Below are 56,279 nucleotides of genomic sequence, written 5' to 3' on the forward strand. Positions count from 1 at the left end.
CGTACAGCTCGCGCAGCAGGCGGTCGCGGGTGCGGGCGAGCGTGGGCTGCGGCAGCCGGGCCTCGACCAGGGCGCGGGCCTCGACGACGGCGCCCGGCACGGTGGAGCCGGTGGCCCGGAAGACACCGTCCTCCGCGCTGACCCGCATGTCGGCGCCGACGAACTTCACGACGCCCGCGCGGGAGAGCGCGAGCAGCTGGCGCAGCCGGGGCCCGGGCGGCCCCGACGCCAGGTAGCTGAAGAAGCCGTGCCACCAGTCGCCGATGTCGCCGAGCCGCACGAGCTGCCCGTACACGGAGAGAAGGCCGAGGAAGACGGCCAGGTCGGGGCTGTGCGCGGGGTCGTGGCGGCGATCGAGGTCGGCGGTGATGTACGCGCGCAGCCCGCTCTGGAGCTCCTCGTGCGAGCGGTACCGAACGCCGTCGAGGGGGCGGTCGAGAGCGGCGAGGTCGAGCCGGTCGGCCGGGTCGGGCACGGCGGAGGCGACGAGGGCCTGGAGCTCGGCGCCGAGCGGGGTGGCGGCGGCGTACTTCTCCTCGAAGTCGACCCAGGCCATGGTGGTGCGCCCGGGGTGCGCGGTGAACAGGCGGTGGTAGTGCGCGTAGCCGAGCTCCTTGTCGATGAGCGGCCACACGTCGGCGCGGAAGTCGAACCCGCCCTGCCTGCGCAGGAGTTCGTCGATCTGCTCGGGGCCGAGGAAGCGGGGCAGCGGCGGCCGCTCCCCCGCCGCCGCGTCCCAGTCGTAGCCGATCTTCGAGTGGTACGGCACGCCGCGGCGCGAGCCGACGTGCAGGACGGGCTCCCGGCCCGAGGGGAGGTAGCGGTCGCCCTCGTAGCGGCCGCCGCGCCCCTCGGTGAGGAGCACCATCAGGTCGACGAAGGCCAGTCCGAAGCCGCGGACGAGGACGTCCTGGCCGGGCGCGAGTGCGCTCAGGTCGGAGTCCGCGGTGAAGTCCGGCGGCAGATGGACCAGGCCGTGCCGCGCCGCGTACGCGCTCAACTCCTGCTGCTCTTCGTCGAGTTCGGCGTCGAGGTGGCCCTGGGCGAGGATCACGACGTCGGCGAGCAGGGGGCGCGGGCGGTCCTCGAGCCACACCCGCTGGCGTCCGTCGCGCGGCCCGCCGACCCGCAACGCGCGCCGTGCGTGGTGGTGGACGACGACCCCCTCGGGCAGGTCGGCGACGGCCTTCTCGTACACCCAGCGCAGATAGCCGCCCTGGCTGCGCCGGTCGGCGAAGACGCGCCCGTCGATCCCGGCCCACTCGTGCAGGGCGGGGCCCGGCAGCACGGGCCCGTCGACCTGCACGGTGTCGTCGGTGAACATGGTGACGTCCTGGGCCTGCGAGTTCATCCACAGCAGCGGTGACTGCTCGCGCCGCCAGATGCGTCCGCCGCCCGGCGGGAAGGGGTCGACGAGATGCACGTCGAGCTCCAACGGCGCCGCTGCGGCCGGGGAGTTGGCCGCGATGCGTTCGAGGATGCCGGTCCCCCGCGGTCCGGCGCCCACGATCACCAGGGACTGCCGGCCGGGCCGGGCCGGGCTCATCGGATCGTCCCGCGCGCGTAGTGCCGCTCGATGTAGTACTGGCCGACGCTGAGCAGCGAGGTGACGACGATGTACCAGATGGTGGCGACCAGGAGCAGCGGGATGACCTGGTACGTCCGGTGGTAGACGAGCTGCACCGAGTAGAGCAGGTCCTGGACGGCGATGACGCTGACGATGGAGGTGCCCTTGAGGGTGCCGATCAGCATGTTCCCGGCCGGCGGCACGATGGAGCGCATCGCCTGCGGGAGCACGATCCGGCGCCAGCGCCGCAGCCTGCTGAGCCCGAGCGCCTGGGCGGCCTCGATCTGGCCCCGATCGACGGAGAGGATGCCGCCGCGCACGACCTCGGCGGCGTACGCGGCCTCGTGCAGGGTCAGTCCGATGATGGCGACGGTGACGGGGCCGAACAGGTCGACGGTCTTCACCCCGAGGAGCTTGGGGTACAGGGCGCCGATGTTGAACCAGAACAGCAGCTGCACCAGGATGGGCATCGACCGGAACAGCCAGACGTACCCCCAACTCACCGCGCGCAGCACGGGGTTGGCGGAGAGCCGCAGGACGGCGAGCAGGGTGCCGATGGCGAAGCCGAGCGCCATCACGACGGCGGTCAGCCAGAGCGTGAGGCCGAGTCCGCGCAGCACGGACGCCGAGGTGAAGTACTCCCCGACGACGTCCCACTGGAAGGCCTCGTTGCGCACGACGGAGTTGACGACGAGGCCGAGCAGGAGGAGGACGAGGGCCGCGGCGCCCCACTGGCCGGCGCGGCGCTGCGGGACTGTGCGCGGCACGATGGTGTCGGCGGGCGGGGCCGGGGGCGGGGCTTTGGTGAGGGTCTCGGAAGAGGCTGAGGACATGAGAAGGCTCCGTGGGGCTGGAATTCCAGCACGGTCTTGCCTTCACACCTGTTGTTCGCTGCCGACCGGCACCGAAGCCCCTCAGCAGCGGTACCGCCCCTGAGAGTACGGGGCGGTTCGCGTGCCCTGTCAAGGGTGTCCAGAGTGTGAGCCGTACGTCTCAAGTGAGTTGACGCCGAAACGGATGCCTGTTCCACTTGTGCCCATGCATCCGCAGCAGTGGCTGGTCACGCGCTCCCACATCGACTTCGGTCGAGTGTGGTCCGCGTCTTGTTGATGCCCTTCTGACGCCTTCTGCGCGCGTCACCCTCTCGTCGCTTCTCGCGTCTCTTCCTTCTTTTCCACGCGTCCCGGTGCGCGCTTCTCCGCGTACCCACCCGCGCCTTCACCCTGCTGCGCCCTCCCCTCGCCGCGTCGCCTTCCCCTGTCATCGAAGGGCAGAACTCCACGCCATGCGCACCACCTCCCTGACCTCCGCGTTCGCGCTGATCACCGTGGCCACGCTGGGCCTGACCGCCTGCGGTTCCGGCGACGGCACGAGCGACGCGGCGCCCGCCGCCGCCAAGAACGCCAAGGTCCCGACGACGGATGTGGTCTCGGCCGTCACGAAGGACCCCGCGGCGGCGAAGCTGCTGCCCGCGGATGTCCGCGCGAGCGGCAGCCTGAAGATCGCGGTGACCGTCGGCGGCACCCCGCCGGGCACGTCGTACCTGCCCGACGGCAAGACGCTCGTCGGCCAGGACGTCGACTTCGCGAACGCGGCCGCCAAGGTGCTCGGCATCGAGCTGGACCAGGAGGTCGCGAGCTTCGAGGCGATCCTGCCGGCGCTGGGCAGCGGCAAGTACGACCTGGGCACCGGCAACTTCGGCGTCACGGACGAGCGCCGCAGCACGATCGACTTCGTCACCTACATCAATGACGGCCAGGGCTTCGCGGTCCGCAAGGACAGCGACCTGAAGAAGGTCACCGACCTCAAGCAGCTGTGCGGGCTGAACGTGGCGACGGGGGCGGGCACGACCTTCGAGGCGACCCTGGAGAAGAACAAGGGGGCCTGCGAGAAGGCCGGCAAGAAGCCCTACGACGTCAAGACGTACGCGGAGACCAGCGCCGTCTGGTCCTCACTCCAGCAGGGCCGCTCCGACGTGGTGATGAGCACTATCAACGGCCTGCGGTACGCGGTGGCCCAGCAGGAGGGCCTGAAGTTCCTCAACGAGTTCCACCGCCTCGACGTCGGCTTCGCCTTCAAGAAGGGCACCCCTCTGGCCCCCGCGTTCCGGGCCGCGGTGAACAAGCTGATCGAGGACGGCACGTACGCGAAGATCCTGAAGAAGTGGGGCACGACGCCGTCGGCGATCGCCACGTCCCGGATCTCCCCGCCGGAGATCAAGGACTGACACGGCTCCCGGGTCCCGGCACGTCAGCCCCCGCAGTCGCAGCACGAGCAGCACTCACAGCAATCGCACGCGTCACAGCAGTCGCAGCCATCGCAGTTGTTACAGGCACCCTCGCGCTTCTTCCGGGACCAGGGCCCCTCGAACTCGTCCGCGCAGCAGACCTTGCAGGTGCAGCAGAGCCCGACCGCGACGACGCATCCGGCGAGGAGGCCGCGTTTGCCCGGCTTGGGCGGCTGGAACGAGGGCCCGCCGCCACCGCCGAAACCACCAGGCCCGCCGGGCCCGCCCGGGTGGCCTCCCCCGTAGGGGTTGTTGGAGGTGTACGCCCCCGAGCCGGTCGGCGCGTAGGGGCTGCCCGCGGCGCCGGTCGGCACCCAGCCGTCCGGCCCGGCGCCGTGCTGGGGCGTGGACGCCGAAGCGGCGTGCGCGGCGTGGCCGGTGGCGCAGGCGCCGGTGCCGAACGCCCGGTCCACCGATCGACCCAGCTCGTGCGCGAGCAGCAGGTGCGCCAGTTTCCCGTCCACGAAGTCGGTGTCCCGCAGCGCGAGCCGGATGCCGTGCAGGGCGTCGTCGGCGAGTCGCCGCGCCTCGGCGAGTCCGGTCCCGGTGGCGGTCAGCGGGTTCCAGGCGCCGGCGGCGGCATCGGCTGCACGGTCCTCCACGGCGTCCAGGAGATGTGCGAGCCGGCCGAACAGCCGCCCCGCCTCGGCGAGCGGCCCCGCGTTGTGCGGGCGCCCCGCGAGCCGGGCGGTGTGCGCGAACGCGGCGGCGGTCGCGGTCTCGGTCGGTTCGGTCACGGCCAGCACGGACGTGCCGGGGCCGGCCAGGGACTCGATCCCGGCCTGCCGTTCGACGGCGTCGACGAGGAGCGCCGTGTCGAACCCGATGTCGGATCCGGTGCGGGCCCCGGCCCGGCCCCAGCTCGCGGCGACCTTCCGCGCGGCGGCCGCCACCGGCCTGCGGGCGAACACTCCGTCCCGGTCCTCGACATGGTCACGCACCTTGGCCGAGGCGAGGACCAGGGAGACGGCGGCGGCCAGGCGGGCACCCTCGCCCTGCGCGACGGACGCGGTGCGCATCCCGCGCAGCGGACAGGGTCCGGCCTGTCTGCGCCCGGCGCCGGACCGGTCGGCCTGAGCCTCCGTCAGGACGGAGACCAGCAGTCCGTCATAATTGGTGACGACCCGGGCGAACTGTCCGTGGTCACCGCGCAGCGCCAGACACAGCCCGCAGAGATGGGCGGTCCACTGGGCCTTCAACCCCTCACCGAGCCGATGACCGCAGGGCCGGACGATTCCGAACAAGGCGACTCCCCCGCACGCCGGATGACGGCTCGTCAACAAGACGACACGCTGTGTCAATCAGGCGAGCCGAGAACCACCGCATCCTATCGAGCGAACACTTTGCCCCTTCGTTCACCCGTACGCACGTCGTGTCACCCAAACGCCGTGAAACATCATATTTCACTCACTGTCAGCAGTCTTTACCCGTACAGCCCTTGGAAACACCGGGACAACACCGTGTTGACTGTGCACCAGTACCGTCACGAAAACCCCGCGCGGCGACTATTCACTTGGCGCCGGATCAGCATGATGGACGACGATAGGGATAGGGAACGCAGAGGAACCGGTGTGAGAGGAGGCGTCCATGGGATCGGTGCGCAAGGCGAGTGCCTGGCTTGGCCTCGTCGACGACAACGATGACGAGCGTTACTACGACGACGACTACGACGAGGGGCCCGAGCCCGCTGCGAGCGCGGTCGCCTGGGTGACGGACGCGCACGTGAAGGCCGCTCCCGAGGAGGCCGCGCAGGAGAGCCGCCGCATCGGCACCGTCACCCCCGACAGCTTCCGGGACGCGCGGCGGATCGGCGAGATGTTCCGGGAGGGTACCCCGGTCATCATGAATCTGACGGCGATGGAGCCCTCCGACGCCAAGCGCGTCGTCGACTTCGCGGCGGGTCTCATCTTCGGCCTGCGCGGTTCGATCGACCGGGTCGCCAACCGGGTGTTCCTGCTGACCCCCGCGGACACCCGGATCGTCTCGGGCCGCGAGGCGACGCCCCAGCCGGATGGTTTCTTCAACCAGAGCTGAGGCGCTCCGCCCGGGACAGGAAGGTTCCGGGTGGGCGTCCGGCACGGGCCGGGCGCCTCAGCCGCCGGCCGCGACCGAGCCGGTCAGAGCGCTGCCGACTCCGCGCGGGACGACTGCCGTGCAGCCGCCTGCGCATCGCCCTCCGCGGGCCCGTCGCACTCCATCCGCCGCGGCAGCCGCAGCGCGGCCACCGCACCGAGGAACAGCAGCACAGCGCTGACGACCAACGTCACGTGCAGCCCGTGGACGAAAGCGGCCCGCGCGGCATCCCGCAGCGCCTCGCCCGCTCCGCCCCCGAGCCGCCCCGCGATCTGGTACGCCTCTCCCAGGGAGTGCCCTGCCGCGCCGCTCGCCGCCCCGGACACCCCGGTGACATGGGCGAGCCCGGGCGCGTAGGCCGCGTTCATCACCGAACCGAGCAGCGCGATGCCCATGCCCGCGCCGAGCTGGTAAGAGGTCTCGCCGATCGCCGCGGCGCCGCCTGAGTCATCGGCCGGGGCTTCGGTGAGCATCGACTCGTAGGCGCCGAACAGCGTGGTCTGGAAGCCGAAGCCGAGCAGCACGAACCCGGCGCCGAGCAGCCACGGCCGGTCCTGCTCGCCCATCAGACAGAGCAGCAGAACGGCGCAGGCAGTGAGGGTGAAGCCGCAGCTGACCATGGCGCGCGGCCCGATCCGGCGCAGCAGACCGGAGCCGAGGACGCCCGCGACCATCGCCGCGAAGGTCAGCGGCAGCATCCGCAGCCCGGTCTCCAGCGGGCTCATCCCGAGGACCAGCTGCAAGTACTGCACGGCGATCAGTTCGAGCCCGACCAGCGCGAGCATGGCTATGACGATGCAGCCGACCGAGGTGGAGAACGCGGCGCGGGAGAAGAGCCGCATGTCGATCAGCGGGTGCTCGCGGCGCCGCTGCCGGCGTACGAACAGCATGAGCAGGGCGATGCCCGCGAGGAACGGCAGCACCGCGCCCGCGTCGAGCAGATCGCGGTCGATGCCCAGCTCCTTGATGCCGTAGACGACACCGAGCACGCCGAGCGCGGCCAGCAGCGCGCCGAACAGGTCCCAGGGGCCGTCCGCGCGCCCCTTGGACTCGGGCACGAGGATGCGGCACAGCGGCAGCATGACCGCCATCAGCGGAATGTTGATGAGGAAGACGGAGCCCCACCAGAAGTGCTCGACGAGGAAGCCGCCGAGGACCGGTCCGGTGGCGGCGCCGACCGCGGCGACCGCGGTCCAGACGCCGATGGCGACGGCCCGCTCGTTCCGGTCCGGGAAGACGTCCCGCAGGATCGACAGGGTGGCGGGCATGATCATCGCGCCGCCGATGCCGAGCAGGGCGCGGGCCAGGATCAGCACCTGCGCGGAGTCGGCCACCACGGCGAGCGCGGAGGCCGCCCCGAACAGGGCGTAGCCGAGCAGCAGGATCCGTCTGCGGCCGACCCGGTCGCCGAGGGTGCCGAAGAGGATCAGGAGCGAGGCGCAGATCAGGGGGTAGGCGTCGCCGATCCACAGGAGCTCGACCGAGGTGGGCCGCAGATCCTCGGTGACCGAGGGCAGCGCGACGTACAGGATCGTCGAGTCGAGGGCCACCAGGAGCAGGCTCGTGCACAGGACGACGAGGACGACCCAGCGGTTCGCGCGGCCCCCCAAGAGGGCCGTCCGACGGCGCAGGCGTCCGGTGGCCGTGCTCGTCCCGGACATGTGCGTACCTCCCAATGGTCCTCGCGTCCGGCGGATCCGAGGGCTGGGGATGCCCACGGTCTTCGGCCCGGGAGGAGCGGTCCCCCCGGCCCCGCTGCGGAAGGCGAGTGAGCCGTCAGCGTACGCGAGTTCAAGCCGGTGACACGTGGCGGACCTCTCACGGAACCCTCATACCCGTGTGGCGTACGCCACTCACGCGGCGGGGGCGGCGGACCGCTCCCCCGGGGCCTGCGTCGATAATCGGGGCCGTGAACGACGTTGATCGGCAAGAGCGGCCCACCCTGCGCCGGGCCCTGCCCGCACTGCTCGGCTACGCGGGGGTGCGCGCGCTCGGCCTGCTCGCGCTCGCCCTGTGGAGCGCGGCCGCGGGCAAGAGTCCGCACACGCTGCTGAGCGCGCGCTGGGACTCGCTCTGGTACACGCGGGTCGCAGGTCAGGGGTACGGCTGGTCGGTGACGCTGCCGGACGGCAGCGTCCATTCCAACCTCGCGTTCTTCCCGCTACTGCCCTGGCTGGAGCGGGCCGTGGCCGCGCTCTCCCCCCTCTCCCACGCCGACGCCGGCCTGGTGGTGAGCTGGCTCGCCTCGCTCGCGGCGGCCTGGGGGATCTTCGCCGTCGGCGCCCGTCTGTACGGGCGCCGGGCGGGTGTCTGTCTGGCCGTCCTGTGGGGCGCGCTGCCCGTCGGGATCGTGGCGTCGATGGCGTACAGCGAGGCGCTGTTCACCGCGCTCGCGGCCTGGGGGCTGTACGCGGTCCTGCGCCGGCACTGGGTGAGCGCGGGGCTGCTGGCCTCGCTCGCGGGTCTGACCCGGCCGATCGGGGCGGCCGTCGTGGCGGCGGTCTGGGTCGCGGCCGCGCTGTGGGTCGTGCGCGAGCGGCGGGCCCCCTGGCGCCTGGTGCTCGGAGCGGTGCTCGCGCCGGTGGGCGCCGCCGCGTACGTGCTCTGGGTCGGGCACCGGACGGGGGGCGGGCTTTTCGGCTATCTCGACGTGCAGGGGCAGTGGGGCAACGGGTTCGACGGGGGCGCGGCGTTCGCCCGTTTTGTCGCCGACAAGTTCACGTCACCGCTGGGCGCGCTCGCCGGCCTCGGGCTGATCGTCGGGGTCGCTCTGCTGATCTGGCTGTACGTGGCCGGGGTGCGGCAGCGGCAGCCGGCGCCGCTGCTCGTCTTCACCGGGATCGTCGTCGTGCTTGCCCTGTGTGCTTCGGGGTACTTCGGATCGAAGCCGCGGCTGCTGCTGCCCGCGTTTCCCCTGTTGCTGCCGATCGCGGTGGCGTCGGCCCGGTGGCGTACCAGCAAAGCGGCGTGGTCGCTCGGCGGACTGGCGCTGGTCTCGGCGGTGTACGGGGCGTTCTGGCTGAACGGGTCGGGCCCTCCGTGACCGGTTCCGACCGGCCTTGATCGTCTCCGCCGGGCCCGATGAGCGGACGGAGAATTCCGTGCCAGCATCCGGTGAACGCATTCATAAGCGCGCCATAACGAGGCCCCGGAAACGATCATTGAATTCACGCGGACTTTCGTCCCCGGTTATCGGAATCCCGGGAATAAGTGGAGTCCTGAGATCAATCCCACATCACATCGTCATCACAAAGCCACTGTTCCGCGCTGGTCCACCGCACGCCCGCTGTAGCGTCGATTGGGTGCGTACCGAACGAAACCCGACCCGTCGCCTCGAGCGGGTCTTCGCCAGGCTCGACCGCGAGCCCGAACGGCCGGCCGGCCTGGACATCCCCAGGATGAGCCGGCACCGGGTCGTGCTCCTCGCGCTGACCCTCTCCTTCTACCTCGCGATCGTGGTGGCGGTCCTGGCCACGACGTGGCTGGTCGCCTTCGACTGGCAGGTCATGTTCTTCCGGCCCTATCAGCAGTGGCCGGAGATCCACGCCTTCCTCGACTACTGGGTGGTCCTCGGCCAGCGCGGCCCGACCGCCGTCATGGTCATGGCATGGCTGGGCTGGCGCTCCTGGCGGCAGCACACCCCGCGCCCCCTGCTGATGTTCGGCACCGCACTGCTGCTGCTCAACGTGACGGTCGGCGCCGCCAAGCTGGGCATGGGCCGCGCGGGTCCGCACTACGCCACCATGATCGGCTCGAACGAGATGTGGCAGAACGGCGATATATTCCCGTCGGGTCACACCGCGAACGCGGTGGTCACCTGGGGCATCCTCGCCTACCTGGCCGCCACGCCGCGGGCCCGCCGCTGGCTCTCCGCGGCCTCCGCGGTGATCTCCCTGAGCGTCGGCCTGACCACTGTCTACCTCGGTACGCACTGGCTGAGCGATGTCCTACTCGGCTGGGCCGCGGGCCTGCTCATCCTGCTCGCGCTGCCCTGGTTCGAGCCGCTGGTCGCCCGCGTCGAGGCCCTCGTCCTCTCACTGCGCGCCCGTCGGCGTGTGCGCGGCGCCGGTGCCACCGCGCCCGCTGCGCACCCCGTCCCGGCGATGGCGCCGCCGCGTGCCGACGCCCCCGACGACGGAGTCAGGGTGCGCGAGCCGGTCGGCGCCGGACGCTCGACCGCCCGCCCGTCGGCGCTGCTCGCGCCGGGTCCGCACACCCCGCGGGGCGAGCGCACCCCGGTCAGCCCGGCCGGCAGCAGGCGCCCCGCGACCACCACCGCGCGGGGAACCGCGCGAGCGGCCACGACCGACCCGCAGCGCGCCTGACCCGCCGCCCCCGCGGGCGTCTCCCCGAAGCAGCGGGCCCAGTACGCACAGCCGGTCCGCACGGCGAAGGGCCCCGGAACCTCCCAGAGGTTCCGGGGCCCTTCGCGTACGTCAGCCCTTCCAGCAGCGCGTCACCGTGCCGTTCGTGACCTCGAAGTTCAGCCGGCCCGCGCGGTACTCCATCGTGATGATCGCTCCCGGCGGCAACTGCCGCACGGACGACCAGCCGCGGCCGCGCGCCTGCCGCTCGGCCGGTTCTGCGTCGAGTCCGACATACGCGTCGGGGGTGTCCTGGGGCTCTGCGGGCGGGGTCGGAATGGGTGCCATACGGCCACCGTAGGCCGAGTGCACCGGCGGCGCCAGGCCCGCCCGCGAGACCCCGTATGGCCGTGTACGGTCACACTTTCGTCACAAGATCACGGCGGTTGTTTCCCTCGAACTTCCTCACACGATCGGGCGGTTCTCCCCTTCTTACGCTCTTCTTACAGGTGCGCCGCCGAGAATTCCGCGGGCCCGCGCGAATCCCCCGGCGCGGAGCCGGGCCATTCACCGGCGGCGCCCCGCGCAATTTCCCGCCCATTCCGGATCGGGTGGCGCGCAGAGCGAGTTGAGATCGTCCGGGAATTGCCTGTTCATGCCAGAAAGAGGCGTCCGCCCCCTGTCGCGGCGGGGTCGATGCGCGCATCATGGCGGGAGTTCGGAGGCAGGCCCGGGGCGCGTGAGCAGCGAGGGGGCGAGCGATGGGGACGACCGGTGTGCAGGCCGGGCCCGCGGCGGCAGAACGGACGCGGGAGCGGCAGCCGGGCCGGGTGATCGTGGACTGGCTGACCACCACCGACCACAAGAAGATCGGCCATCTCTACCTGATCACCGCGTTCCTCTTCTTCCTGATCGGCGGGCTCATGGCTCTGCTGATGCGGGCCGAACTCGCCCGCCCCGGGCTGCAGATCCTCTCCAACGAGGAGTACAACCAGCTCTTCACGATGCACGGCACGATCATGCTGCTGCTCTTCGCGACCCCGACGTTCGCGGGCTTCGCCAACGAGATCATGCCGCTGCAGATCGGCTCGCCTGATGTCGCGTTCCCGCGCCTGAACATGCTCTCGTACTGGCTGTTCCTCTTCGGCGGCCTGATCGTGCTCGGCTCGCTCGTGGTGCCGGGCGGGGCCGCGGACTTCGGCTGGTTCGCCTACGCGCCGCTGAACAGCCTGACCCGCTCCCCCGGCATCGGCGCCGACATGTGGATCATGGGGCTCGCGCTCTCCGGGTTCGGCACGATCCTCGGCTCGGTGAACTTCCTGACGACGATCATCGGGATGCGGGCGCCCGGCATGACGATGTTCCGGATGCCGATCTTCACCTGGAACACGCTGTTCACGTCGATCCTCGTCCTGCTCGCGTTCCCGGTCCTGGCCGCCGCGCTGCTCTGCCTGGAGGCCGACCGCCGCTTCGGCTCGGTGGTCTTCGAGGCCCAGTACGGGGGCGCGCTGCTGTGGCAGCACCTCTTCTGGTTCTTCGGGCATCCCGAGGTCTACATCATCGCGCTGCCGTTCTTCGGCATCATCAGCGAGATCCTGCCGGTCTTCAGCCGCAAGCCGATCTGGGGCTACACGATGCTGGTCGGCGCGACCATGGCCATCACCGGTCTGTCGGTGGTGGTGTGGGCGCACCACATGTTCGTCACGGGCGGCGTGCTGCTCCCGTTCTTCTCGTTCATGTCGTTCCTCATCGCGGTGCCGACCGGCGTGAAGTTCTTCAACTGGACCGGCACGATGCTGAAGGGCTCGCTCTCCTTCGAGACGCCGATGCTCTGGTCGATCGGCTTCCTGGTCACGTTCCTGTTCGGCGGCCTGACCGGCGTCATCCTGGCCTCGCCGCCGATGGACTTCCACGTCTCGGACACGTACTTCGTCGTGGCGCACTTCCACTACGTGGTCTTCGGGACGGTCGCCTTCGCCACGTTCGCGGGGTACTACTTCTGGTGGCCGAAGCTGACCGGGAAGATGCTCGACGAACGGCTCGGCAAGATCCACTTCTGGACGCTCTTCGTCGGCTTCCACACGACGTTCCTGGTGCAGCACTGGCTGGGCGCGGAGGGCATGCCGCGCCGGTACGCGGACTACCTCGCGGCGGACGGCTTCACGGCCCTCAACTCGCTCTCGTCGATGGGCTCGTTCCTGGTCGGGCTCTCCACCCTGCCGTTCCTCTACAACATCTGGAAGACGGCCAAGTACGGCGCGAAGGTCGAGGTCGACGACCCCTGGGGCTACGGGCGCTCCCTGGAGTGGGCGACGTCGTGCCCGCCGCCCCGCCACAACTTCACGACCCTGCCCAGGATCCGCTCGGAATCCCCGGCGTTCGACCTGCACCACCCGGAGTTCGCGGCGTACGGGTCCCTCGACCCGGGCACGCACAACCCGGACACCGACGCGCACGTCGGGGAGTGAGCGGCCGCTAGGAGTGGCCGCTAGTGCCCGGCGCTCACCACGACCGCGAGGTCGTTGTCGAGGGTGTAGTACGGCTCGGCGGACAGCTCCCGCCCGGCGGCGGTGACCCGTGCCGCGGGGTAGACGAAGATCGGCTTCTTGTCGGCGACGTCGTCCAGGAGCCGGGCCACCCGCACCTCGGGGCCGTCGTCCCCGCCGGGCCGCAGCCACAGGTCCCAACGCCCCTCGGAGAGTTCGTCGTACCCTATCCGCAGCGTGAACTCAGGCCCGTCGAGAGTCAGTTCGCCCCTGAGCACCGGCCCCGAGGTGGCCCGCGAACGTATCTCCGCGTGCGCCTTGGCCGTGAACTCCGTGCCGTAGACCCGCCCGTGGACGGTCAGTTCGCCGTCCGCGATGAGCAGCTCGCCGGCCTCCGCGTGCGGCGCCCGCAGCCAGCTCCGCACGGTGAGGTTGCCGTGCTTGGTCGCGTACGGGATGCGGACGGCCACGTAGCCGCGCGAGCCGGTGGGTGCGCGGTCGACGAGGGAGCGCAGATCGTTCACGCCCGGCGTCAGCCGTACCTGCTCGTCCTCGGCGACCTGCGCGTACACGTCCCAGCGCCCCTCCGGGAGGCCGACGCTGATCGGCAGCGAGGCGCGCAGGTGCCCGTCGCCCGCCGGGGTGAGCGGCAGCCGTACCTCTTCCCCGGTGGTCCGCTCGACCAGCACGAGGTGGGCCGGGGCGGTCCCCGCCCGGTCGCGGACGTCGAAGGTGAGCCCGCCGGCGGAGTCGGCGATGCAGTCGGCGCGGGGTGGCATGCGAGCGGTCCTGTCGTCGGGCGGCGGGATCGGTGCGGGCGTGGCCAGCGGCGTCGTCATACGGTGCGCCTCTTCTCCGGTGACTTGAGCACGTCCCGCACGGCGTAGGCGCCGCCGAGCAGGGCGCCCCGCGCGCGGTGCAGCATTCCGACGGAACCCCCGCGGGCGGTGAGGGAGCCGAAGAGGTCCTCGTAGCGCTCGGCGATCCGCGCGGGGTCGAAGCGCGCGGAGTGGGTGAGGGCGCGCGCGGCCATCTGCCGGCGCAGCGCGTCGTTGTTGATGAGTTCGAGCAGCCCGCCGGCGATCGCGTCGACGTTGCCGACCTCGACGAGGCGTCCGTCGACACCGTTGTCGATGATCTCTCCGGGGCCGTGCGGGCAGTCGGTGGAGACGACGGGCAGCCCGCACCGCATCGCCTCGACGATGGTCATGCCGAACGACTCGAAGGTCGACGTCACCGCGGCGACGGAACCTTTCGCCCATTCGGGCTCGATGGGGCTTGCGGTCCCCATGAGGAAGACGTGGTTGTACAGGCCGAGCTGGTCGATGAGGCGGCGCAGCTTGTCCTTCTGCTTGCCGCCGCCGTAGATCCGAAGGCGCCAGTCGGGGCGCTCGGCGCGCACCTTGTCGAACGCCCTGATCAGCAGGTCGTACCGCTTGACGGGCGCGAGCCGGCCCGCCGCCACCACCCACTTGCCGTTGCCGTCGGCCGGTGCGACGCCGGGCGCGGGCACCGGGTTCGGCATGGCCTCCAGGTGCACGCCGGGCAGCCGCATCCGGTCGCGGTAGGCGCGGGCGTCCGCCTCGGTGGTGGTGGTGAGGGCGTCCAGCCGCGGGTAGACGGCGCGGAGCTGGCGGCGCAGGCCGACGGAGTGCGTGTCGAGCGTGAGGTGCTCCTGGCCGACGCGCAGCGGGCCGCGCCTGGTCTGCCGGGCGAGGTGCACGTTGAGGCCGGGCCGGGTGCCGAGGACGACGTCCGCGTCGACGGCGGCCAGGTGCTCGGCGATACGCCGGTCGGTGAGCGCGCTGTACTGGTCGTAGCGCCCCTCGTGCCGGGGGAAGACCGAGGCGGGCTTCTTGAACTCGGGGTCCTCCCCCTCGTACCCCGCGGTGTCCTTGCGGATGTCGACGAGGTGGCGCAGGCGCACGCGCGGGTCGGGCGCGAAGACGGGCTCCTCACGGTGGCGGAAGACGGAGACGACTTCCACGTCGTGCTGCTCGGCCAGGGTGTTGGCGAGGTTGTACGTGGTGCGGATCGTCCCTCCGATCCCATACGCATTGTGAATCAGAAAAGAAATCTGCATGCGTCCCCGTATCCCACCATTCGTCGCGGACAGGTCCCGAGGGTCTGAACAGCCCGGGTGCTCCGCCTACCGGATGGTTAGACAGGGATGCCCTGGCGAGGGTTGTCCTCCATCATCATGTTGTTCCAGAACAGTTGCCTGATCGGTAGACAATCCACGGAACCTTTTGGCCATTTCGTCCATCGGGGTGGCATTACGGCTGGTAGGCGAGTTGCGGGACGTCAAAGCACGTCCGGTTCATGTCCCCGTTCTGGGTGGTCCATCCCTTGTTGTCCGTCCAACGAGCGACCGAAAGACACGTCTTACGGGTCACGGGCGGCTCGGTCCGCGTGCGGTACGTCACCGGGAGCAGAAGCCCGTCGGCCGTGTACGGGCCACCGTGGCTCAGAAAGCGGTCGAGGCACGCGCGCGTGACGCCGCCCCCGCTCTCCGGACAGGAGCGCGCGGCGTCCGTGAACCACATCGCCGCGGCCCAGCCCTCCAGCTGCCACTGCGAGTGCGTTCGCATCCCGCGCGTCGCGTCACGGAAGGCGCGCACGGCCGGATGTCCGGTGTCCTGGAAGTTGCGGCTCGCGCCGGTCGCCCACAGCGCGGCGCGGCAGTGCGGCGCGTCCTTGTAGTCGGCGGCGACGGACGACGTCCAGCTCTGCACGGTCGTGATCTTCGCCGTGACGCGGGCGCCGGCCTGGTCCATGGCCCGGCACAGCCGCGCGTTGCCGTGCGCGTCGATGGCGTCGAGGACGAGGTCGACACCCCGGTCCTTCAGGTCGGCGGCGACGGCGCGGAAGTTGGGCAGGGCGAAATCGACCTGCTCGGTGATCACCTCGAAGCCCTCGGCCCGCAGACCGCGGGTCACGAGCCGTGCGTACGCGGCCGAGGCCGCCTGGTTGTACGAGACGACGGCGGCGGTGCGGGCACCCTGTTCGCGCTTGAAGTAGCGGTAGACCTCGGTGCCGCCGTACAGCTTCCCGTCCCAGCCGGGCGTGCCGTCGCGGGGCGCGAGGCTGCCGTAGATCCCGTAGAGGTGCGGGTACGTGTCGTAGGCGGCGCCGATCGGCTGGCCGCCGATGTCCGGCACGCGCGCGCGGGAGACCTGTGCCGCGCCCGCGTAGTCGAGGGAGGTGGTGGCCACCAGGGCGACGACCTTCTCCTCGTCGATCAGCTTGTGCACGCACTCCTTGTTGCCGACGCCGCTCCCCCCGTCGTCGCACAGGTGCACCTCCACGCGCCGCCCCTGGATGCCGCCTTCGCCGTTCAGGTTCCGGAAGTACGCCTGTGCGCCGTCGCGGGTGTCGGTGAAGGTGGCGCCGCCGACCGGGCTCGTGGCGCTCGTGAGGATCCCGACGCGGATCGGCGCCGCCGCGTCCACCGGCGTGCGGCGCGGCGTCCCGTCCTCGAACGCGCTCTGCGGCAGCCGCGAACCGCAGCCGCAGAGCACGAGGAGGGCGAGCCCCGCCGCGAGCGCCTCAGCAGCCGGGGCCCGGCGACGCATTGCCGCTCAACTGCACCAGCGCGCACAGCGTCTTGACCGACACCTTCCACGTGCCGTCCTGCTCGACCGAGGTGCCCTTCGCGCCGGGCAGCACCGTGGCGCCCTTCAGGGCCAGCGAGTACGTCACGTCGGCGGCGGCCGGCGAGGTGAACGCGACGGTGACGACGTTCGCCTCGACCTGGCCGCCGCGCTTGTCCCCGTTGAAGCCGTCCAGGACCTGCCGCATGCGGGCGCCGTTCTCCAGGACGTCCTGCTTCTGCGCGAGCGGCACGGCCGGATCGAAGAACTTCTTCCAGTTCGCCTTGATCTCCTTGCGCGCCGCGGCCTCGTCCGCGGGCGCCGCCCGGGTGGGGGCCCGCGAGGAGGGCTCCCGTGCGGAGGGCTCCTGCGAGCTCGGGGTGGGCGGGTCGCTCTCGCCGCCACCGCTGTCGTCGCCGCACGCCGCCAGGGCCGGCCCGAGGGCGAGGGCGGCGGCGAGGACGAGCACCGCACCCCGCCCGCGGCCTTGCCTTGGCTTGCTCCCGAGAACCATCTGGCTCACCACCGGGTGTCGGTCCGGGCCTGGACTCCGCCCGGAGCTTTCAGGGTTGGCCTGCAGAAGGCATAGTGCAAGCGTTCGGCCGACAAGACCAGACACAGGAGTGAGACTCCGTCCCGACGTGGGGGTCAGCGATGCGGACTGCCCGGCTCCGAACCGTGCGCCCCGCCCTGTGGGCGGGCCTCACCGCCCTCGCCGCGGGCGCCGTGCTGTGCGTGGCCGGCTGGTACGGAATGTCCGGCGAGCGCTTCGCCGAGCGGCAACTGCCGTATCTCGCCTCGTGCACGGTGCCGGGAGCGGCACTGATCGTCGCGGGCGCGGTGCTGCTCACGTACGGCAGGAGCGCCCTGGCCGCGTCCCGGGTGGTGGAGCTGTACGAGCTGCTGGTCGCCGTCGACGCGCCCGGCCCGGTGCGGGCCGCCGCCCCGCTCGCCACCAGCGGCGACCTCCTCGTGGTCCCCGGCGGCAGGCTGTGGCACCGCGCGGACTGCCCGCTCGTCGAGGGCAAACCGGACGCCGCGCCCGCCGACTCCGGGGCCGCGGCGGCCGCCGGGCGGAGTCCCTGCCCCATCTGCGAGCCGCCCGCGGGGAGTTGAGGCGTGACCTCCCTGACGTACGACCTCGCGCTGGCCGGTCTGTCGGTGGGCGCGGCGGCGGCGCTCACCGGGATCGGCCTGATCGTCACCTACCGCGCGACCGGCGTCCTGAACTTCGCGCACGGCGCCATCGCCATGGTCTGTGCCTGTCTGCTGCGGCAGTGCGTGGTCGACTGGTCCTGGCCGCTGTGGGGGGGCGCCGCGCTGGTGCTGCTCGTCGTCGCCCCGGCGCTCGGCCTGGCCCTGGAACGCGCGGTGTTCAGGCCGCTGGCGACGATCGCAGGAGACCCGGCGCGTCCCCTCGTCGCCTCCATCGGCGTCTTCGTGCTCCTGGTCGGGGCGGCGGCCCTGCTCTGGGGTCCAGGCGCGCGGGAGGACGCGCCGACGCTGATCGCGGCCGAGCCGTGGGGGCAGCTCGCGGCCGCCTGCGCGGTCGCGGTGGCCGTGTGGGCGGTGACGCGGTGGACGCGGTTCGGCGGGGAGCTGCGCGCGGTCGTCGACAACCGGCCGCTCGCCGTGCTCGGCGGCATCGACGCGGACCGGGTCGCGGCGGCGGGCTGGGCGTTCGGCGCGTTCACGGCGGGCCTCACGGGCGTGCTGCTCGCGCCCTTCGTACGCCTCGATCCGTACGGGCTGCCGCTGCTGGTGATGGAGGTGGTGGCCGTCGCGGTCGTCGCGCGGATGCGGTTCCTGTCGGTGGCGGTGCCGGTGGCGCTGGCGATCGGGGTGGCGCAGAGCGAGCTGACCCGGCTGCATCCCGGCGGGTGGGCGGAGCCGCTGCTGCGGACGGCCGGGGCGAACCTGTTCGTGGTCGCGCTCCTCGTCGCGGCGCTCGCCCTGCCGGGCATCGGCGGGCGCGGGGCGCTGCCGCGGGCGGCGACGCGACAGGTGGTACCTGCGCCGCCGGGGGCCTGGCCGGTGGCGGCCGTACTGTTCCTGCTGCCGCTGGGCTTCGCGGGCCCGGACCTGCGTACGTCGGTCCAGGTGCCGGCGCTGGCACTGATCCTGCTGTCCCTGGTCGTCGTCACGGGCCGCGCGGGCCAACTGGCGCTCGGCCAGAGCGCCTTCGCGGGCCTGGGCGCCCTGTTCGCGACGCTGGCGACTCTGGGGCGCTTTCCCTTTCTCCCCCAACTCCCGCCTCTCCTGGCCCTCTTGCTGGCCGTCGTCCTCGTGGCTCCGCTGGGTCTGCTCACCGCCCTGCCCGCGATCAGCCGGCACGGCCTCGCCCTGGCGCTCGCCACGTTCGCCGTCGGGGTGGGGGTGAGCCGTTTCGTGTTCGCGCAACCGTACGCGGCGGCGGGCCTGGCGCCCGGGAGGCCCGCCGGATTCGGTGCGGACCGGGCCTACTACGCCCTCGAACTCGCCGTCCTCGCGGCGGCGTTGCTGTGTGTCGCCGCTCTGCGGCGGGGCCGGACGGGCCGGGCGCTCTCCGCGGTACGGGACCACGAGTCGGGCGCCTCGGCGGCCGGGGTACGGGTACCCGCGCTCAAGGTGGCGGTGTTCACCGTCGGCGCCGGGCTCGCGGCGCTCGGCGGCGGTCTGCTGACGTTCGGGGCGGGCTCGTTCGACCCCGGGGCGTACGACCCGGTGCGCGGGCTGCTGTGGTTCGCGGCGATCGTGGTCCTCGGCGCGGACAGCCCGCTCGGGGCGCTCACGGCGGCGGCGCTCCTGGTCGGCCTCGACGCCGGGACCCGGGGCGGGATCGCCGCGGCCCTCGTCGGCCTCCTGGCGGCCCTGACCGGCCACTTCCCCGAAGGCCCGTACGAAGCGGCCCGGAAGCTTCTCGTACGAGGCCCGACGCGCGGCCGGTTGACCGCGAGGGGCGCGGAGCTCCGGGACCGGCTGCACCGGGGCGCGGGCCGGCCCGACACCCGCGCGGCGCCGGAGACGGGCCGGGAGGGCTGCCGCGCGGGCCCGGCCACTACGCCGTCGGCGCGGGGAGGCCGCGGGTCGGCGCGGGGGCGGGTCCCGGCGTCTCCCACTCTCTGCGCCGCCGGTCTCACCGTCGCCTTCGACGGCCGCCCCGTTCTGCGCGACGTGGACATCACCGTGCCGCCGGGGCGGATCGTCGCCGTCGTCGGGCCCAACGGGGCGGGCAAGAGCACCCTGTTCCACTGTCTCGCCGGGACCTTGCGGCCCGACGCGGGGCGCGTGCGTCTCGGGGAGCGGGACGTCACAGCGCTGCCCGCCCACGCGCGGACCCGGCTCGGCGTGGCGCGGACCCTTCAACAACCCGCCGTCTTCTCGTCGTTGACCGTGGCGGAGAACATTCGTGTCGGCGCCGAGCAGGGCCGCGTACGCGATCCGGACACCACCCGGCGGCTGCTCGCGCTCTTCGGTCTGCGCGGCGAGGAGCGGACCTCCGGCCTGCCGACCGGAACGCTGCGCCGCGTCGAACTGGCCCGCGCCCTCGCCGGCCGACCGCACGTCCTGCTGCTCGACGAGCCCGCCGCGGGTCTCGACGACGCCGAAGTCACGCTTCTGGCGCGCCTGTTGCGGGCGCTGGCCGCCGACGGAACAGCTCTGCTCGTCGTGGAGCACGACGTGGACCTGGTCGCGGACCTGGCGGACACGGTGCACCTGATGACGGCGGGCCGCGTCGTGGCGTCGGGCCCGCCCGCCACGATCCTCGGCCCCACCGTGGGGCCGGCCTCATGAGACACGGCATCGAACTCCGCGGCGCCCGCGTGCGCTACGGCCCTCTCGAAGCCCTGCACGGCGTGGACCTCGCCGCACCGGCCGGGACGGTCACCGTGCTGCTGGGCCGCAACGGGTCCGGCCGCACGACCGCCCTGCGCGCCCTCGCCGGCATCGCCCCGCTGACCGCCGGGGCCGTCATACGGGACGGCGCCGACATCACCCGGCAGCCGGCCCATGTCCGCGCCGCGGCCGGCCTGTGCTTCGTCCCCGACCGGCAGGCCGTGTTCGCCGCGCTCACCGTCGCCGACAACCTGCGCCTGGCCGCCCCCGACGGCGACCTCGCCCCGGCGCCGGCCGCCTACCCGGAGCTGAACCGGCTTCTCGCCCGCCGCTCCGGCACCCTCTCCGGCGGCGAACAGCGCATGCTCGCCGTCGCCCGCGCCCTGCTCTCCCGCGCCCGCGTCGTCCTGGTCGACGAGCCCACCCAGGGCATGTCGCCCCCGGTCGCCGCCCGTACGTACGCCCTGCTGCGCGGCCTGGACGCCGCCGTGGTCCTCGCCGAACAGCGGCTGCCGCCCGCCCTGCGCACGGCCGGGGCGGGCGGGGCGCCGGTGCTGGTGCACGAACTGCGGCGCGGCGCCGTGGTGTTCAGCGGCGAGGCCGGCGAGACCCGACCACCGGACTGAGCGGCGGCGCACCGGTTCCGCCCGGTCACCGGTCCGGGCGGAACCGCGGAGCCTTCCGCTCCGCCTAGCCGAGCAGCAGCCGCCGGCCCGGCCGGATCAGGTCCGGATCACCGCCGATGACCGCCTTGTTCAGGGTGTACAGGCGCTGCCATGTGGTGCCGTGGGCCGCCGCGACGCGGCCGAGCGTGTCGCCGCCGCGGACGACGTAGCCACCGTGCCGGGGCGCGCCGCGGTCGGTGCCCGACGACGGTCGCCCGGCCGGGGCGGACTTGGGCCGCACCGGCTTCGGCCGCGCGGACCCGGCGGCCCTGGGCTTCGCCGCCGGGCCCGACGGCGCGCTGCCGTACGCGCCGGCCCGCGCCGCGCAGGTGGGCCAGGCGCCCCAGCCCTGCGCGCGCTGCACCTTCGAGGCCACAGCGATCTGCTGCTCCTTCGTCGCCCGGTCGGCCGTCGACGCGTAGACCCCTCCGCCGTACGCGCGCCAGGTCCCGGCGGAGAACTGGAGTCCGCCCTGGTAGCCGTTGCCGGTGTCGATGTGCCAGTTGCCGCCGCTCTCGCAGCGGGCGATGCGGTCCCAGACGCCCGAGTCCGCCGCGTGGGCGGAGCCGCCGGACGCGAGGAGGCCGAGGGGGGCGAGCAAGGCCGCCCCAGCGATCACCACTGTTGTTCGAGCCGTACGAATCGGCACGGACATGAGATTCCCTCTCGTGGACTGCGGTGTGCAGACGGCGGTGGAATCTAGGCAGCGCACGGCACTCACATCAACTGATGTCCCGTCACACCAGGCCAGTTCGCCGTTACCAGCAGTAGCGACGAGTTCAGGCCACCCACTTCATTCGCTGATTTCATGATTTGTCGACCTGTCGCCCGGCCGATCTGTGACTCACCTCACCGCCCCAACTTCCGTGAAACCCCTACAAGTTGGCGTGGAGTGACAGATTCCGGGCGCCTCTTCACGGTCTGCTCCGGATGGGTGGATTCCGTTCGGTTCCGGGCGTGACTCCGGCCACAGATCGCCCGTTGTTCCTTCATAAGCGCGCATCCGATCCAGAGGAGTCCCCGTGCCGCCACTGCTCGACGTGAGCGACGACGTACGTGCCGAGATCGGCGACGACGAAGCCGACCGGCTGCTCGCCGGTGACAACACCCCGGGCGGTTACGACTGCACGTCCTGCCGCACGCCCGGCGACGCCGCGCAGGAACGCACCAGCACGGTCCTGTTCGTCGGCGACGAGACCGCCGTCCTCGCCTTCGCCCACGCCGGCTGCCTGCCCTCGCAGGTCGTCCAGGTGGCCGAGGACCAGCTCCAGGGCGCCGTCCGGGCCGCCACCGACACCCCGGAGCTTCCGGGCACGGCGCTCGGCGCCGACCCCGCCGAGGTGGCCGCCGCACAGGCCGTGCTCGGCGTGACCAGCGGGCTGCTGCTGATCGCGGGCGAGCTGCACCCCACGCTCGTCATCGAACCGACCGGCCCCATCGCCCGCCCCGGCGCGGAGGCGAACGGCGGCGACGACTTCCTGCCGCTCCTCATCGAGCAGGGCTTCATGCCGGTCACCGAGCTGACCGAGGCGCCCGGCACCCTGCCCGGCTGGTCGGTGCTGCTCGCCATGGGCCAGCTGCACGCCGTGCTCCAGCCCGGTACCGGCGGGGCCCCCTCCCAGGTCGCCTGGTGGCAGGCGCACCAGCCGCTCGTGGTCACCGAGGGGTGGCGGGCCGCGGCCAACAAGACGCACACCGTGCTCGTCCTCGCGGCCCCGGCCGGGATGATCGGCCGCCAGCCCCGCGAGGACCTGCTGCGCGACGCCCTCGACAAGGCCGCCGCCAACGGCCGGCTGGTCGCCGCCGCCATGCCGCTCGCCGGCACCTGAGCCGACGCCCGCCCCGGGCCCCCACGAATGCGCCGCTCACCCTCCTGACGTCTTGCGAAAGCCGAGGCCAAGGGCGCATCCGTCGGGGGCCCGGGTCGTTGGCACGTACGTGCACCCATACGACCCCACCTCATCTGCCTCCGCCGGACGGCGCCAGCCGTACCAGAGCTACATCCCGTCGATGCGCCCCCCGGAGGAGTACCCCGGACGCTCGGCCACGCCGATCTACGACGCCCTGTACGCGGAGTACCGCCGGTCCTTCAGGACGCTGCCCGGCGATCGCAGCGGCGAGGAGGACCTGGGTTTCTCGGCGTTCGGCACGGGGTCCTACGGCACGCGGCACCACACCCCGTACTACTCGACGGGCCAGCACCACTACGCACAGACGAACGGGCGGCACCCCGGCCAGGGAGGTCACTCCCCGGCCGCGCTGCCGCCCGCACCGCGCCGCGAACACTGAGAGCCTGTCTTCGAGGCTCCCAGGCGCGGCTACTTCTTGCGCCCGCGCTTCTCCCGGACCCGCACGGAAATGTGGATCGGCGTCCCCTCGAACCCGAACTCCTCGCGCAGACGCCGCTCCACGAAGCGCCGGTAGCCGTGCTCGATGAACCCGGAGGAGAAGAGCACGAACCGCGGCGGCTTGGTGCCGGCCTGCGTACCGAAGAGGATGCGGGGCTGCTTGCCGCCGCGGATCGGGTGCGGGTGGGCGGCGACGAGCTCACCGAGGAACGCGTTCAGCCGGCCCGTGGGGACGCGGGTCTCCCAGCCGGCGAGCGCGGTCTCGATCGCCGGGACCAGCTTCTCCATGTGGCGGCCGGTGCGGGCCGACACGTTCACCCGCGGCGCCCACGCGACCTGCGCGAGCTCGGTCTCGATCTCGCGCTCCAGGTAGTAGCGGCGCTCCTCGTCGAGGGTGTCCCACTTGTTGAACGCGAGGACGATCGCGCGGCCCGCCTCGACCGCGCTCGTCACGATCCGCTGGTCCTGCACGGAGATCGTCTCGGAGGAGTCGATCAGGATGACCGCGACCTCCGCCTTCTCGACGGCGGCTGCCGTCCGCAGCGAGGCGTAGTAGTCGGCGCCCTGCTGGAGGTGGACGCGCTTGCGGATGCCCGCCGTGTCGACGAACTTCCAGGTGACGCCGCCGAGCTCGATGAGTTCGTCGACCGGGTCGCGGGTGGTGCCCGCCAGCTCGTTGACGACGACGCGGTCCTCGTCGGCCACCTTGTTCAGGAGCGAGGACTTGCCGACGTTCGGACGGCCGATCAGAGCGATCCGGCGCGGGCCGCCGACCGCCGTGCCGAAGGTCTGCGGGGGCGCCTCGGGCAGCGCCGCGATGACCGCGTCCAGCATGTCGCCGGTGCCGCGGCCGTGCAGCGAGGAGACCGGGTGCGGCTCGCCGATGCCGAGGGACCACAGGGCGGTGGCGTCGGCCTCGCCGCTCGGGCCGTCGACCTTGTTGGCGCAGAGCACCACGGGCTTGCCGGCCTTGCGCAGGAGCCGGACGACGGCGGCGTCGGTGTCGGTGACGCCGACCGTGGAGTCCACGACGAAGACGACCGCGTCGGCGGTCTCGATCGCGTACTCGGCCTGCGCGGCGACCGACGCGTCGATGCCGAGCACGTCCTGCTCCCAGCCGCCGGTGTCGACGATCTTGAAGCGGCGGCCCGCCCACTCGGCCTCGTAGGTGACGCGGTCGCGGGTGACGCCCGGCTTGTCCTCGACGACGGCCTCGCGCCGGCCGATGATGCGGTTCACCAGGGTCGACTTGCCGACGTTCGGGCGGCCGACGACGGCGAGGACGGGCAGCGGGCCGTGGCCCGCCTCCTCGATCGCGCCCTCGACGTCCTCGATGTCGAAGCCCTCTACAGCGGCGAGCTCCATGAACTCTGCGTACTCGGCGGCATCGACCTCGCCGAGCGCCCCGTGCTCATGCTCCGGGGAGCCCTCGGGCTGGATCTGGTCGTTCATGAAGTCCGTACCTCGTCGTTCATTCGTGGTGGTCGGTGGAGCGCCGTGTCGTGTACCGCGGTCCACTACTGAAAGTCTCGCTCAGCGCCCGGTCAGGCGCCTGGCGTTGTCCAGGTGCGCGGTGAGCCGCCCCTGGATGCGTACGGTCGCCGCGTCGAGCGCCGTGCGCGTACGCCGTCCGCTGCCGTCGCCCGCCTCGAACGGGTCGCCGAAGACGACGTCGACCCGGCTGCGCAGCGGAGGCAGCCTCTTTATCAACCGTCCGTGCTTCTCCGTGCTTCCCAGTACGGCGACCGGGACGATCGGCGCGCCGCTGCGCACCGCGAAGTAGGCGAGCCCGGCCCGCAGCGAAGCGAAGTCGCCCTCGCCGCGCGTGCCCTCGGGAAAGATGCCGAGCACTCCCCCGGCGGTGAGGACGTCGAGCGCCCGGGTGACAGCCGTCCGGTCCGCGACGGACCGGTCGACCTTCAGTTGCCCGATGCCTTCGAGGAAGGTGCCGAGCGGCCCGATGAACGCCTCCTGCTTGATCAGGAAGTGCGTCGGGCGCGGGGCGACCCCCATGACCATGGGGCCGTCCACGTTGTGCGAGTGGTTCACGGCGAAGATGACCGGGCCGCTCGCGGGGACCCGCCACGAGCCGAGGACGCGCGGCTTCCAGAGCCCGTACATCAGGCCGACGCCGATGCGCCGCCCGATCTCCGCCCCGCGCTCCGACGGGCTCGCTTGACTCACGGGGAGACCCGCTTCTCCTCGACGAGGGTGACGACGCACTCGATGACCTGCTGGAGCGTGAGGTCGGTGGTGTCCACCTCGACGGCGTCGCCTGCCTTGGCCAGCGGCGACGTCTTACGGCTTGAGTCGGCCGCGTCGCGCTTGATCAGGGCCTCCTGCGTGGCCTTGACGTCGGCGCCCTTCAGCTCGCCGGAGCGGCGGGCGGCGCGGGCCTCGGGCGAGGCGGTGAGGAAGATCTTCAGGTCGGCGTCGGGGAGCACGGTCGTACCGATGTCGCGGCCCTCGACGACGATGCCCCTGCCGTCCGCCGCGGCCGAGGCCGCGATGGAGCGCTGCAGCTCGGTGATGCGGGTGCGCACCTCGGGGACCGCGCTGACGGCGCTGACCTTGGAGGTGACGTCACTGGTGCGGATGGGGCCCGCGACATCCGTGCCGTCGACGGTGATGGTGGGCGCGGCCGGGTCGGTGCCGGAGATGATCTCGGCCTTGCCCGCGACGGCCGCGACGGCGGTCGGGTCGCTCAGGTCGATCCCGTTGTTCACCATCCACCAGGTGATCGCGCGGTACTGGGCGCCGGTGTCGAGGTAGCTCAGGCCGAGCTTGGCGGCGACGGCCTTCGAGGTGCTCGACTTGCCCGTGCCGGAGGGTCCGTCGATGGCGACGATCACGGCTGCCGGGGCGGCGGTTTCCACGGTGACGGACACCTTTCTGAGTGCACGGGGCAGGAGCGCGGGACGCGAGAGCGCCCCGCACAAGGTTACTGGCTCCCGCAGGCGCCTCTTACTGCCGCATGGACCAGCCGCGCTCGCGCAGCGCCGCCGCCAGCCTGGGGGCCGCCGCGGGCTGCACCATGAGCTGAACGAAACCGGCCTGCTGACCGGTCGCGTGCTCGATGCGGACGTCCTCGACGTTGACGCCGGCGGCGCCCGCGTCGGCGAAGATGCGGGCCAGCTCGCCGGGCTGGTCGGAGATGAGGACGGCGACGATCTCGTACGCCGCCGGGGCTGCCCCGTGCTTGCCGGGGACCCGGCTCTGTCCCGCGTTGCCCCGGCGCAGCATCGTCTCGACGCCGCCGGCGCCCTCGCGTCGCTTGGCGTCGTCGCTCGACTGCAGGGAGCGCAGCGCCCGGACCGTCTCGTCGAGGTCGGCGGAGACCGCCGAGAGCAGGTCGGCGACGGGTCCGGGGTTCGCGGAGAGGATGTCGATCCACATGCCCGGCTCCGAGGCCGCGATCCGGGTCACGTCCCTGATGCCCTGTCCGCAGAGCCGTACGGCGCTCTCCTCGGCGTCCTCCAGGCGGGCCGCGACCATGCTGGAGACCAGGTGGGGCATGTGCGAGACGAGGGCGACGGCCCGGTCGTGGGCGTCGGCGTCCATCACGACGGGCACGGCGCGGCACAGGGCGACCAGTTCGAGGGCGACGTTCAGGACCTCGGTGTCGGTGGCGGGGGTCGGGGTCAGCACCCAGGGCCGGCCCTCGAAGAGGTCGGCGGTGGCGGCGAGCGGGCCGCTGCGCTCCCGGCCGCTCATCGGGTGCGTGCCGATGTACGTGGTGAGGTCGAGGCCGAGCGCTTCGAGTTCGCGGCGCGGGCCGCCCTTGACGCTGGCGACGTCGAGGTAGGCGCGGGCGGCGCCGTCGCGCATGGCGCCCGCCAGGGTCGCGGCCACGTGGGCCGGCGGCACCGCGACGACGCACAGGTCGACGGTGCCCTGCGGCGCCTCGTCGGTCCCGGCGCCGAGCGCGGCGGCGGTGCGGGCCTGCGCCGTGTCGTGGTCGGCGAGGTGCACGGTGACGCCGCGCGAGGCGAGGGCCAGGGCGGCGGAGGTGCCGATGAGGCCGGTGCCGATGACGAGTGCGGTTCTCACTGGGCGATGTCCTTGCGCAGGGCGGCCGCCGCACCGAGGTAGACGTGGGTGACCTCGGACCGTGGCAGCTCGGTCTCGATGTGCGCGAGGACGCGGACGACCCGCGGCATGGCGCCGGCGATGTCCAGTTCCTGTGCGCAGATCAGGGGGACGTCGACGATGCCGAGCTTGCGGGCGGCGGCCGCCGGGAAGTCGGAGTGCAGGTCGGGCGTGGCCGTGAACCAGATGGAGATCAGGTCGTCGCGGCTGAGCCCGTTCCGGTCGAGGACGGCGGTGAGCAGATCGCTGACCTGCTCGTCCATGTGCCCCGCCTCGTCACGTTCGAGTTGCACGGCGCCCCGGACCGCTCGTACCGCCACGGCGTCACTCCTTGATCATGTTCATGCGTCTGCCATGGTCCAGCCTAGTTGGGGCGCCGGGCGGGGAGGCGCGGCGCCCGTCTGTCGAGACGCGCCCCAATGTCGCGCGGGTCACACCCTGTCGCCACTCGACCGGAGCTGCTTGCATGGAGGGCGGCACCGTGCCGCCTCGGGGGAGGCTCGTCATGAAGCGCTCAGGACCCCTCTACACGCTCTTCGCCGGTCTGGCCCTGGCGGTGTTCATGCTGGTGCTCAACGCGACGACGGGCGAGGACGGGGCGTCGTACGCGGGCGCTCCCGCCGCCACACGGACCGCCTCACCGTCGCCCGCGCCGACCTCGCCGACGGCGAGCCCGAGCCCCGGCCGGAGCGCGAGCCCGTCGAAGGCGGCCCGGGCGAGGACCAGCTACGCGGGGCGTACCGACGACGACAGCGCGGCCGTCTCCGTCTCCGTACGCGGTGGCCGTGGCGGCAAGGCGATCGCCTACTTCTGCGACGGCCGATCCAAGGAGTCCTGGCTGAAGGGGAACGTCGGGGACGACGGCTCGATGAAGCTGAGCGGCCGCCACGGCGCCTCGCTCGACGGCACCCTCGCGGGTGACCGGATCCGCGGCACCGTGCGGATCGAGGGCCGCTCGTACGGCTTCACCGCGAAGAAGGCGGTCAAGCCGTCCGGCCTGTACCGCGCGACCACCGAGGTGCGCGGCGCGAAGGTGGACGGCGGCTGGATCGTGCTGCCCGACGGCCGTCAGGTCGGCATCGTGCGACGGGACGACAAACCGTCCGCGGCGCCCCCGATCGACCCGGAGAGCGGCGCCGTCACCGTCGACGGCGAGCAGCTGACCGCGCGCCCCGTCGTCCCCTGACCGTCCGCCGCCCCTGTTGGTCCCGCCGACCGTCCGACTTCGCGAGGGGGAGCCCATGACCATCGATCCGAACGCCGCGACCCAGAGTTTCCCGGGCCCGGACCCCGGTCACCGCCGCCCGCACCCGGCTCGCTATCTGCTGCCCGCCGCCGTCGCGGCCGTGGTGGCCGTGGCGCTCGGTGCGTACGGCAAGGTCCACGACCCCGGCGGCACGGCCTTCAACCTGGCCGGGTTCTCCAGCACCAGCGCGGTGAAGTCCTGGCTGTCGACGGTGGCGTTCGCCTTCGTACTGGTGCAGGTCGTCTCGGCGTTCATGGTCTACGGGAAGCTGCACGGCCCCTCGTGGGCGCCCGCCCTGCACCGCTGGTCGGGCCGGATCGCGTTCCTGGTGGCGGTGCCGGTCGCGGTCCACTGTCTCTACGCGCTCGGCTACCAGACGTACTCGACCCGCGTCATGTGGCACTCGTTCCTCGGCTGCTTCTTCTTCGGCGCGTTCAGCGCCAAGATGCTGCTGCTGCGTGTGGAGCGGCTGCCCGGCTGGCTGCTGCCGGTGGTGGGCGGGCTGACGTTCGCGGTCCTCACGCTGCTGTGGCTGACGTCGGCGCTGTGGTTCTTCCGCACGGTGGGGGTGACGACGTGAGGCGGGTGGCGGCCCGGCGCAGCGTGCTCGTCGCGGGCGCGGCGGTGCTCGCGGCGGGGTGCAGCAAGTACGGCGACGAGGGCGGCGGGGGCGGCGATGCCCCGGCGCCCTCCCCCACCGCCCCGGGTACGACGAGCGCGCCCGCCGGCCCGGCCTCCGGGTCCGCCTCCCGGCAGCCGCCCGCGGCGGACGAGCTGGCGAAGACGTCCGACATCCCGGTGGGCGGCGGCAAGGTCTTCGCCGACAAGAAGGTCGTGGTGACCCAGCCCGTCCAGGGCGACTTCAAGGCGTTCTCCGCGGTCTGTACGCATCAGGGCTGCGCGGTCGAGGAGGTGTCGGGCGGCACGATCAACTGCCCGTGCCACGGCTCGAAGTACCGGGTCGCGGACGGCTCGGTGGCGGGCGGTCCCGCGCCGCGCCCGCTGCCGCCCCAGAAGATCACGGTCACCGGAAAATCGATCTCGCTCGGCTGAGGCCACGCCGTACGCTCCGGGCATGGACCCGCGACATCCGCCCCACCCGCGACCGGCCGAGCTGGTGCGGGACCACACGGTCTACGCCTGCGTCATGGGCTCGCGCGCCTTCGGCCTGGCCACGGAGGCGAGCGACACGGACCGGCGCGGCGTGTACCTGGCGCCGACCCCGCTGTACTGGCGGTTCGAGAAGCCGCCGGCCCACGTCGAGGGCCCGGCGCCGGAACAGTTCTCCTGGGAGCTGGAGCGCTTCTGCGAACTGGCGCTGCGCGCCAACCCGAACGTCCTGGAGTGCCTGCACTCCCCGCTCGTCGAGCACACCACGCCCACGGGGCGCGAACTGCTCGCCCTGCGCGGCGCGTTCCTCTCCCGCCGGGCCCACGCCACGTTCGCGCGCTACGCGGCGGGCCAGCGCAGGAAGCTGGAGGCCGATGTCCGCACCCACGGCGCCCCGCGCTGGAAGCACGCGATGCACCTGCTGCGCCTGCTGGTCTCCTGCCGCGATCTGCTGCGCACCGGCGAGCTGACGATCGACGTCGGCGAGGAGCGCGAGGCGCTGCTCGCGGTGGAGCGCGGCGAGGTGGCGTGGCCGGAGATCGACCGCCGGATGACCCGGCTGGCGGCCGAGGCGGACGAGGCGGCGGCGCACACCCCGCTCCCGGCGGAACCGGACCGGGCCCGGATCGAGGAGTTCCTGGTCCGCACCCGCCGCGCCTCGGCCCTCGCGGCGGCCGGTTAGAGCACCGGAACGCTGCCGGACCGCCTCAGGGGCGCCTCCGGAGCCCCGTCCCACTCAGCCCCGAGGGCGAGCAGTTCGTCGTGGTGCTCGATGCGCCGCACCCACTCCTTCGGCCAGGCGTCCGCCCCCAGGTGAGCGCCCGCGAAGGCGCCGGTCAGGGCCGCGATCGAGTCCGAGTCGCCGGAGGTGCAGGCGGCGCGGCGCAGCGCGAGCACCGGTTCGTCCACGAAGAGCAGGAAGCACGCCAGGGCGGTGGCGAGCGCCTCCTCGGCGATCCAGCCCGCGCCGGTGGCGAGGCAGGGGTCGGTCTCCGGGGAGGGGGCGGCCAGTGCGGTGCGCAGCCGGTCGAGCACGCCGAGGCACTCGTCCCAGCCGGCCGCGATGAACGTCTCGGGGGACGCCGCCCCGCCCCGCGTCCACAGGTCGCCGAGCCACCGCTCGTGGTACGTCTCGCGGTTCTCGTACGCGTACGAGCGCAGGAGGCCCACGAGCCCGGTGGGTTCGGCGCCCTGGGCGAGGAGGCGTACGGCGTGCGCGGTGAGGTCGGACGCGGCCAGCGCCGTGGGGTGACCGTGGGTCAGTCCGGCCTGCAACTGGGCGGCGCCCGCCCGCTGTTCGCCGCTCAGCCCCGGCAGGAGTCCGAGCGGGGTGACCCGCATGTTGGCGCCGCACCCCTTGGAGTGCGGCTGGCTGGCGTCCTGCCAGGCCAGGTCCCCGGCCGTGAGTCGGTCGCAGGCGCTCAGGCAGGTGTTGCCGGGCGCGCGGTTGTTCTCCGGCGACCGGTACCAGTCGACGAACTCCGCGCGCAGCGGCGGCTCGAAGAGCTCTGGCCCGAGCGGCCCCCGTCCGGTGGCGGTGCGCAGGCCCCGGGCGACGGCGAGCGCCATCTGGGTGTCGTCGGTGATGTACGCGACCGGGCCGGGCAGCTCCATCTCGCGCCAGGGCCCGCACTTGGCCAGGATCGCCGGTACGTCGTTGAACTCGGTCGGGAACCCGAGCGCGTCCCCGAGGGCGAGCCCGAGCAGCGATCCGGTGGCCGGGTGGTCGGTCCTCGGGGTCATCGGCGGGGTCCTTCCGTGGTGTCGGGCGTGGGCTTGAGCAGCGGCGGCAGCAGGGCGATGGCGCCGCCGGCCCGGTACAGGGCGGCGGGTTTGCCGCGGCCGCCGGTGAGCCGGGAGGCGCCGGGGATCTGTGCGACGAAGCCGGGGGTGGCGAGCACCTTGCGCCGGAAGTTCGCCGGGTCGAGCTCGGTCCCCCACACGACCTCGTAGACCTGGCGCAGCTCGCCGAGCGTGAACTCGGGCGGGCAGAACGCCGTGGCCAGGCAGGTGTACTCGAGCTTGCCGCCGATCCGCCGGTGGGCGTCGGCGAGGATCTCGGCGTGGTCGAAGGCGAGCGGCCCGTACGCGCCACGGGCGCCGGGCTCGTACGGCAGCCAGGCGGCGCGGGCGGCGTCCCCGCCCCCGCGGGCCTGCGGGGCGTCCGGCACGAGCGCGGCGAAGGCGACGGAGACGACCCGCATCCGGGGGTCGCGGTCCGGTTCGCTGTAGGTGCGCAACTGCTCCAGGTGCAGCCCGGCCACCTCGCTCAGCCCGGTCTCCTCGGCGAGCTCGCGCCGTGCCGCGCTCTCCGCGGACTCGCCGGGCGCCAGGAATCCGCCGGGCAGCGCCCAGCGTCCCGCGTACGGGTCCTGGCCGCGCTGGACGAGCAGGATCTGCAGCCGGCCGTCCCGGAGTGTGAAGACGGCGAGGTCGACGGTGACGGCGAAGGGCTCATAGGCGTGTTTGTCGTAGCCGTGCATGCGGCAGCCCCCTCCCTTATTGGTCTAACTGACTTTAAAGGGAGGGGGCTGCCGCGGACAAGACCCGGGGCCGACCCGATGGGCCGGGTCCGCCGGGGTCCTGGGGGTCCTACAGATCGACTTCCTGCATCAGCATGCCGACCTCGGTGTTCGACAGGCGCCGCAGCCAGCCCGACTTCTGGTCGCCGAGCGTGATCGGCCCGAAGGCGACCCGGACCAGCTTGTCGACGGGGAAGCCGGCCTCGGCGAGCATGCGCCGCACGATGTGCTTGCGGCCCTCGTGCAGGGTGACCTCGACCAGGTAGTTCTTGCCGGTCTGCTCGACGACGCGGAAGTGGTCCGCCTTGGCGTACCCGTCCTCCAGCTGGATGCCGTCCTTCAGCTGCTTGCCCAGGTCGCGCGGGATCGGGCCGACGATGTGCGCGAGGTAGACCTTCTTCACGCCGTACTTGGGGTGGGTCAGCCGGTGCGCCAGCTCGCCGTGGTTGGTGAGCAGGATGACACCCTCGGTCTCGGTGTCGAGCCGCCCGACGTGGAACAGCCGCGTCTCACGGTTGTTCGTGTAGTCGCCGAGGCACTGCCGTCCTTCGTTGTCCTCCATGGTGGAGACGACGCCGGCCGGCTTGTTCAGGACGAAGAACTGGTACGACTGCGTGGCCACGGTCAGGCCGTCGACCTTGATGACGTCCTTGTCCGTGTCGACGCGCATGCCCTGCTCCACGACGATCTCGCCGTTGACCTCGACACGGGACTGCTCGACCAGCTCCTCACAGGCACGGCGCGAGCCGTATCCCGCACGGGCCAGCACCTTCTGCAGCCGCTCGCCCTCCTGCTCGGCGCCGGGGAAGGTCTTGGGCAGCTTGATCTCGGGCTTGCCCGCGTACCGGTCGCGGTTGCGCTCCTCGGCCCGCGTCTCGTACTCGCGGGAGCGCGCGGGGGCCGTCCGGCCGCCGGTGCGCTGGCCCTGCTTGGGGCCGCCCTTGGCGCCGCCCCGCGCCGAGGCGCCGCGGCCCGACTTCGGACCTTCCTGCGAGCCGCCGGGGCCGACGTCGTAACGCCGCTCCTCGGGACGCGGATTCTTGGGACGGCCGGCGCTCGCCTGCTTCTCGTCGCGGTCGTTGCCGGCGCCGCGGTAGTTGCCGCGACCGCCGCCGCCGCTGCTCCCGCCGCGCGGACCGCCGCCGCTTGCGCCGCGGGCGCCACCGCCGCTACCGCCGCGGCCGCCGCTGTTGCCACCACGGCTCCCGCCGTTGTTTCCGCTGCTGTTCCTGCCGCTGCTGTTTCGCATCAAAGATTCCGTCTAGTCGACTGTGCGCTCGTTGTACTCGGAACCCGGCGCATCGGGTGCGTCCGGGTCGAACGACGGAACCCCTTCCAGCGTCTCGGCCTCGATCGCGTCCGCCTCGGGGAGGAAGGGCGCGAGCTCCGGCAGCTCGTCCAGGCCGCGCAGGCCCATCCGCTCCAGAAAGTAGTTCGTCGTCCTGTACAGGATCGCACCTGTTTCGGGTTCCGCGCCCGCCTCCTCCACCAGCCCCCTCTGCAACAGGGTCCGCATGACCCCGTCACAGTTGACTCCGCGCACCGCGGAGACCCGGGACCGGCTGACCGGCTGGCGGTAGGCGACGACCGCCAGGGTCTCCAGCGCGGCCTGGGTGAGCCGGGCGACCTGCCCGTCGAGCACGAAGCCCTCGACGGCCTCGGTGTACTCGGGCCGCGTGGAGAACCGCCAGCCCCCGGCGACGCGCCGCAGCTCGAAGCCGCGCCCCTGGACGGTGTACTCGTCGGCCAGCTCCCGCAGCGCACCGGCGACGGCCCGCCGGGGCCGCTGGAGGATCTTGGCGAGATGCTCCTCGGTCGCGGGCTCGTCCACGACCATCAGGACGGCTTCGAGAGCCGGCTTGAGTGCGAGTTCGGCCACACCGCCGCTCCCGGCACTCTCGGTCTCCACGCTCACTCCGCGCCCTCCTTCTGCCGGCCTTCGTCATCAAAACCCCCGGGGGCCTCAGGGGCCACAGGCGCCTGGGGGACCTCGGGCGCCCGGTCGAACTCGTCGGTCACCACGGCCTCCGTCGCGCCGTCGCCCCCGGTCCAGCGCACGAGGAGCTCCCCGAGCGCGGTCTCCTGGTCCAGGGCGACGACCTTCTCCCGGTACAGCTCCAGCAGCGCCAGGAACCGCGCCACCACCGTCAGCGTGTCGTCGGTGTCGGCCACGAGGTCGCGAAAGTTCGCCTCGCCGAGCTCCCGGAGCCTCGCCACCACCAGAGCGGCCTGCTCCTGGACGCTGACCAGCGGGGCGTGGATGTGTTCGACGTACACCTGCGGCTTCGGCCTGGGCTGCATCGCCTTCACCGCCAGCCTGGCGAACCCCTCGGGGCCGATGCTGATGACGACGTCGGGCAGCAGCTCCGCGTGGTGCGGTTCGAGGCCCACGGTGCGCGGATGGCGCCGTGCCTCGTCGTCGAGCCGCCCGCTGAAGATGTCGGCGATGCGCTTGTACGCGCGGTACTGGAGCAGCCGCGCGAAGAGCAGGTCACGGGCTTCGAGGAGCGCGAGGTCGGCCTCGTCCTCCACCTCGGCGGTGGGCAGCAGCCGGGCGGCCTTCAGATCGAGCAGGGTCGCGGCGACGACGAGGAACTCGGTCGTCTGGTCGAGGTCCCAGTCCGGACCCATGGCGCGGATGTGCGCCATGAACTCGTCGGTGACCTTCGACAGCGCGACCTCGGTGACGTCGAGCTTGTGCTTCGAGATCAGCTGGAGCAGCAGGTCGAAAGGGCCCTCGAAGTTGGCGAGCCGCACCTTGAAGCGCCCGTCGTCGGCCTCGGGCTCCGCCGCGGTCCCGCTCTCCGGTACCGCCTCCGGCCCGGGCGCCGGCTCCGGCGCCGGCTCGGCGGCCGCCCCGCGGCCCAGCGCGCGCCGACGGGCGCCCCGGCCGGGTGGGAGGGAGGAATCGTTCACGCGCATCAGAGCCGGAGGCTACCCCGAGCGGAACTAGCGACCACGCAGCCGGCGTACGAGAATGCTCGCGTCCCCGCGGGACTCCAGATCGGCCAGGACCACGGCGACGGCCTCGCGGACGATGCGGCCCCGGTCGACGGCGAGTCCGTGCTCACCGCGGAGCACCAGCCGGGCGTGCTCGAGGTCCATCAGCTCCTCGGCGGAGACGTACACGGTGATCTTCTCGTCGTGTCGCTCGCGGCCGCTGGGGCGCCGGTTGGCGGCACGGGAGCGGCGGCGCGCGGCCGCGGTCGAGCCGCGCCCACCGCCGGAGCCGTCCTGTCCGCCGCCGGAAGCGCGTCCGGCCGGCTTCTCCCCGGCCTCGCCCGCGGCGGCCCGGCTGCGGGAGCCGGCCTCCGCGTCGGCCTCGGCGGCCGTGTGCTCGGCGGACGGCGCCGAGGCGGAGCCCTCCTCGGCGGGAGCCGCAGCGGCCGCCTCGTCGCTCTCACCGGCCGGCCCGGGGACCCGCGCCTCGCCGTTCGCCGGGCGCCGGGGCGACGACGACTGCAGCGCCATTCCCCCGGTCGTACGGAACAGTTCGTCGGCCCCCGGCAGACTCACTCGGCGTGACACCGGGCGAGCACCTCCCTGGCGAGCTGACGGTAGGCGGCGGCACCGACCGAGTTCGACGCGTACGTGGTGATCGGCTCACCGGCGACCGTGGTCTCCGGGAAGCGGACCGTGCGCCCGATGACCGTGTGGTAGACGTGATCGTCGAAGGCCTCGACCACGCGGGCCAGGACCTCACGGCTGTGCACCGTGCGGGAGTCGTACATCGTGGCGAGGATGCCGTCGAGTTCGAGCTCCGGGTTGAGGCGCTCCTGGACCTTCTCGATGGTCTCGGTCAGCAGGGCCACGCCGCGCAGCGCGAAGAACTCGCACTCCAGCGGCACTATGACCTTGTGAGCGGCCGTCAGCGCGTTCACCGTGAGCAGGCCGAGCGAGGGCTGACAGTCGATCACGATGTAGTCGTAGTCGGCCATCAGCGGCTTCAGCGCCCGCTGCAGCGTGGACTCGCGCGCGACCTCGCTGACCAACTGCACCTCGGCAGCGGACAGGTCGATGTTGCTCGGCAGCAGGTCCATGTTGGGAACGGCGGTCTTGAGAAGGACCTCGTCCGCGGACATCCCCCGCTCCATGAGCAGGTTGTAGACCGTGAGATCGAGCTCCATCGGGTTCACACCCAGGCCCACCGAGAGGGCGCCCTGCGGGTCGAAGTCGACGAGCAGGACCCGGCGGCCGTACTCGGCGAGCGCGGCACCCAGGTTGATGGTCGACGTGGTCTTGCCCACGCCGCCCTTCTGGTTGCACATCGCGATGATCTTCGCCGGGCCGTGGTCGGTCAGCGGTCCTGGAATCGGGAAGTACGGCAGCGTACGCCCGGTGGGACCGACGCGCTCACGGCGCTGACGGGCAGCGTCCGGGGCAAGCGTGGCCGCGTACTCGGGGTCCGGCTCGTACTCGGCGTCGGGGTCGTAGAAGTGCCCCTCGGGGGACAGTTCCTCGTAGTCGGCGAAGCGGCTGTGTGTGTCGCCGCTTCGGTCGCCGGCCATGGCGTTCACGTGATGGCCATCCATGCTCTGGTGTGCTGTCTGCGTCGGCTTCTGCTGGGGGCTGCTCTGGGAGCCGCTCTGGTGGGCCGCGAAGGTACGCACAGCTACGGAGCCGACAGCTTGAAGCCCCGCGGGTCCCTGTCCGCCTGGCCGGCCACCTCCGGGAGTAAATGTCGACTCATTCACAAGTCGTCTTACCTCCTTGGATGTGGCCAGGAACATTTATCGATAGGTCAGCGTGGCACCATGCCGACGGTTGGCGACTCTATGGCGTGTCACCGCTCCGCAGCAACACAATCCGCCGGACCCGGCTCGATGTGTCGGCAAATCAACACCGTCATGTCAAGGGCGTGGGACGGTTCTTCAGGGTGTTTCACGGGGGCGCGAATCGGCTAAAGGGTTACGTTCAAGGCGAGTTGACTATGTCCGTACCCATGCGCGTACGGCCGGACCTCGGCAAGGTCCGGCCGTGAGCGTGAGATTGACGACTTCTGTTGACGCCGTCGCCTGCGGACTCAGCCGAGCAGCGTCTCCAGCTCGACGTGGTCCAGGCCGTGCGCCTGCGCGACCTCCTTGTAAACCACCTTGCCGTCATGGGTGTTGAGGCCCAGGGCGAGCGCGGGGTCACGGCGCAGCGCCTCGGCCCAGCCGCGGTTGGCCAGCTCCACGATGTACGGGAGCGTGGCGTTGGTCAGCGCGTACGTCGACGTGTTGGGCACGGCGCCGGGCATGTTGGCCACGCAGTAGAAGACCGAGTTGTGGACCGGGAAGGTCGGCTCGGCGTGCGTGGTGGGGTGCGAGTCCTCGAAGCAGCCGCCCTGGTCGATCGCGATGTCGACAAGGACACTTCCCGGCTTCATCCGCGAGACGAGCTCGTTGGTGACGAGCTTCGGGGCCTTGGCGCCGGGGATCAGCACGGCGCCGATCACGAGGTCGGCCTCCAGGCAGGCCTTCTCCAGCTCGAAGGCGTTGGAGACGACGGTCTGGATCTTCGTGCCGAAGACCTTGTCGGCTTCCTTGAGCTTGTTGATGTCCTTGTCGAGCAGGGTGACGTGGAAGCCCATGCCGATGGCGATCTGCGCGGCGTTCCAGCCGGAGACGCCACCGCCGATGACGACGGCCTTGCCGGCCAGGACGCCGGGGACACCGCCGGGCAGCACGCCGCGACCACCGTTGGCGGCCATCAGGTGGTAGGCGCCGACCTGCGGGGCGAGGCGGCCCGCGACCTCGGACATCGGGGCGAGGAGCGGCAGCGCGCGATTGGCGGTCTCGACCGTCTCGTACGCGATGGCGGTCGTGCCGGATTCCAGGAGCGCGTCCGTGCACTCCTTGGAGGCCGCGAGGTGCAGGTAGGTGAAGAGCGTCTGGTCCTTGCGGAGGCGGTGGTACTCCTCCGCGATCGGCTCCTTGACCTTCAGGAGCAGGTCGGCGGTGGCCCACACCTCGTCCGCGGTACCGAGGATCCGGGCGCCCGCGGCGACGTACTCCGTGTCCGGGATCGAGGAGCCCACACCGGCGTTCTGCTCGACGAAGACCTGGTGGCCGTGGCGCACCAGCTCATGCACGCCGGCCGGGGTGATGGCCACCCGGAACTCGTTGTTCTTGACCTCGCGGGGGATGCCGACCTTCATCGTCGATCACGGTCCTTGGCTCAGGGGATGTACCGGGCAATGCACTGCATACCAGTGCGCCGAAGGACACACCGGGAGACGCCACGGAAGTACGCAGCGGAGCCAGTCTAATGAAGGTTTTCTAGCTGTCTAGCCTTTCGATACATCAATCTTCTGCGGATGCACTACGGATTTCGTAGGTGTTAGTGGCTTGTTCCGAAGGGTTTGCTTCCGGAGCGGCCCTGCCGGGCCCGCCGGCGGCCTCCTCTCCCAGCATGCGCTCGGCCGCACTGCGGTGCAGCCTGGCCGCGACGGGGTCACCGAGCCGCTCCAGGGTGTCCGCGAGCCGCAGCTGGAGCGCCGCCTGCAACCGGAGGTCCCTGGCCTGCCGCGCCCACTCGACCGCCTCCTGGCAGGTGCGCAGCGACTCCTCCGGCCTCCCGGCGTACTCCTGCACCCGGGCCAGCTCGCTGAGCGCCCTCGCCTGGGCGGGGACGTCGCCCTCCTTGCGGTACCCGGCGACGGCCGAGCGCCAGCCCCGCAGCGCCTCGCCGTACCGGCCGGCGTACGTGTGGACGGAGGCGATCCGCCCGTGGAGGCGCGCGGCGTCGGTCCGCTCGCCCCGGGTGAGCCGCTGGGCGAGGGCCCGGCCGTACCAGTCGGCGGCCCGCTGCCAGTCCCCGAGCTCCTGGTGGGCGGCGCCTACGGATTCCATCGCGCGGCCGGTCGCGTACGGGTCCTGCGCGGCCCGCCCGGCGTCCAGCGCGGCCCGGTAGCGGGCCAGGGCCTCGCGCGTCCGCCCGGTCTCGGCGTCGAGGTCGGCGAGGTTGAGCAGTGCGGCGGCCTTCTCCCTCGGAAGGTCCCGGCGCTCGGCGACGTCGAGGACGAGACGGTGGATCCCGTACAGCTCGGGCGCGGCGGCCGCGGTCCCCCGGTGCGCGATCAGGGCCCGCGCCAGCGCGGCCATCAACCGCCTGGCCAGCGTGTCCAGATCCCCGTCCGCGACGGCCAGCCGGGCCGCGGCGAGCAGCGCGGGCTGCCGTACCCGCAGCCACTCGGCGGCGGCCGCCCGGTCCGCGAACCGCAGGGCGCTGGGCAGCCCGGCGAGCTTCTTGCGGGCCGGCGTCCCGTCGGGCTCGGTGACCGCGCGGCAGGAGGTCAGGAGCCGGACGGTCCGCTCCAGCATCCGGGCGCGGGCCAGCTGCACCTCGGCGGGCCGGTCGAGGGAGTCGGTGAGTCCGCGCAGCAGCGGCATCAGACAGCCGGGCACCTCGTACTGCGGCAGCCGCGAGTCGACGGCGCGGACCAGGCCGAGGGCGACGAAGTCGTCGAGCGTGGTGCGGGCGGCGGAGACGGAGCAGCCGGCGAGCGCGGACGCGGTGTGCGGGTCGACGTAGCCCTCGGGCGCCAGCGACAGGTAGCGCAGTATCCGCGCGGCGGGCCCGGGCAGGGACGCGTAGGAGTGCCGGAAGGCCCGGGCCAGGGCGGAACCCTCTCCGTCCAGCGTGTGCAGTTGCCTGGCCAGGTCGGCCACGGACTCCTTGGGGCGCGTGGCGAGCCAGCCGCCGGCGATCTCCAGGGCGGCGGGTTCGGCGCCGCAGAGTTCGACCAGCGATTCCGCGGAGCGCGGGTCGCAGGTGATCCGGACGGATCCGGTGTGCCGGGTCAGGAACTCCAGCGCGGACTTGGTGTCGAGCCCGCCGAGCGTGCAGGGCCGTACGTCGGGGATCCCGGTGAGCGGCCCTTCGGCGACGGCCACGACCAGGCAGTCCGGGGTGTCGGGGAGCAGCGGGTCGACGTGCTCGGCGTCGCCCGCGTCGTCGAGGAGCAGCACGACCCGGCGCGTGGCCAGGCCCTCGCGCAGGCGTTCGGTCAGGTCGTCGGCCGACTCGCCGGGCGGCGCGGGCAGTTCGAGCGCGTTCAGCAGGTCACGGGCGACGCGCCCGGTCGGTACCGGGGTGCCGCCGGGGGCGGTGAGTCTGGCGCGCAGCGCACCGTCCGGGTACCGGTCGGCGACCTGGTGGAGCAGCTCCTCGGCGAGGGCGGTGCGGCCGGTGCCGGGCCGGCCCGCGATCAGCAGGACGCGGGCGCGGGGGGCCTTGCGGCCGGACAGGGTGTCGAGCCCGGCGCGCTCGATGTCGGACCGGAGCTCCTTCAACTCGCGCCTGCGCCCGAGGAACTGATGGCCGGTCACGGGTGGGGTGCGGCCGGGGCGACGCCCTGCGCGGGACGGCTCAGAGGGCGGTTCGACTACCGTCTCGTCGTCCGATTCGACCGCCTGATCCGTCACGGGCCACGCTCCGTCTCACCCATCCCCTCCGGGGGTCGGCAGGGGCGATTCCGAGCCTAGTTCAGGGGGCGCGGGTGACCTTGGCGGACGGCGCGCCGGAGTCCCCTGATCGGATCAGCGGATCGTCGCACAAGCGGCGGTACCGGCCCGCCTCCCTCCGGGGGGCGCGTCGCGGGGTGCGGGCCGGTGGGGGCTGCGGCGAAGCCGCATGCCTCAGGGGCGCGGGGAACTGCGCGCTCAGCCACGTCGGCGCCGCACCCGACGACAACGACGGGTCAGACCTCGAACGGCCGGGCCGGCCACTCCGCCTCTGCGGGACGCAACCCGTCGATCCCGTCTCCGCCGCCCGCGCGCGCCGCGGCCAGCGAGAGCACCCCCACCACCAGGCAGTTGTTGTGCAGGTCACCGCCGAGCACGCCGCGGACCAGCTCCGCCAGAGGCACCCGCGCCAGCTCCATGTCGGCCTCCTCGTCCTCCACCGCGAAGCGGTCCCCCTCCGCCTCGGAGAGGTCGCGCGCGAGGAAGATGCGGACGGCCTCGGAGCAGCCGCCCGGGGTGGTGTAGACATCGGTGAGCACGCGCCAGTCCTCGGCCTTGACGTGCGCCTCCTCGTACAGCTCGCGCTGCGCGGCGTGCAGCGGGTTCTCGCCGGGCACGTCGAGGAGACCGGCCGGGATCTCCCAGAGCTTCATGGAGACGGGGTGCCGGTACTGCTTCAGGACGAGGACCCGGTCCGCGTCGTCGAGGGCGAGGACGGCCACGGAGCCGGGGTGGACCTGGTAGTCGCGGCGGGCCACCGAACCGTCGGGCATGACGACGTCGTCCGTGCGCACCGAGGTCTTGTTCCCGACGAAGGGGGTCTCGGTCGCCCGGACCTCCCACTTCTCGGCGGTGTCCTTGATCGTCGTCATGTCGACACGTCCTCCCACACACAAAAGAAACCGGGGCACGTGCCGCATAAGGCACGCACCCCGGTAACCGTACATCGCTCAGGCGAGCGGCCTCACTTGGCCTTCTTGGCCCCAGCGGCGGCAGCCACCTTGCGCTCGACGGCGGCCTTCACCAGACCGGCGAAGAGCGGGTGCGGACGCGTCGGGCGCGAGCGCAGCTCCGGGTGCGCCTGGGTGGCGACCAGGTAGGGGTGGACCTCGCGCGGGTACTCGACGTACTCGACGAGCTTGCCGTCCGGGGAGGTGCCGGAGAACTGCAGGCCAGCCCTCTTCTCCAGCTCGGCGCGGTAGGCGTTGTTCACCTCGTAGCGGTGACGGTGGCGCTCCTCGACGTACTCCTTGCCGTCGTAGACCTCGCGCACGATCGAGCCCTCGGCGAGCTTCGCCGGGTACATGCCCAGCCGCATGGTGCCGCCCATGTCGCCCTCACCGGCGACGATGTCGAGCTGCTCGGCCATGGTGGAGATCACCGGGTGGCCGGTGGCCGCGTCGAACTCGGTGGAGTTGGCGTCGGGGATGTCGGCCAGGTTCCGCGCGGCCTCGATCACGATGCACTGGAGGCCGAGGCAGAGGCCGAGCAGCGGGATCTTGTTCTCGCGGGCGAACTGGATCGCGCCGACCTTGCCGGACACGCCGCGGTCGCCGAAGCCGCCGGGGATGCAGATGGCGTCGACGTCGCCGAGCTGCTTCTTGGCGTCGGCCGGGGTCTTGCAGTCGTCCGACGTGACCCACTTGATCTTGACGCGGGCCTTGTTGGCGAAGCCGCCGGCGCGCAGCGCCTCGGTCACCGACAGGTAGGCGTCGGGCAGGTCGATGTACTTGCCGACCAGGGCCATGACGATCTCGTGGTCGGGGTTGTGGACGCGGTCGAGCAGGTCGTCCCAGGTCGTCCACTCCACATCGCGGAAGGGCAGGTCCAGCTTGCGGACGACGTACGCGTCGAGGCCCTCGCTGTGCACGACCTTCGGGATGTCGTAGATCGAGGGGGCGTCGGGGCAGGCGATGACGGCGGTCTCGTCGACGTCGCACATCAGGCTGATCTTGCGCTTGATGGCGATCGGGACCTCGCGGTCGCAGCGCAGCACGATGGCGTCCGGCTGGATACCGATGCTGCGCAGGGCGGCCACCGAGTGCTGGGTCGGCTTGGTCTTCAGCTCGCCGGAGGGGCCGATGTAGGGCAGCAGCGAGATGTGCACCACGAACACGTTGTCCCGGCCGACCTCGTGGCGGACCTGGCGGACGGTCTCCAGGAACGGCAGCGACTCGATGTCACCGACCGTGCCGCCGACCTCGGTGATGACGACGTCGACCTCGTCGGTCGCCATCCGGCGGATGCGGTGCTTGATCTCGTTCGTGATGTGCGGGATGACCTGGACGGTGTCGCCCAGGTACTCGCCGCGCCGCTCCTTGGCGATGACCTGCGAGTACACCTGGCCGGTGGTGACGTTGGCCGAGCCGTCGAGGTCGACGTCGAGGAAGCGCTCGTAGTGGCCGATGTCCAGGTCGGTCTCGGCGCCGTCGTTGGTGACGAACACCTCGCCGTGCTGGAAGGGGTTCATCGTGCCGGGGTCGACGTTGAGGTACGGGTCGAGCTTCTGCATGACGACCCGGAGGCCCCGTGCCTTGAGCAGCATCCCGAGGCTGGAGGCGGTGAGGCCCTTGCCGAGGGAGGAGGCGACACCCCCGGTGACGAAGATGTGCTTGGTCGTCGTGGATTTGGGCGTCATGGCCAAGAGGGGGCTCCCGTGGTCGCGGTCTGGAGGGTGCGTACCGGCGTGCTCTCCGGACTTTCGGGGGGAGGCGCCGTCGCTGCGGTTCGGGGGTTCAGGGACCACCGGCTCACGGGCTACCAGGGTATCAGCGACGGGAGGAGGGTGCTTCCGGCCACGCTCCGCGTACGCGCCGCCACACGCACACAACACCGCCACCCTGCGCTCACCCGTTCGGCGCAGGCGCCTTGCCAGGAGCGGCGAGCAGATCACTTGGGCGCGTCGTATCCTGCTCGGACAGTCGGCTGTCGAGTCACACGGGAAAACAGCATCACCACGGCACCACCCCGCCCGTCCGCTGCTGCCGGTACCACCGGCGCGTCAGTTCGTTTGACAACGACGTACCCCGACGACGTATCAAGACGATCCGTTGACCCTTTTTTGACTGTTGAACGTTGACCGTCGACAGTTGATTGATCTAGACCGTTGACCGCAGACCGCTGAGACCGCATAGCGATCGCCCCTCGACACGCTGGCGCGGTTCGGGGGCGTACGTGGCCGTTCGACTGGAGACGCACGTGGCCGGGCGCATCGAGGATTACGCACTTATCGGAGACATGCAGACCGCCGCCCTGGTCTGCCGGGACGGCACAGTGGACTGGCTGTGCCTGCCCCGCTTCGACTCGCATGCCATTTTCGCCGGGTTGCTCGGCACCGAGGACCACGGTTTCTGGCGCCTCGGCCCCGCGTACGCGGCCGGCGCGGAGCCGCCGGCCGCGACGCGCCGCGGCTATCTCGGGGATTCCCTGATCCTCGAATCCGAGTGGGACACCCCGCGCGGCACCGTCCGCGTCACCGATTTCATGCCGCCGCGCGACGGCGCGCCCCAGCTGACCCGGATCGTCGAGGGGGTCACCGGGCGCGTCCAGATGCGCTCCGCGCTGCGGATGCGTTTCTCGTACGGGCGCATCACGCCATGGGTGCACAAGGTCGAGGGGCGCACGGTCGCGGTGGCAGGACCGGACTCCGTGTGGCTGGACTCGGAGGCGGAGACGTACGGCAAGGACCTGACGACGTACTCCGACTTCACCGTGGGCCCGGGCGAGCGGGTGGCGTTCACCATCCAGTGGCAGCCCTCGCACAAGGACCAGCCGCCGCTGCCGGATCCGCGGGGCGCCCTCACCGCGACGCAGGACTTCTGGCGCGAGTGGGTCGAGCACTGTACGTACCACGGCCCCTACCGCGAGGCCGTGGTGCGCTCCCTGATCACGCTGAAGGCGCTGACGTACGCGCCGACCGGCGGCATCGTCGCCGCGCCGACCACCTCCCTGCCGGAGGAGATCGGTGGCGTCCGCAACTGGGACTACCGGTACACGTGGCTGCGGGACGCGGCGATCACCCTGTCGTCGCTGCTGCGCACCGGCTACCGCGAGGAGGCCCGCGCCTGGCGCGAGTGGCTGCTGCGGGCGGTCGCGGGCGACCCGGAGAACCTGCAGATCATGTACGGCATCGCGGGCGAGCGTGAGCTGGGCGAGGCCGAGCTCGACTGGCTCCCCGGCTACGAGAACTCGGGGCCCGTGCGCGTCGGGAACGGGGCGGCCCACCAGCTCCAGCTCGACGTGTACGGCGAGGTGACCGAGGCGCTGCACCTGGCGCACATGACGGGCCTCGCCCGCAACGACTACGCCTCGCTGCTCCAGCTGAAGCTCATCCAGTACCTGGAGAAGCACTGGGACGAGCCGGACGAGGGCATCTGGGAGGTGCGCGGACCGCGCCGGCACTTCGTGCACTCGAAGGTGATGGCGTGGGTCGCGGTCGACCGGACCATCAAGCTGCTGGAGTCGGGCGAGGCGGACGGGCCGCTGGAGAGGTGGCGCGAGCTGCGCGACGACATCCACCGGGACGTGTGCGCGCGGGGCTACGACGCGGAGCGCAACACGTTCACGCAGTCGTACGGCAGCAAGGAGCTGGACGCCTCGCTGCTGCTGATCCCGCAGATGGGCTTCCTGCCGCCGGACGACAAGCGCGTCATCGGCACGATCGAGGCGATCCAGCGGGAGCTGTCGACGACGGACGGGTTCATCCTGCGGTACCCGACCGACGGTGACAGCGCCGGCCTGGACGGGCTGCCCGGCGACGAGGGGGCGTTCCTCGCCTGCTCGTTCTGGATGGCGGACGACCTCGCGATGATCGGGCGGGTCGACGAGGCCCGCAAGCTCTTCGAGAAGCTGCTCGCCCTCCGCAACGACCTGGGACTGCTCGCCGAGGAGTGGGACCCGCACCTGCAGCGGCAGGTCGGGAACTTCCCGCAGGCGTTCAGCCACGTGCCGCTGATCGACACGGCACTGCGGCTGACCTCATCGGGGGCGTACAGCGGCTGACCCCCGGGATGCCCACGGGGCGGACACGCCGGTACCGTCCGCTCCATGGACAGCTCCCTCACCCCGCAGAACGCCCCAGGCGGCATCACCGTGCAGCGCGCCCTGGAGCTGCCGGGGCTGCGCAGCGGGCTGCCCGAGGTGGTGGCGGGCGCGGACCGGCTGCGGCGGACGGTGCGCTGGGTGCACGCCGGCGAGGTGCCGAACATCGCGTCGCTGCTCAAGGGCGGCGAGCTGCTGCTGAGCACGGGGTACGGCATCGGGACCCGGCCCGCCGAGCAGCGGGCCTTCGTGCGCAAGCTGGCCGAGCGGGGCATCGCGGCGCTGGTGATCGAGCTGGGGCAGCGGTTCGCGCGGCTGCCCGCGGCGCTCGTGGAGACGGCGCGGGCAGCTGGCCTGCCCCTGGTGCAGCTGCACCGCGAGGTGCCCTTCGTGACGGTCACGGAGGAGATCCACACCGAGATCGTCAACGGGCACTACGCACTCCTCCAGCGGGCCGAGGAAGTGCACCGGCGCTGCACGCAGGCCCTCCTCGACGGCGGCGGCGTCCCCCAAGTACTGCGTATCCTCGCCGAGTTCAGCGGCAACCCGGTCTTCCTGGAGACCGTCGACGGACAGCTCCTGTACGCGGCCGGGGTCGCGGCCGACGCCGCCGACCCGCTCCAGGTGTGGCAGGGCATGCGCTCGACGCACCAGGACGAGCCGCCGGGCGGGGCCGTGTTCGTGGACGTGCCGGGCGGTGGTCCGGGCGCCGGTTCGGTGCGGGCGCGGCTCGTGCTGCTCCCGGTGTCGGCGCCGCTCGCGCCGGTGCACCGGATCGCGGCCGAGCGGGCCGCCGGGTCACTGGCCGTGGTGCTGATGCAGGCCCGGCAGGAGGAGGAGCTGGCGGCGCGGGGGCGCGGCGACTTCCTCACCGATCTCGCGGAGGGCCGGATCACGCCGGAGGACGCCCCGGCGCAGGCCCGGGTCCTGGGATTCCGGCCCACCGGCCAGGGGCCGTTGCTGCCGGTGGTGATGCGGCTGCCCGAGGCGTCGGCCGGTTCGGTGGGCCTCTCCCCCGGCGGCGGCTGGGCGGTGCTCGCGCGGGCCGTGTCGGAGGAGCTTGCCTCGGTCGGAGTGCCGGTCCTGCTGGGCGTACGCCCCGTCGAGGGGCGGGTGCCGCTGCTGCTCGGGCTGCGCGCGGAGTCGGAGCGGCCGGCGGTCGCGGAGCGGGTCGCCGTGGCGCTGCGCGCGGGCGTGGACCGGGCCGGGATGCGACGGGCGGGCGCCAAGGCGCCGGTCGTGGTGGTCGGCGGCGCGGGCGGCTGGGCCGCGGCGGCGGCGGGTCTGCGGCACGCGGCGGAGACGGCGACCGCGGCCCAGGGCCTGGACGACAGGGCGTGGTACGACGCGCGGCGCCTGGACATCGACCTGCTGCTGTGGCGGTTGCACTGCCACGACGAGGGGGCTCTGGCGGCGTTCGTGGAGCGGGCGATCGGCCCGCTCCGGGACCACGACCGGCGGGCGAAGCCGCCCCTGCTGCCGACGCTCCAGGTCTACCTCGCGCACGCGGGCCGCAAGGCGGAGACGGCGCGCGAGCTGCATCTGAACCGGCAGACCCTCTACAACCGCCTCGCCCGGATCGGGGAGTTGCTCGGCACCGACCTGGACGATCCACAGACGGTGCTCGCGCTGAGCCTGGCGCTGCGGGCCCGCCACCATCTGTCGTAGGCGGCCGGGCGGCTCAGAAGGCCCCGGTCAACTCGTCGTAGACACTGAGTACTTGGGTGATGGTGGCGTCCTCGGTCGGCCAGGACGCGGCCTGCGCGCTGCCCCGGTCCACGAGCCGCGCACGGTGCACGGGGTCGGACAGCAGCCGCTCGACGGCCCGGGCGAGCGCGGGAGCGTCGCCGTAGGGCACCAATTCGGCCGCTTCCCCCACGAGTTCGGGGATGCCGCCGACCGCGGTCGCCACCAGCGGCACCCGTGCGTACAGCGCCTCCTGCGCGAGCAGCGAGCGCGACTCCCAGCTGCTCGGCAGCAGCGCGACATCGGCGGCGGGCAGCAGTTCGGCGATGTCGTCGCGCCGGCCCACGAGCCGCACAGGCAGCCGCTCCGTCTCGATACGCCGCTGGAGCGCGGCCCGTTCGGGCCCTTCACCGGCGATGACGAGCAGCGGCGAGGGGTCGCGGTCGAGCCAGGCGTGGGCGGCGTCGAGCAGCACGTCGTAGCCCCGGTGCCGCTCCAGGCTGCCCACGGCCATCAGCAACGGGCGGTCCACGGCGCCGAGTTCGGCCCGGGTTTTGTGGCGGGCGCGCTCGGCGTCCTCGGCGTCCTCGGCCTCCTTGACGCTTCCGGGGCTGCCGGCGCTTGCGGGGTCGACGTGCTCCGGGCGGCGCGGCAGGAAGGAGACCGCGGCGAGCCGGGCGTCGCGGGCGCCGCGCGCCCTGGCCCGGTCGACCAGGTCGGAGGAGGTGCCGAGGACGACGGACGCCGCTCTGGCCACACGCCGCTCCAGGATGCGCAGCAGATGGGCGCGGGCCCCTTCCGCGTAGGAGCGGGTGTGCCAGGTGACGACGAGCGGGATCCGGCGGCCGTGGAGCGCGAGGGAGGCGCGCAGCGCGGCATGCAGCCCGTGCGCGTGCACCAGGTCGGCGTCGGCGCAGGCCACCCGGAGCGCGGCGACGGACGCCGGGTCGCTCCGGCGCGGCACCGCGAGATGGTGGGCGCCGACGTCGCCGAACCCGTACGCGCGCTCGGCCTCGGACGGCGCGCACACGGTGACGCGCACGCCTCGGGCGACCAGGCCGGCGGCCAGCGAGCGGACATGGGCGCTGCTGCCCGCGCTGCCGCCACCCAGCACCTGCACGGTGCGCAGCGGCGATTGTCCGTGCGCTGAGTAGCTGCTCACGTGGCTCACGCGGCGGGGCTCCTGTGGGGTCGGTTCGAGTGGTCCAGGCCAGGATGCCAGCCCGTACGGACGTTCCGGCACCGGCCACGGTCCCCCACCGGGCGGCCTCCGGGCAACCCGGCGCACCGGACCACCCGCACGGGTGAGGGGCCGGCCCGCCCCGATCCCCGGCCGGGGCCCTACGTCCGGCCGGCCGACGTGAGGTCCTGGCGGGCCCACGCGCTCACGCGTTCCCCGGCCGCGGCCGCCGCCACGAGACCGGCGGCGTGCGCGGCGAGCCCGGCCCTGCCGTTGCCCGCGACGATCGCCACGCCGAGCGCGGCGCCCAGGGCGTGCGCCCCGGCGTCGCCGAGCATGCCGCGCTCCGCGAGGTCGTCGGGGAGCACGGCAGCGGCGGCCCCCATCGGCGCGGCGGTGAGCGACCCGCGCAGCAGACCGGCGGCGCCCAGGGCGAGAGCGGTCCCGGCCGCGCGCCCGGGGCGTACGTCCACCAGGTTGAGGAGGTGCGCGGTGCCCGCGACGACGACTCCGGCGAGCACCTTGTCGGCGCTGCGCTCCTTCAGCAGCGTGCCCGCGACGAGCCCGGCCGCCGAGACGCCGAACAACTTGACGGCGCCGCTGGTCAGTTCACCGTCCCGCAGCGCCCCGAGGTGCGCGCGGAAACCACGCCGCGGATCGCCGGCCCCGGCCATGTCGTCGTAGGCGCCGCAGGCCCCGGCCGCGAGCGTGGCGAGGAGGGTGGCGGTCCGCGTCCCCGGTTCCGCGCCGAGCGCTCCCGCCGCGACACCGACCGCGGCGGCGGGCCCGGGGCACAGATCGACGGTGCGGCCCGCGTGGTTCGTCCGCTCCCACCGTCCCGCGCCGCCCGGCTTCGTGCGGCGCAGGGCGGTGCGGGCGGCATGGGTGACGCCCGCGGCGAGGGCGGCGGAGGGCAGGGCGCGGGCGACGGCGGTCACGCGTTCACCCCGGCACCCGCGCATCGGCCCGCGAGGAGCTACACATCGGCCCTGGCCGCTTCGAGGAGCTCCTCCGCGTGGGCCCGCGCCGTCTCCGAGTCCTCCTGGCCCGCGAGCATCCGGGACAACTCCCGTACGCGGTCCTCACCTTCGAGGACGGTGACACCGGAGCGCGTCACCGTTCCGTCGTTGGTCTTCTCCACCAGCAGCTGGCGGTCGGCGAACGCCGCGACCTGCGGCAGGTGCGTGACGACCACGACCTGCGCGGATTTCGCGAGCTTGGCGAGCCGGCGGCCGATCTCGACGGCCGCCTTGCCGCCGACACCTGCGTCGACCTCGTCGAAGAGGTACGTGGGGACCGGGTCGGTGCCCGCGAAGACCACCTCGACCGCGAGCATCACCCGGGACAGCTCACCGCCGGACGCCCCCTTGGCGATGGGGCGGGGCGGCGCCCCGGGGTGCGGCGCGAGCAGCAGCTCGACCTCGTCGACCCCGCTGGGCCCGCAGACCACGGTGCGGCCGTCGACCTCGACGCCGTCGCCCGCGCCGGTCTCGCTCTGCCGGATGTCGAAGGAGACCCGGGCGTGCGGCATCGCGAGCGACGCCAGCTCGTCGGTGACGGCGGCCGCGAACCGCGAGGCGGCCTCGGTGCGGGCGTTCGTCAACCCCTGGGCCAGCGCGCCGAGTTCACCGCGCAGCGATTCGCGCTCGGCGGCCAGCTCGTCGATCCGCTCGTCGTCGCCGTCGAGTTCGAGGAGGCGCGCGGCGCTCGCCTCGGCCCATCCGAGGACGCCGGCGACATCCTCGCCGTACTTCCGGGTCAGCTGGGTGAGCGCGGCCCGCCGCTCCTCCACGGCCGACAGCCGCAGCGGGTCGGCGTCCAGGTCGTCGGCGTACCCGGCGAGTTCGGCGGCGACATCGGTGAGCAGGATCTGCACCTCGCCGATCCGCTCGGCGAGCGCGGCCAGCGCCGGGTCGTGGGACCGTACGGCGTCCAGTGCCCGGTTCGCGCCGCCCACCAGGGTCGTGGCGTCGACGCCCTCCGGGTCCTCGGGGTTCCCGGCGAGGGCGGCGTGCGCGGCGGCGGCGGCCGAGGCGAGCGCCTCCGCGTGCCCGAGCCGCGACGCCTCCTCGGCCAGCTCCACGTCCTCCCCGGCGCGCGGCTCGACGGCGGCGATCTCGTCGAGCCCGAAGCGCAGCAGATCCGCCTCCTGCGCCCGCTCCCTGGCGCGCGTGGTGATCTCGTCCAGTTCGGTACTGACCGCCTTCAACCGCTTGTACACGGCCGCGTACTTGGCGAGCGGCACCGCGACGGCGTCCCCGGCGTACCGGTCGAGCGCCTGCCGCTGCCGGCCGAGCTTCAGCAGGCCCTGCTGATCGGTCTGGCCGTGCACGGCGACCAGCTCGTCGGCGAGCTCGGCGAGGACACCCACCGGCACCGACCGCCCGCCCAGGTGCGCCCGCGAGCGCCCCTCGGCCGAGACGGTGCGGCTGACGAGCAGCACTCCGTCGTCCAGCTCGGCCCCGGCCTCCTCGGCGCGCGCGAGCGCACCCGAACCGGCGGGCACGGCGATGCGCCCTTCCACCACGGCGTTCTTCGCGCCGATCCGCACGAGTGCGGGGTCGGCGCGCCCGCCGAGCAGCAGCCCGAGGCTGGTGACGACCATGGTCTTGCCCGCGCCGGTCTCGCCGGTCACCGCCGTGAAGCCGGGTGACAGCTCGACCACCGCGTCGTCGATGACTCCGAGCGACCGTATCCGCATCTCCTCCAACACGGACACGACCTTACGAGGTCGGAGGCCGTCTGTGCGACGGGCCCCGGCCCAGGTGCCCCGAAAGGGGCGCGGGGAACGCCACGACCAGCCACGACGCACCCTGGGTCGGCCACGATCCGGTGACCGGCGATGACCGGCCCCAGGCCCTGTCCCGGCCTCCCCGTCCGCCCCACCCACCGGGTGGCCGTCGGGTACGTCCTCCGGGTGGCTGGCGGGTACGTCCTCCGGGTGGCCGGCGGGTATCCGACGGCAGGCCCTAGTGCGGCGCCCCGCGCCACCCGGCCACCGGCAACGCGAACTTGGCCACCAGGCGGTCGGTGAAGACCGCGTGGTGCAGACGCGCGAGCCGCACCGGCACCGCCCCTCGCCGTACCTCCACGCGCGCCCCCGCGGGCAGCTCCACGGTCCGCCGCCCGTCGCACCACAGCACGCCGTGCGGCGTGTGCGGCTGCACCTCGACGGCGAGCACCGAGTTCGGCGATGTGACCAGCGGCTTCGCGAACAGCGCGTGCGCGCTGATCGGCACCATCAGCAGCGCCTCGACCTCGGGCCACACCACGGGCCCGCCCGCCGAGAACGCGTACGCCGTCGACCCGGTCGGGGTCGCGCACACGATCCCGTCGCAGCCGAACCCGGTGACGGGCCGCCCGTCGATCTCCAGGACCACCTCGAGCATCCGCTCCGGCTCGGTCTTCTGGACGGCGGCCTCGTTCAGCGCCCAGTCGCGGTGCACGATGTCGCCGTTGCGGTGCACGACGACGTCGATCGTCATGCGCTCCTCGACCTCGTACTCCTTGGTGACGACCCGGTCGACGACCTGGTCCAGGTCGTCGCGCTCGGCCTCCGCCAGGAAGCCGACGCGCCCCAGGTTCACCCCGAGCATCGGCACCCCGGAGGCCCGGGCGAACTCGGCGCCGCGCAGCAGCGTGCCGTCACCGCCGAGGACGATGAGCAGCTCGCACCCGTCGAGGCAGGCCGGGGTGGGGGTGGCCTCCTGGACCAGGTCCACGGAGGGCGGCAGCGGCAGATCGGCCGCCTCCGAGGCCAGCACCCGTACCCCGAGGCCGTTGCGCAGCAGCCCCTGGACGACGAGTTCGGCGCTGCGGATGGCCGCGGGCCGCCCGGTGTGCGCGAGCAGGAAAACAGTACGAGCTCGGGTCTGTGTCAACGCGGCCCCTCCGCCACTGCACGGTCAACGTCGGCCGGGTCCAGTTCGGGCGCACCGGCGCGCAGCCACAGAAAGTACTCGACGTTCCCTGAGGGCCCCGGCAGGGGGCTCGCGGTGACGCCCCGGACGCCGAGCCCGAGCTGGTGCGCCTGCGCGGCGACGCCCCGCACGGCCTGGGCCCGCAGCTCGGGGCTGCGCACGACGCCCCCGCTGCCGAGCCGCTCCTTGCCGACCTCGAACTGCGGCTTGACCATCAGCACGAGGTCCGCGTCGGGCGCCGCGCACCGCGCCAGGGCGGGCAGCACGAGGCCGAGCGGGATGAAGGAGAGATCCCCGACCACCACGTCCACCGGCACCCCGTCGATCGCTTCCGGCGTCAGTTCGCGTACGTTCGTACGGTCCTTGACGGTGACGCGTTCATCGCTCTGCAGGGACCAGGCGAGCTGCCCGTACCCGACGTCGACGGCGACGACGTGCGCGACCCCGGCCCGCAGCAGGACGTCGGTGAAGCCACCGGTCGACGCCCCGGCGTCCAGCGCCCGCCGCCCCTTCACCACGAGCCCCTGCGGGCCGAACGCGGCCAGCGCGCCCGCCAGCTTGTGCCCGCCGCGCGAGACGTAGTCGGGGTCGCTGTCGTCCGAGGCGACGACGATCGACACCCCCGTGTCCACCTGCGTCGCGGGTTTGGTCGCGACGATCTTGCTGACGCTCACCCGCCCCGCCGCGATGAGCTGACTGGCGTGCTCCCGCGAGCGGGCCAGCTTGCGGTGGACGAGTTCGGCGTCGAGGCGGCGACGTGCCACACCTGCCACGGTCGGTTCAGCTCCTGTGCTCGTACGTCGATGAAGGCCGGGGGCCGGCGTCCAGCGCGGTCAGCGCGGTGCGCAGTCCCTGGTGTACATCCTCGTACACCTCGACGTGTCCGTCCGCCGCGAGGTGGTCGACGTCGCGGAGCCGCTCCAGCAGCGCGTCCACCTCGTCGTGGCCGGTGGGGGCGGGCTCGATGCCGAGGGGAGCCGGGGCCGCGGGCTCGTACGACAGTTCGCCCGGGGGCGGGCCCTCGGCTTCGGCGGGAGTCTCACTCATGCCCAGACGCTACCCCGGAAGCCCGGTGTACGGTCGATCACGATGGCGACGACGGAGGAGTGCCGGGCGGCACTCGACAGACTCTCGGACAGCATGGCGGGCGCGGACGGCGACGTCCGGGCCGCCGCCGCGCTCGACCGCTCGCTGAGCTGCCACGTCACGGACCTGGACGTGACGTTCTCCGGGCGCATCGGCGGCGGCCGGATCGTGGTCCTGGACACGCGGCCGGGTCCGCCCGCCGAGAAGGCGCGGATCCGCCTCGCGATGTCGGGCGACGACCTGGTGGCGATGGTGGACGGCCGGCTGAACTTCGCGAAGGCGTGGGCCGCGGGCCGGGTCAGGCTGGAAGCCTCCTTCCGCGACCTGCTGCGCCTCAGGACGCTGCTCTAGCCACGGCCGGGGCCTTCGGGTGGCCCTGCTGCCGCGCCTTGCGGGCGGCCGGCACGACCAGCGGGGTCCCGGTCTCCGGGTCGTCGATGACCTGGCACTTCATCCCGAAGAGACGCTCGACGAGGTCAGCGGTGACGATCTCCTTCGGAGCGCCCTCGGCGATCACCTCGCCGCCGCGCAGGGCGATGAGGTGGGTGGCGTACCGAGCGGCGTGGTTGAGGTCGTGCAGGACGGCGACGAGGGTGCGCCCCTGCTCCTCGTGCAGCTCCGCGCAGAGATCCAGGACGTCGATCTGGTGCTGGATGTCGAGGTAGGTCGTCGGTTCGTCGAGCAGCAGCAGCGGCGTCTGCTGGGCGAGCGCCATGGCGATCCACACGCGCTGGCGCTGACCGCCGGAGAGTTCGTCGACGTACCGGTCGGCGAGTTCGGCGACGCCGGTGGACTCCATGGATTCCCGTACGACCGTCTCGTCCTCCGGCGACCACTGGCGCAGCAGGCCCTGGTGCGGGTAGCGGCCGCGGGCGACGAGGTCGCCGACGGTGATGCCGTCGGGCGCGACCGACGACTGCGGCAGCAGGCCGAGCCTCTTGGCGACCTTCTTCGCGGGCATCGACTGGATGACGTCGCCGTCCAGCAGGACGCGGCCCGCGCTCGGCTTGAGCATCCGCGACAGGGCGCGCAGCAGCGTGGACTTGCCGCAGGCGTTCGGGCCGACGATCACCGTGAAGGAGTTGTCGGGGATCTCCACGGACAGCTTCTCGGCGATGACGCGCTGGTCGTATCCGAGGGTCACGTCGTCGGCTATCAGCCTGTTCACTGCGGTGCTCCTTTGGTTCCGGTGCGGCTGGTCCGCCTGAGTGGTGTGCGTGCGGGCGCTCATATCCGCCCCGCCTTGCGCTCGGTGACCAGGAGCCACAGGAGATAGGCGCCGCCGACGACGCCGGTCACCACACCGACGGGCAGCTGGTCCGCGCCGAACAACCGCTGCGAGGCCAGGTCGGCGACGATCAGCAGCGTCGCGCCCATCCAGGTGGCGGCCATCAGGTTCGGACCGGGCGACTTGGTCAGGCGCCGCACGATCTGTGGGGCGGTGAGCGCCACGAAGGTGACGGGCCCGGCCGCGGCGGTCGCGGCCGCGGTCAGGAAGACGGAGGCGGTGAGCAGCAGCAGCCGGGTGCGCTCGACACGGATGCCGAGGGCGCCCGCCGAGTCGTCGCCCATCTCCAGCATCCGCAGCGGACGCCCGAACACGGCGACGACCGGGACGAGCACGGCGAACAGGAAGAGCAGCGGCCACACCTGCTCCCAGCCGCGGCCGTTGAGGGAGCCGGTCATCCACACGGTGGCGCGGGCGGCGTCCACGAAGTCGGCCTTGGTCAGCAGATAACCGTTGATGGCAGTGACGAACGCGGAGACGCCGATGCCGACGAGGACGAGCCGGTAGCCGTGTACACCCTGCTTCCACGCGAGGACGTAGATCGCGAAACCGGTGACGAGTCCGCCGACGAGCGCGCCGAGCGCGACCTGCGTGGCGCTGCCGCCGAAGATCACGATCATCACGAGCGCGCCGGCGGTCGAACCCTGCCCGAGGCCGAGCACGTCGGGGCTGCCCAGCGGGTTGCGCGAGATGGACTGGAAGAGGGCGCCGGACAGGCCGAGCGCGCCGCCGACCAGCAGGCCGACGAGGACCCGCGGCAGCCGCAGGTCGTTGATGATGAACTCCTGCCCGGCGTCGCCGTGGCCCGCCAGGGTGCGCAGCACGTCGAGGGCCGGGATCGGGAAGTCACCGGTGCCGATCAGTACGACGCTCGCGGCGAGCGCGGCCACGACCAGGACGGCCACGACGACGGTCGAGCGGACGTCGAGCCGCACGGAGAGCCCGCCCGGGGTGCGCAGCGCCTTCACTGACTTCGTCGTCTGCGCTGACTTCGTCGTCTGCGCTGACTTCTTCTTCGTCTGCACTGACTTCGTCGTCTTCGTCGTCGTCTTCACAGCTGGGCCAACTTCCGGCGTCGTACGAGAACGATGAAGACCGGCGCGCCGATGACGGCGGTGACGATGCCGACCTGGAGTTCAGCGGGGCGGGCCACCAGCCGGCCGACGACGTCGGCGCCGAGCAGCAGGACGGGCGAGAGCACCGCCGCGTACGGCAGGATCCAGCGCATGTCGGGCCCGGTGAAGGAGCGCACGATGTGCGGCACCATCAGGCCGACGAAGACGATGGGCCCGCAGGCCGCCGTCGCGGCACCGCACAGCAGGGTCGCCGCGGCCATGCTCAGCGCGCGGGTGCGGCCGAGGTGCGCGCCGAGGGCGCGGGCCGTGTCGTCGCCCATGCCCATCGCGTTGAGCGGCCGGGCCAGTCCCAGGGCGAGCACGGCGCCGACGGCGATGAACGGCAGCACCTGCTGGATCGTGTCCATCTTGGCGCTGGCCAGCGATCCGACCTGCCAGAACCGCATGCGG

The 56,279-nt window shown here is 72.6% G+C and carries 52 protein-coding genes (2 of these 52 running past the window's edge); 17 read left to right on the top strand and 35 right to left on the bottom strand.

What is annotated here, in order from left to right; translation table 11 throughout:
* Both ACZ45E_RS28630 and ACZ45E_RS28635 read right to left on the bottom strand, forming a co-directional pair.
* Positions 1-1,546 carry the 5' portion of an FAD/NAD(P)-binding protein gene (locus tag ACZ45E_RS28630; protein ID WP_468225788.1) on the bottom strand. It extends 245 nt beyond the left edge of the window, so only the first 1,546 of its 1,791 coding nucleotides appear in the window; its start codon is at positions 1,544-1,546; its stop codon lies beyond the left edge, outside the window.
* Entirely contained in the window at positions 1,543-2,400 is an 858-nt protein-coding gene (locus ACZ45E_RS28635) for an amino acid ABC transporter permease (RefSeq protein ID WP_468225791.1), read from the bottom strand. Before ACZ45E_RS28635 ends, ACZ45E_RS28630 begins: the two co-directional genes overlap by 4 nt.
* A gap of 452 nt (positions 2,401-2,852) precedes the next feature.
* Here ACZ45E_RS28635 and ACZ45E_RS28640 point away from each other — a divergent pair, with 452 nt between their 5' ends.
* Entirely contained in the window at positions 2,853-3,794 is a 942-nt protein-coding gene (locus ACZ45E_RS28640; protein WP_468225793.1) for an ABC transporter substrate-binding protein, read from the top strand.
* Between the two features lie 23 nt (positions 3,795-3,817).
* On the opposite strand, the gene ACZ45E_RS28645 is transcribed toward ACZ45E_RS28640, so the two are convergent.
* On the bottom strand, positions 3,818-5,098 hold the full coding sequence (locus ACZ45E_RS28645; protein WP_468225794.1) for a DUF5685 family protein: 1,281 nt from the start codon (positions 5,096-5,098) through the stop codon (positions 3,818-3,820).
* 343 nt (positions 5,099-5,441) lie between these two features.
* Here ACZ45E_RS28645 and ACZ45E_RS28650 point away from each other — a divergent pair, with 343 nt between their 5' ends.
* Positions 5,442-5,888, top strand: coding sequence for a cell division protein SepF (locus ACZ45E_RS28650; RefSeq protein WP_468225797.1), 447 nt, complete (start codon positions 5,442-5,444; stop codon positions 5,886-5,888).
* An 83-nt stretch (positions 5,889-5,971) separates the two neighbouring features.
* Here ACZ45E_RS28650 and ACZ45E_RS28655 read toward each other — a convergent pair whose 3' ends face one another.
* Entirely contained in the window at positions 5,972-7,588 is a 1,617-nt protein-coding gene (locus tag ACZ45E_RS28655; RefSeq protein WP_468225800.1) for an MFS transporter, read from the bottom strand.
* Positions 7,589-7,836: 248 nt separating this feature from the next.
* Between ACZ45E_RS28655 and ACZ45E_RS28660 the strand changes: the two genes are divergently transcribed.
* Both ACZ45E_RS28660 and ACZ45E_RS28665 read left to right on the top strand, forming a co-directional pair.
* Positions 7,837-8,970 carry a hypothetical protein gene (locus ACZ45E_RS28660; RefSeq protein WP_468225803.1) on the top strand — a complete coding sequence of 378 codons (1,134 nt, stop codon included), beginning with the start codon at positions 7,837-7,839 and terminating at the stop codon, positions 8,968-8,970.
* A gap of 259 nt (positions 8,971-9,229) precedes the next feature.
* Complete coding sequence (locus tag ACZ45E_RS28665; RefSeq protein WP_468225805.1) at positions 9,230-10,252, top strand: phosphatase PAP2 family protein; 1,023 nt, start codon at positions 9,230-9,232, stop codon at positions 10,250-10,252.
* A gap of 111 nt (positions 10,253-10,363) precedes the next feature.
* Here the strand turns inward: ACZ45E_RS28665 and ACZ45E_RS28670 are convergent, their stop codons facing one another.
* The gene (locus ACZ45E_RS28670; RefSeq protein ID WP_468225808.1) at positions 10,364-10,579 is read right to left on the bottom strand and encodes an I78 family peptidase inhibitor; all 216 of its coding nucleotides are present in this window, start codon (positions 10,577-10,579) and stop codon (positions 10,364-10,366) included.
* 413 nt (positions 10,580-10,992) lie between these two features.
* Between ACZ45E_RS28670 and ctaD the strand changes: the two genes are divergently transcribed.
* On the top strand, positions 10,993-12,699 hold the full coding sequence (gene ctaD, locus ACZ45E_RS28675; protein ID WP_468225810.1) for an aa3-type cytochrome oxidase subunit I: 1,707 nt from the start codon (positions 10,993-10,995) through the stop codon (positions 12,697-12,699).
* Positions 12,700-12,719: 20 nt separating this feature from the next.
* Here the strand turns inward: ctaD and ACZ45E_RS28680 are convergent, their stop codons facing one another.
* The 4 genes from ACZ45E_RS28680 to ACZ45E_RS28695 all read right to left on the bottom strand — a co-directional run bounded on the left by ACZ45E_RS28680 (position 12,720) and on the right by ACZ45E_RS28695 (position 16,824).
* Positions 12,720-13,556 carry a hypothetical protein gene (locus ACZ45E_RS28680; RefSeq protein WP_468225813.1) on the bottom strand — a complete coding sequence of 279 codons (837 nt, stop codon included), beginning with the start codon at positions 13,554-13,556 and terminating at the stop codon, positions 12,720-12,722.
* Positions 13,553-14,800 (bottom strand): glycosyltransferase family 4 protein, encoded by a 1,248-nt coding sequence (locus tag ACZ45E_RS28685; RefSeq protein WP_468225816.1) that lies wholly within the window; start codon positions 14,798-14,800, stop codon positions 13,553-13,555. Before ACZ45E_RS28685 ends, ACZ45E_RS28680 begins: the two co-directional genes overlap by 4 nt.
* A gap of 193 nt (positions 14,801-14,993) precedes the next feature.
* Complete coding sequence (locus ACZ45E_RS28690; RefSeq protein WP_468225819.1) at positions 14,994-16,292, bottom strand: ABC transporter substrate-binding protein; 1,299 nt, start codon at positions 16,290-16,292, stop codon at positions 14,994-14,996.
* Positions 16,267-16,824 (bottom strand): MTB12 C-terminal domain-containing protein, encoded by a 558-nt coding sequence (locus tag ACZ45E_RS28695; RefSeq protein WP_468225822.1) that lies wholly within the window; start codon positions 16,822-16,824, stop codon positions 16,267-16,269. The genes ACZ45E_RS28690 and ACZ45E_RS28695 overlap by 26 nt, the downstream gene beginning before the upstream one ends.
* Positions 16,825-16,964: 140 nt before the next feature.
* Here ACZ45E_RS28695 and ACZ45E_RS28700 point away from each other — a divergent pair, with 140 nt between their 5' ends.
* The 3 genes from ACZ45E_RS28700 to ACZ45E_RS28710 are packed head-to-tail and all read left to right on the top strand — an operon-like array spanning position 16,965 to position 20,752.
* A complete protein-coding gene (locus tag ACZ45E_RS28700) occupies positions 16,965-17,426 on the top strand; it encodes a hypothetical protein (protein ID WP_468225824.1) in 462 nt (153 codons plus the stop codon).
* A gap of 3 nt (positions 17,427-17,429) precedes the next feature.
* Positions 17,430-20,084 (top strand): ABC transporter permease subunit, encoded by a 2,655-nt coding sequence (locus ACZ45E_RS28705; protein WP_468225826.1) that lies wholly within the window; start codon positions 17,430-17,432, stop codon positions 20,082-20,084.
* Positions 20,081-20,752 carry an ATP-binding cassette domain-containing protein gene (locus ACZ45E_RS28710; protein ID WP_468225829.1) on the top strand — a complete coding sequence of 224 codons (672 nt, stop codon included), beginning with the start codon at positions 20,081-20,083 and terminating at the stop codon, positions 20,750-20,752. Before ACZ45E_RS28705 ends, ACZ45E_RS28710 begins: the two co-directional genes overlap by 4 nt.
* 64 nt (positions 20,753-20,816) lie before the next feature.
* Here the strand turns inward: ACZ45E_RS28710 and ACZ45E_RS28715 are convergent, their stop codons facing one another.
* A complete protein-coding gene (locus ACZ45E_RS28715) occupies positions 20,817-21,446 on the bottom strand; it encodes a LysM peptidoglycan-binding domain-containing protein (protein WP_468225831.1) in 630 nt (209 codons plus the stop codon).
* A gap of 367 nt (positions 21,447-21,813) precedes the next feature.
* Between ACZ45E_RS28715 and ACZ45E_RS28720 the strand changes: the two genes are divergently transcribed.
* On the top strand, positions 21,814-22,620 hold the full coding sequence (locus ACZ45E_RS28720) for a hypothetical protein (protein ID WP_468225834.1): 807 nt from the start codon (positions 21,814-21,816) through the stop codon (positions 22,618-22,620).
* 181 nt (positions 22,621-22,801) lie between these two features.
* Positions 22,802-23,080, top strand: coding sequence for a hypothetical protein (locus tag ACZ45E_RS28725; protein ID WP_468225837.1), 279 nt, complete (start codon positions 22,802-22,804; stop codon positions 23,078-23,080).
* A 29-nt stretch (positions 23,081-23,109) separates the two neighbouring features.
* Here ACZ45E_RS28725 and der read toward each other — a convergent pair whose 3' ends face one another.
* From der to aroH, 5 genes are all read right to left on the bottom strand, one after another.
* Positions 23,110-24,591: a ribosome biogenesis GTPase Der gene (der, locus tag ACZ45E_RS28730; protein ID WP_468225839.1), complete on the bottom strand. Its 1,482-nt coding sequence runs from the start codon at positions 24,589-24,591 to the stop codon at positions 23,110-23,112.
* An 81-nt stretch (positions 24,592-24,672) separates the two neighbouring features.
* Positions 24,673-25,362 carry a lysophospholipid acyltransferase family protein gene (locus ACZ45E_RS28735; RefSeq protein ID WP_468225841.1) on the bottom strand — a complete coding sequence of 230 codons (690 nt, stop codon included), beginning with the start codon at positions 25,360-25,362 and terminating at the stop codon, positions 24,673-24,675.
* The gene (gene cmk / locus ACZ45E_RS28740) at positions 25,320-26,015 is read right to left on the bottom strand and encodes a (d)CMP kinase (RefSeq protein WP_468225844.1); all 696 of its coding nucleotides are present in this window, start codon (positions 26,013-26,015) and stop codon (positions 25,320-25,322) included. Before cmk ends, ACZ45E_RS28735 begins: the two co-directional genes overlap by 43 nt.
* An 88-nt stretch (positions 26,016-26,103) precedes the next feature.
* Positions 26,104-27,189, bottom strand: a complete 1,086-nt coding sequence (locus ACZ45E_RS28745) for a prephenate dehydrogenase (protein ID WP_468225846.1) — start codon at positions 27,187-27,189, stop codon at positions 26,104-26,106.
* Complete coding sequence (gene aroH / locus ACZ45E_RS28750; protein ID WP_468225848.1) at positions 27,186-27,548, bottom strand: chorismate mutase; 363 nt, start codon at positions 27,546-27,548, stop codon at positions 27,186-27,188. Before aroH ends, ACZ45E_RS28745 begins: the two co-directional genes overlap by 4 nt.
* A 185-nt stretch (positions 27,549-27,733) precedes the next feature.
* On the opposite strand from aroH, the gene ACZ45E_RS28755 reads away from it, so the two are divergent.
* From ACZ45E_RS28755 to ACZ45E_RS28770, 4 genes are read left to right on the top strand one after another with little or no spacing between them, the layout of a single operon-like run.
* A complete protein-coding gene (locus tag ACZ45E_RS28755; RefSeq protein WP_468225850.1) occupies positions 27,734-28,414 on the top strand; it encodes a hypothetical protein in 681 nt (226 codons plus the stop codon).
* 55 nt (positions 28,415-28,469) lie between these two features.
* The gene (locus tag ACZ45E_RS28760; RefSeq protein WP_468225853.1) at positions 28,470-29,054 is read left to right on the top strand and encodes a DUF6529 family protein; all 585 of its coding nucleotides are present in this window, start codon (positions 28,470-28,472) and stop codon (positions 29,052-29,054) included.
* Positions 29,051-29,527 (top strand): Rieske (2Fe-2S) protein, encoded by a 477-nt coding sequence (locus tag ACZ45E_RS28765; RefSeq protein ID WP_468225855.1) that lies wholly within the window; start codon positions 29,051-29,053, stop codon positions 29,525-29,527. The genes ACZ45E_RS28760 and ACZ45E_RS28765 overlap by 4 nt, the downstream gene beginning before the upstream one ends.
* A 22-nt stretch (positions 29,528-29,549) precedes the next feature.
* On the top strand, positions 29,550-30,266 hold the full coding sequence (locus tag ACZ45E_RS28770) for a nucleotidyltransferase domain-containing protein (protein ID WP_468225857.1): 717 nt from the start codon (positions 29,550-29,552) through the stop codon (positions 30,264-30,266).
* Here ACZ45E_RS28770 and ACZ45E_RS28775 read toward each other — a convergent pair.
* The 11 genes from ACZ45E_RS28775 to ACZ45E_RS28825 form a co-directional block, all read right to left on the bottom strand.
* Entirely contained in the window at positions 30,263-31,327 is a 1,065-nt protein-coding gene (locus ACZ45E_RS28775; protein ID WP_468225859.1) for an ADP-ribosylglycohydrolase family protein, read from the bottom strand. The genes ACZ45E_RS28770 and ACZ45E_RS28775 overlap by 4 nt on opposite strands.
* Positions 31,324-32,067, bottom strand: coding sequence for an NUDIX hydrolase (locus ACZ45E_RS28780; protein WP_468225862.1), 744 nt, complete (start codon positions 32,065-32,067; stop codon positions 31,324-31,326). The genes ACZ45E_RS28775 and ACZ45E_RS28780 overlap by 4 nt, the downstream gene beginning before the upstream one ends.
* Before the next feature lie 109 nt (positions 32,068-32,176).
* A complete protein-coding gene (locus tag ACZ45E_RS28785) occupies positions 32,177-33,355 on the bottom strand; it encodes a pseudouridine synthase (protein ID WP_468225865.1) in 1,179 nt (392 codons plus the stop codon).
* A 12-nt stretch (positions 33,356-33,367) separates the two neighbouring features.
* Positions 33,368-34,021 carry an SMC-Scp complex subunit ScpB gene (scpB, locus tag ACZ45E_RS28790; RefSeq protein WP_468225867.1) on the bottom strand — a complete coding sequence of 218 codons (654 nt, stop codon included), beginning with the start codon at positions 34,019-34,021 and terminating at the stop codon, positions 33,368-33,370.
* Complete coding sequence (locus ACZ45E_RS28795) at positions 34,018-35,028, bottom strand: segregation and condensation protein A (protein ID WP_468225869.1); 1,011 nt, start codon at positions 35,026-35,028, stop codon at positions 34,018-34,020. Before ACZ45E_RS28795 ends, scpB begins: the two co-directional genes overlap by 4 nt.
* A 27-nt stretch (positions 35,029-35,055) precedes the next feature.
* Positions 35,056-35,634 (bottom strand): hypothetical protein, encoded by a 579-nt coding sequence (locus ACZ45E_RS28800; RefSeq protein ID WP_468225872.1) that lies wholly within the window; start codon positions 35,632-35,634, stop codon positions 35,056-35,058.
* The gene (locus ACZ45E_RS28805) at positions 35,619-36,800 is read right to left on the bottom strand and encodes a ParA family protein (RefSeq protein ID WP_468225875.1); all 1,182 of its coding nucleotides are present in this window, start codon (positions 36,798-36,800) and stop codon (positions 35,619-35,621) included. The genes ACZ45E_RS28800 and ACZ45E_RS28805 overlap by 16 nt, the downstream gene beginning before the upstream one ends.
* Before the next feature lie 329 nt (positions 36,801-37,129).
* Positions 37,130-38,245 (bottom strand): alanine dehydrogenase, encoded by a 1,116-nt coding sequence (gene ald / locus ACZ45E_RS28810; protein WP_468225877.1) that lies wholly within the window; start codon positions 38,243-38,245, stop codon positions 37,130-37,132.
* 145 nt (positions 38,246-38,390) lie between these two features.
* Complete coding sequence (locus tag ACZ45E_RS28815) at positions 38,391-40,418, bottom strand: tetratricopeptide repeat protein (RefSeq protein ID WP_468225879.1); 2,028 nt, start codon at positions 40,416-40,418, stop codon at positions 38,391-38,393.
* Between the two features lie 371 nt (positions 40,419-40,789).
* A complete protein-coding gene (locus tag ACZ45E_RS28820; RefSeq protein WP_468225882.1) occupies positions 40,790-41,425 on the bottom strand; it encodes an NUDIX domain-containing protein in 636 nt (211 codons plus the stop codon).
* A gap of 92 nt (positions 41,426-41,517) precedes the next feature.
* Positions 41,518-43,191, bottom strand: coding sequence for a CTP synthase (locus ACZ45E_RS28825; protein WP_468225884.1), 1,674 nt, complete (start codon positions 43,189-43,191; stop codon positions 41,518-41,520).
* Between the two features lie 560 nt (positions 43,192-43,751).
* Between ACZ45E_RS28825 and ACZ45E_RS28830 the strand changes: the two genes are divergently transcribed.
* Complete coding sequence (locus tag ACZ45E_RS28830; protein WP_468225934.1) at positions 43,752-45,554, top strand: glycoside hydrolase family 15 protein; 1,803 nt, start codon at positions 43,752-43,754, stop codon at positions 45,552-45,554.
* Positions 45,555-45,599: 45 nt separating this feature from the next.
* Positions 45,600-47,261, top strand: a complete 1,662-nt coding sequence (locus ACZ45E_RS28835) for a PucR family transcriptional regulator (RefSeq protein WP_468225887.1) — start codon at positions 45,600-45,602, stop codon at positions 47,259-47,261.
* A gap of 13 nt (positions 47,262-47,274) precedes the next feature.
* Here the strand turns inward: ACZ45E_RS28835 and ACZ45E_RS28840 are convergent, their stop codons facing one another.
* From ACZ45E_RS28840 to ACZ45E_RS28865, 6 genes are all read right to left on the bottom strand, one after another.
* The gene (locus tag ACZ45E_RS28840; RefSeq protein ID WP_468225890.1) at positions 47,275-48,450 is read right to left on the bottom strand and encodes a glycosyltransferase family 4 protein; all 1,176 of its coding nucleotides are present in this window, start codon (positions 48,448-48,450) and stop codon (positions 47,275-47,277) included.
* Positions 48,451-48,620: 170 nt separating this feature from the next.
* A complete protein-coding gene (locus ACZ45E_RS28845; RefSeq protein ID WP_468225893.1) occupies positions 48,621-49,421 on the bottom strand; it encodes a hypothetical protein in 801 nt (266 codons plus the stop codon).
* Positions 49,422-49,435: 14 nt separating this feature from the next.
* A complete protein-coding gene (recN, locus tag ACZ45E_RS28850; protein ID WP_468225936.1) occupies positions 49,436-51,160 on the bottom strand; it encodes a DNA repair protein RecN in 1,725 nt (574 codons plus the stop codon).
* 268 nt (positions 51,161-51,428) lie between these two features.
* Positions 51,429-52,340: an NAD kinase gene (locus ACZ45E_RS28855; protein ID WP_468225895.1), complete on the bottom strand. Its 912-nt coding sequence runs from the start codon at positions 52,338-52,340 to the stop codon at positions 51,429-51,431.
* Positions 52,337-53,152 (bottom strand): TlyA family RNA methyltransferase, encoded by an 816-nt coding sequence (locus tag ACZ45E_RS28860; protein WP_468225898.1) that lies wholly within the window; start codon positions 53,150-53,152, stop codon positions 52,337-52,339. The genes ACZ45E_RS28855 and ACZ45E_RS28860 overlap by 4 nt, the downstream gene beginning before the upstream one ends.
* A 7-nt stretch (positions 53,153-53,159) precedes the next feature.
* Positions 53,160-53,426 carry a hypothetical protein gene (locus ACZ45E_RS28865; protein ID WP_468225901.1) on the bottom strand — a complete coding sequence of 89 codons (267 nt, stop codon included), beginning with the start codon at positions 53,424-53,426 and terminating at the stop codon, positions 53,160-53,162.
* A 42-nt stretch (positions 53,427-53,468) separates the two neighbouring features.
* On the opposite strand from ACZ45E_RS28865, the gene ACZ45E_RS28870 reads away from it, so the two are divergent.
* Positions 53,469-53,816, top strand: a complete 348-nt coding sequence (locus tag ACZ45E_RS28870; protein ID WP_468225903.1) for an SCP2 sterol-binding domain-containing protein — start codon at positions 53,469-53,471, stop codon at positions 53,814-53,816.
* Here ACZ45E_RS28870 and ACZ45E_RS28875 read toward each other — a convergent pair.
* The 3 genes from ACZ45E_RS28875 to ACZ45E_RS28885 all read right to left on the bottom strand — a co-directional run.
* Positions 53,800-54,696: an ABC transporter ATP-binding protein gene (locus ACZ45E_RS28875; RefSeq protein ID WP_468225906.1), complete on the bottom strand. Its 897-nt coding sequence runs from the start codon at positions 54,694-54,696 to the stop codon at positions 53,800-53,802. The two genes, ACZ45E_RS28870 and ACZ45E_RS28875, sit on opposite strands and share 17 nt — an antisense overlap.
* Entirely contained in the window at positions 54,693-55,721 is a 1,029-nt protein-coding gene (locus tag ACZ45E_RS28880; RefSeq protein ID WP_468225939.1) for a FecCD family ABC transporter permease, read from the bottom strand. The genes ACZ45E_RS28875 and ACZ45E_RS28880 overlap by 4 nt, the downstream gene beginning before the upstream one ends.
* 83 nt (positions 55,722-55,804) lie before the next feature.
* Positions 55,805-56,279, bottom strand: the 3' end of a protein-coding gene (locus ACZ45E_RS28885; RefSeq protein ID WP_468225909.1) for a FecCD family ABC transporter permease. 572 nt of this gene lie beyond the right edge of the window; only the last 475 of its 1,047 coding nucleotides appear in the window; its start codon lies off the right edge, out of view; it ends in the stop codon at positions 55,805-55,807.

It is taken from the genome of Streptomyces sp. NPDC030991, assembly GCF_055571235.1.

Coding starts and splice junctions, on each gene's coding strand:
- ACZ45E_RS28635 (WP_468225791.1), bottom strand. CDS start 2,400: ATGTCCTCAGCCTCTTCCGAGACCCTCACCAAAGCCCCGCCCCCGGCC.
- ACZ45E_RS28640 (WP_468225793.1), top strand. CDS start 2,853: ATGCGCACCACCTCCCTGACCTCCGCGTTCGCGCTGATCACCGTGGCC.
- ACZ45E_RS28650 (WP_468225797.1), top strand. CDS start 5,442: ATGGGATCGGTGCGCAAGGCGAGTGCCTGGCTTGGCCTCGTCGACGAC.
- ACZ45E_RS28655 (WP_468225800.1), bottom strand. CDS start 7,588: ATGTCCGGGACGAGCACGGCCACCGGACGCCTGCGCCGTCGGACGGCC.
- ACZ45E_RS28670 (WP_468225808.1), bottom strand. CDS start 10,579: ATGGCACCCATTCCGACCCCGCCCGCAGAGCCCCAGGACACCCCCGAC.
- ctaD (WP_468225810.1), top strand. CDS start 10,993: ATGGGGACGACCGGTGTGCAGGCCGGGCCCGCGGCGGCAGAACGGACG.
- ACZ45E_RS28680 (WP_468225813.1), bottom strand. CDS start 13,556: ATGACGACGCCGCTGGCCACGCCCGCACCGATCCCGCCGCCCGACGAC.
- ACZ45E_RS28685 (WP_468225816.1), bottom strand. CDS start 14,800: ATGCAGATTTCTTTTCTGATTCACAATGCGTATGGGATCGGAGGGACG.
- ACZ45E_RS28690 (WP_468225819.1), bottom strand. CDS start 16,292: ATGCGTCGCCGGGCCCCGGCTGCTGAGGCGCTCGCGGCGGGGCTCGCC.
- ACZ45E_RS28695 (WP_468225822.1), bottom strand. CDS start 16,824: ATGGTTCTCGGGAGCAAGCCAAGGCAAGGCCGCGGGCGGGGTGCGGTG.
- ACZ45E_RS28700 (WP_468225824.1), top strand. CDS start 16,965: ATGCGGACTGCCCGGCTCCGAACCGTGCGCCCCGCCCTGTGGGCGGGC.
- ACZ45E_RS28710 (WP_468225829.1), top strand. CDS start 20,081: ATGAGACACGGCATCGAACTCCGCGGCGCCCGCGTGCGCTACGGCCCT.
- ACZ45E_RS28715 (WP_468225831.1), bottom strand. CDS start 21,446: ATGTCCGTGCCGATTCGTACGGCTCGAACAACAGTGGTGATCGCTGGG.
- ACZ45E_RS28725 (WP_468225837.1), top strand. CDS start 22,802: ATGCGCCCCCCGGAGGAGTACCCCGGACGCTCGGCCACGCCGATCTAC.
- der (WP_468225839.1), bottom strand. CDS start 24,591: ATGAACGACCAGATCCAGCCCGAGGGCTCCCCGGAGCATGAGCACGGG.
- ACZ45E_RS28755 (WP_468225850.1), top strand. CDS start 27,734: ATGAAGCGCTCAGGACCCCTCTACACGCTCTTCGCCGGTCTGGCCCTG.
- ACZ45E_RS28760 (WP_468225853.1), top strand. CDS start 28,470: ATGACCATCGATCCGAACGCCGCGACCCAGAGTTTCCCGGGCCCGGAC.
- ACZ45E_RS28770 (WP_468225857.1), top strand. CDS start 29,550: ATGGACCCGCGACATCCGCCCCACCCGCGACCGGCCGAGCTGGTGCGG.
- ACZ45E_RS28775 (WP_468225859.1), bottom strand. CDS start 31,327: ATGACCCCGAGGACCGACCACCCGGCCACCGGATCGCTGCTCGGGCTC.
- ACZ45E_RS28780 (WP_468225862.1), bottom strand. CDS start 32,067: ATGCACGGCTACGACAAACACGCCTATGAGCCCTTCGCCGTCACCGTC.
- ACZ45E_RS28785 (WP_468225865.1), bottom strand. CDS start 33,355: ATGCGAAACAGCAGCGGCAGGAACAGCAGCGGAAACAACGGCGGGAGC.
- ACZ45E_RS28795 (WP_468225869.1), bottom strand. CDS start 35,028: ATGCGCGTGAACGATTCCTCCCTCCCACCCGGCCGGGGCGCCCGTCGG.
- ald (WP_468225877.1), bottom strand. CDS start 38,245: ATGAAGGTCGGCATCCCCCGCGAGGTCAAGAACAACGAGTTCCGGGTG.
- ACZ45E_RS28820 (WP_468225882.1), bottom strand. CDS start 41,425: ATGACGACGATCAAGGACACCGCCGAGAAGTGGGAGGTCCGGGCGACC.
- ACZ45E_RS28825 (WP_468225884.1), bottom strand. CDS start 43,191: ATGACGCCCAAATCCACGACGACCAAGCACATCTTCGTCACCGGGGGT.
- ACZ45E_RS28835 (WP_468225887.1), top strand. CDS start 45,600: ATGGACAGCTCCCTCACCCCGCAGAACGCCCCAGGCGGCATCACCGTG.
- ACZ45E_RS28845 (WP_468225893.1), bottom strand. CDS start 49,421: ATGCGCGGGTGCCGGGGTGAACGCGTGACCGCCGTCGCCCGCGCCCTG.
- recN (WP_468225936.1), bottom strand. CDS start 51,160: ATGCGGATACGGTCGCTCGGAGTCATCGACGACGCGGTGGTCGAGCTG.
- ACZ45E_RS28865 (WP_468225901.1), bottom strand. CDS start 53,426: ATGAGTGAGACTCCCGCCGAAGCCGAGGGCCCGCCCCCGGGCGAACTG.
- ACZ45E_RS28870 (WP_468225903.1), top strand. CDS start 53,469: ATGGCGACGACGGAGGAGTGCCGGGCGGCACTCGACAGACTCTCGGAC.
- ACZ45E_RS28875 (WP_468225906.1), bottom strand. CDS start 54,696: ATGAGCGCCCGCACGCACACCACTCAGGCGGACCAGCCGCACCGGAAC.